Origin of the sequence: Nonomuraea sp. NPDC049504 (genome assembly GCF_040676845.1) — a bacterium.
Taxonomy (GTDB): domain Bacteria; phylum Actinomycetota; class Actinomycetes; order Streptosporangiales; family Streptosporangiaceae; genus Nonomuraea; species Nonomuraea salmonea.
Map to the genome: position 1 here is coordinate 1 of NZ_JBFAPT010000040.1, position 54,890 is coordinate 54,890.

Annotated in this window: 58 protein-coding genes and 1 tRNA gene (1 of these 59 running past the window's edge); 24 read left to right on the forward strand and 35 right to left on the reverse strand. The window is 70.6% G+C overall.

All coding sequences use genetic code 11. The annotated features are described in order from the left end of the window. Positions 1-104: 104 nt before the first annotated feature. On the reverse strand, positions 105-1,127 hold the full coding sequence (locus AB0K28_RS45885; protein WP_364383334.1) for a LacI family DNA-binding transcriptional regulator: 1,023 nt from the start codon (positions 1,125-1,127) through the stop codon (positions 105-107). Positions 1,128-1,347: 220 nt separating this feature from the next. Here AB0K28_RS45885 and AB0K28_RS45890 point away from each other — a divergent pair, with 220 nt between their 5' ends. From AB0K28_RS45890 to AB0K28_RS45905, 4 genes are read left to right on the forward strand one after another with little or no spacing between them, the layout of a single operon-like run. After that, a complete protein-coding gene (locus AB0K28_RS45890; protein WP_364383337.1) occupies positions 1,348-2,661 on the forward strand; it encodes an ABC transporter substrate-binding protein in 1,314 nt (437 codons plus the stop codon). A gap of 40 nt (positions 2,662-2,701) precedes the next feature. After that, a complete protein-coding gene (locus AB0K28_RS45895) occupies positions 2,702-3,661 on the forward strand; it encodes a sugar ABC transporter permease (RefSeq protein ID WP_345400440.1) in 960 nt (319 codons plus the stop codon). Beyond that, on the forward strand, positions 3,658-4,566 hold the full coding sequence (locus AB0K28_RS45900; protein WP_364383340.1) for a carbohydrate ABC transporter permease: 909 nt from the start codon (positions 3,658-3,660) through the stop codon (positions 4,564-4,566). The genes AB0K28_RS45895 and AB0K28_RS45900 overlap by 4 nt, the downstream gene beginning before the upstream one ends. 3 nt (positions 4,567-4,569) lie before the next feature. Next, positions 4,570-5,760, forward strand: coding sequence for a hypothetical protein (locus tag AB0K28_RS45905; RefSeq protein ID WP_364383343.1), 1,191 nt, complete (start codon positions 4,570-4,572; stop codon positions 5,758-5,760). A 77-nt stretch (positions 5,761-5,837) separates the two neighbouring features. On the opposite strand, the gene AB0K28_RS45910 is transcribed toward AB0K28_RS45905, so the two are convergent. After that, positions 5,838-6,188, reverse strand: coding sequence for a Rieske (2Fe-2S) protein (locus AB0K28_RS45910; protein WP_364383346.1), 351 nt, complete (start codon positions 6,186-6,188; stop codon positions 5,838-5,840). A gap of 87 nt (positions 6,189-6,275) precedes the next feature. On the opposite strand from AB0K28_RS45910, the gene AB0K28_RS45915 reads away from it, so the two are divergent. Further along, positions 6,276-7,406: an amidohydrolase family protein gene (locus AB0K28_RS45915; RefSeq protein WP_364383349.1), complete on the forward strand. Its 1,131-nt coding sequence runs from the start codon at positions 6,276-6,278 to the stop codon at positions 7,404-7,406. Positions 7,407-7,451: 45 nt separating this feature from the next. Here AB0K28_RS45915 and AB0K28_RS45920 read toward each other — a convergent pair whose 3' ends face one another. Beyond that, entirely contained in the window at positions 7,452-8,687 is a 1,236-nt protein-coding gene (locus AB0K28_RS45920) for an endo-1,4-beta-xylanase (protein WP_364383352.1), read from the reverse strand. A 116-nt stretch (positions 8,688-8,803) separates the two neighbouring features. Between AB0K28_RS45920 and AB0K28_RS45925 the strand changes: the two genes are divergently transcribed. After that, positions 8,804-9,187, forward strand: coding sequence for a DUF6578 domain-containing protein (locus AB0K28_RS45925; RefSeq protein ID WP_345400470.1), 384 nt, complete (start codon positions 8,804-8,806; stop codon positions 9,185-9,187). Between the two features lie 62 nt (positions 9,188-9,249). On the opposite strand, the gene AB0K28_RS45930 is transcribed toward AB0K28_RS45925, so the two are convergent. The 3 genes from AB0K28_RS45930 to AB0K28_RS45940 all read right to left on the reverse strand — a co-directional run bounded on the left by AB0K28_RS45930 (position 9,250) and on the right by AB0K28_RS45940 (position 11,738). Beyond that, positions 9,250-9,642, reverse strand: a complete 393-nt coding sequence (locus AB0K28_RS45930; RefSeq protein ID WP_364383355.1) for a hypothetical protein — start codon at positions 9,640-9,642, stop codon at positions 9,250-9,252. Positions 9,643-9,894: 252 nt separating this feature from the next. After that, positions 9,895-11,490, reverse strand: a complete 1,596-nt coding sequence (locus AB0K28_RS45935) for an ATP-binding protein (RefSeq protein ID WP_364383358.1) — start codon at positions 11,488-11,490, stop codon at positions 9,895-9,897. Between the two features lie 2 nt (positions 11,491-11,492). Beyond that, positions 11,493-11,738 (reverse strand): hypothetical protein, encoded by a 246-nt coding sequence (locus AB0K28_RS45940; RefSeq protein ID WP_364383361.1) that lies wholly within the window; start codon positions 11,736-11,738, stop codon positions 11,493-11,495. Positions 11,739-12,123: 385 nt separating this feature from the next. On the opposite strand from AB0K28_RS45940, the gene AB0K28_RS45945 reads away from it, so the two are divergent. Further along, on the forward strand, positions 12,124-12,636 hold the full coding sequence (locus AB0K28_RS45945; protein WP_345400482.1) for a DUF305 domain-containing protein: 513 nt from the start codon (positions 12,124-12,126) through the stop codon (positions 12,634-12,636). Between the two features lie 12 nt (positions 12,637-12,648). Here the strand turns inward: AB0K28_RS45945 and AB0K28_RS45950 are convergent, their stop codons facing one another. After that, entirely contained in the window at positions 12,649-12,771 is a 123-nt protein-coding gene (locus AB0K28_RS45950; protein WP_364383365.1) for a pentapeptide repeat-containing protein, read from the reverse strand. Positions 12,772-12,809: 38 nt separating this feature from the next. Continuing rightward, positions 12,810-13,904 (reverse strand): hypothetical protein, encoded by a 1,095-nt coding sequence (locus tag AB0K28_RS45955; RefSeq protein WP_364383368.1) that lies wholly within the window; start codon positions 13,902-13,904, stop codon positions 12,810-12,812. Positions 13,905-14,098: 194 nt separating this feature from the next. Here AB0K28_RS45955 and AB0K28_RS45960 point away from each other — a divergent pair, with 194 nt between their 5' ends. Then, positions 14,099-15,433 carry a glycosyl hydrolase family 65 protein gene (locus AB0K28_RS45960; protein ID WP_364383371.1) on the forward strand — a complete coding sequence of 445 codons (1,335 nt, stop codon included), beginning with the start codon at positions 14,099-14,101 and terminating at the stop codon, positions 15,431-15,433. Positions 15,434-15,777: 344 nt separating this feature from the next. On the opposite strand, the gene AB0K28_RS45965 is transcribed toward AB0K28_RS45960, so the two are convergent. After that, positions 15,778-16,668: a helix-turn-helix transcriptional regulator gene (locus AB0K28_RS45965; RefSeq protein WP_364383374.1), complete on the reverse strand. Its 891-nt coding sequence runs from the start codon at positions 16,666-16,668 to the stop codon at positions 15,778-15,780. 156 nt (positions 16,669-16,824) lie between these two features. Here AB0K28_RS45965 and AB0K28_RS45970 point away from each other — a divergent pair, with 156 nt between their 5' ends. Continuing rightward, positions 16,825-17,895: a kelch repeat-containing protein gene (locus AB0K28_RS45970; RefSeq protein WP_364383377.1), complete on the forward strand. Its 1,071-nt coding sequence runs from the start codon at positions 16,825-16,827 to the stop codon at positions 17,893-17,895. A gap of 33 nt (positions 17,896-17,928) precedes the next feature. Here AB0K28_RS45970 and AB0K28_RS45975 read toward each other — a convergent pair whose 3' ends face one another. From AB0K28_RS45975 to AB0K28_RS45995, 5 genes are all read right to left on the reverse strand, one after another. Beyond that, positions 17,929-18,522, reverse strand: a complete 594-nt coding sequence (locus AB0K28_RS45975) for a hypothetical protein (protein ID WP_364383380.1) — start codon at positions 18,520-18,522, stop codon at positions 17,929-17,931. 124 nt (positions 18,523-18,646) lie between these two features. Next, complete coding sequence (locus AB0K28_RS45980; RefSeq protein WP_364383383.1) at positions 18,647-19,453, reverse strand: TIGR03619 family F420-dependent LLM class oxidoreductase; 807 nt, start codon at positions 19,451-19,453, stop codon at positions 18,647-18,649. 56 nt (positions 19,454-19,509) lie between these two features. Continuing rightward, entirely contained in the window at positions 19,510-20,331 is an 822-nt protein-coding gene (locus tag AB0K28_RS45985; protein ID WP_364383386.1) for an alpha/beta hydrolase, read from the reverse strand. Positions 20,332-20,350: 19 nt separating this feature from the next. After that, a complete protein-coding gene (locus AB0K28_RS45990) occupies positions 20,351-20,920 on the reverse strand; it encodes a DJ-1/PfpI family protein (protein ID WP_345400512.1) in 570 nt (189 codons plus the stop codon). 93 nt (positions 20,921-21,013) lie between these two features. Beyond that, positions 21,014-21,757: a GntR family transcriptional regulator gene (locus tag AB0K28_RS45995; protein ID WP_364383390.1), complete on the reverse strand. Its 744-nt coding sequence runs from the start codon at positions 21,755-21,757 to the stop codon at positions 21,014-21,016. 357 nt (positions 21,758-22,114) lie between these two features. Here AB0K28_RS45995 and AB0K28_RS46000 point away from each other — a divergent pair, with 357 nt between their 5' ends. The 7 genes from AB0K28_RS46000 (at position 22,115) to AB0K28_RS46030 (ending at position 30,345) form a co-directional block, all read left to right on the forward strand. Continuing rightward, positions 22,115-23,530 (forward strand): extracellular solute-binding protein, encoded by a 1,416-nt coding sequence (locus AB0K28_RS46000; RefSeq protein WP_364383393.1) that lies wholly within the window; start codon positions 22,115-22,117, stop codon positions 23,528-23,530. Beyond that, complete coding sequence (locus tag AB0K28_RS46005) at positions 23,527-24,477, forward strand: sugar ABC transporter permease (RefSeq protein WP_364383396.1); 951 nt, start codon at positions 23,527-23,529, stop codon at positions 24,475-24,477. Before AB0K28_RS46000 ends, AB0K28_RS46005 begins: the two co-directional genes overlap by 4 nt. Further along, a complete protein-coding gene (locus AB0K28_RS46010) occupies positions 24,477-25,388 on the forward strand; it encodes a carbohydrate ABC transporter permease (protein WP_364383399.1) in 912 nt (303 codons plus the stop codon). The genes AB0K28_RS46005 and AB0K28_RS46010 overlap by 1 nt, the downstream gene beginning before the upstream one ends. Continuing rightward, positions 25,388-26,455, forward strand: a complete 1,068-nt coding sequence (locus AB0K28_RS46015) for an ATP-binding cassette domain-containing protein (RefSeq protein ID WP_364383402.1) — start codon at positions 25,388-25,390, stop codon at positions 26,453-26,455. Before AB0K28_RS46010 ends, AB0K28_RS46015 begins: the two co-directional genes overlap by 1 nt. Then, positions 26,455-27,531 (forward strand): ABC transporter ATP-binding protein, encoded by a 1,077-nt coding sequence (locus AB0K28_RS46020; protein WP_345400537.1) that lies wholly within the window; start codon positions 26,455-26,457, stop codon positions 27,529-27,531. Before AB0K28_RS46015 ends, AB0K28_RS46020 begins: the two co-directional genes overlap by 1 nt. A 71-nt stretch (positions 27,532-27,602) precedes the next feature. Further along, positions 27,603-29,063: an NAD-dependent succinate-semialdehyde dehydrogenase gene (locus AB0K28_RS46025; RefSeq protein WP_364383406.1), complete on the forward strand. Its 1,461-nt coding sequence runs from the start codon at positions 27,603-27,605 to the stop codon at positions 29,061-29,063. 43 nt (positions 29,064-29,106) lie between these two features. Beyond that, positions 29,107-30,345 (forward strand): iron-containing alcohol dehydrogenase, encoded by a 1,239-nt coding sequence (locus tag AB0K28_RS46030; protein ID WP_364383409.1) that lies wholly within the window; start codon positions 29,107-29,109, stop codon positions 30,343-30,345. Positions 30,346-30,456: 111 nt separating this feature from the next. Here the strand turns inward: AB0K28_RS46030 and AB0K28_RS46035 are convergent, their stop codons facing one another. From AB0K28_RS46035 to AB0K28_RS46070, 8 genes are all read right to left on the reverse strand, one after another. Then, the gene (locus AB0K28_RS46035; protein ID WP_364383412.1) at positions 30,457-32,001 is read right to left on the reverse strand and encodes a cellulose binding domain-containing protein; all 1,545 of its coding nucleotides are present in this window, start codon (positions 31,999-32,001) and stop codon (positions 30,457-30,459) included. 611 nt (positions 32,002-32,612) lie between these two features. Continuing rightward, on the reverse strand, positions 32,613-34,010 hold the full coding sequence (locus tag AB0K28_RS46040; protein WP_364383415.1) for a serine hydrolase domain-containing protein: 1,398 nt from the start codon (positions 34,008-34,010) through the stop codon (positions 32,613-32,615). Between the two features lie 61 nt (positions 34,011-34,071). Next, positions 34,072-34,545, reverse strand: a complete 474-nt coding sequence (locus AB0K28_RS46045; RefSeq protein WP_364383418.1) for a hypothetical protein — start codon at positions 34,543-34,545, stop codon at positions 34,072-34,074. Between the two features lie 111 nt (positions 34,546-34,656). Then, complete coding sequence (locus AB0K28_RS46050) at positions 34,657-35,856, reverse strand: cytochrome P450 (RefSeq protein WP_345400547.1); 1,200 nt, start codon at positions 35,854-35,856, stop codon at positions 34,657-34,659. A gap of 9 nt (positions 35,857-35,865) precedes the next feature. Beyond that, positions 35,866-36,630: an ABC transporter permease gene (locus AB0K28_RS46055; RefSeq protein WP_364383421.1), complete on the reverse strand. Its 765-nt coding sequence runs from the start codon at positions 36,628-36,630 to the stop codon at positions 35,866-35,868. A 12-nt stretch (positions 36,631-36,642) separates the two neighbouring features. Continuing rightward, positions 36,643-37,407, reverse strand: a complete 765-nt coding sequence (locus AB0K28_RS46060) for an ATP-binding cassette domain-containing protein (RefSeq protein WP_364383424.1) — start codon at positions 37,405-37,407, stop codon at positions 36,643-36,645. Further along, positions 37,407-37,796 (reverse strand): DUF1048 domain-containing protein, encoded by a 390-nt coding sequence (locus AB0K28_RS46065; protein WP_364383427.1) that lies wholly within the window; start codon positions 37,794-37,796, stop codon positions 37,407-37,409. The genes AB0K28_RS46060 and AB0K28_RS46065 overlap by 1 nt, the downstream gene beginning before the upstream one ends. 2 nt (positions 37,797-37,798) lie before the next feature. Beyond that, positions 37,799-38,128, reverse strand: a complete 330-nt coding sequence (locus AB0K28_RS46070) for a PadR family transcriptional regulator (RefSeq protein WP_364383430.1) — start codon at positions 38,126-38,128, stop codon at positions 37,799-37,801. 303 nt (positions 38,129-38,431) lie between these two features. Here AB0K28_RS46070 and AB0K28_RS46075 point away from each other — a divergent pair, with 303 nt between their 5' ends. After that, on the forward strand, positions 38,432-38,791 hold the full coding sequence (locus AB0K28_RS46075) for a tyrosine-type recombinase/integrase (RefSeq protein ID WP_345409656.1): 360 nt from the start codon (positions 38,432-38,434) through the stop codon (positions 38,789-38,791). 359 nt (positions 38,792-39,150) lie between these two features. Here AB0K28_RS46075 and AB0K28_RS46080 read toward each other — a convergent pair. Both AB0K28_RS46080 and AB0K28_RS46085 read right to left on the reverse strand, forming a co-directional pair. Then, a tRNA-Ile gene (locus AB0K28_RS46080) sits at positions 39,151-39,224 on the reverse strand. Positions 39,225-39,504: 280 nt separating this feature from the next. Further along, on the reverse strand, positions 39,505-40,437 hold the full coding sequence (locus AB0K28_RS46085) for a LysR family transcriptional regulator (RefSeq protein WP_364383433.1): 933 nt from the start codon (positions 40,435-40,437) through the stop codon (positions 39,505-39,507). 96 nt (positions 40,438-40,533) lie between these two features. Between AB0K28_RS46085 and AB0K28_RS46090 the strand changes: the two genes are divergently transcribed. Together AB0K28_RS46090 and AB0K28_RS46095 are read left to right on the forward strand one after the other, a co-directional pair. Further along, complete coding sequence (locus tag AB0K28_RS46090) at positions 40,534-40,761, forward strand: DUF6158 family protein (protein ID WP_345400556.1); 228 nt, start codon at positions 40,534-40,536, stop codon at positions 40,759-40,761. Further along, on the forward strand, positions 40,758-40,994 hold the full coding sequence (locus AB0K28_RS46095; protein WP_345400559.1) for a hypothetical protein: 237 nt from the start codon (positions 40,758-40,760) through the stop codon (positions 40,992-40,994). The genes AB0K28_RS46090 and AB0K28_RS46095 overlap by 4 nt, the downstream gene beginning before the upstream one ends. Before the next feature lie 210 nt (positions 40,995-41,204). Here the strand turns inward: AB0K28_RS46095 and AB0K28_RS46100 are convergent, their stop codons facing one another. The 3 genes from AB0K28_RS46100 to AB0K28_RS46110 are packed head-to-tail and all read right to left on the reverse strand — an operon-like array spanning position 41,205 to position 44,103. Continuing rightward, on the reverse strand, positions 41,205-41,933 hold the full coding sequence (locus tag AB0K28_RS46100) for a hypothetical protein (RefSeq protein WP_364383437.1): 729 nt from the start codon (positions 41,931-41,933) through the stop codon (positions 41,205-41,207). Further along, positions 41,930-43,051 (reverse strand): VWA-like domain-containing protein, encoded by a 1,122-nt coding sequence (locus AB0K28_RS46105; RefSeq protein WP_364383440.1) that lies wholly within the window; start codon positions 43,049-43,051, stop codon positions 41,930-41,932. The genes AB0K28_RS46100 and AB0K28_RS46105 overlap by 4 nt, the downstream gene beginning before the upstream one ends. Then, entirely contained in the window at positions 43,048-44,103 is a 1,056-nt protein-coding gene (locus tag AB0K28_RS46110) for a MoxR family ATPase (protein ID WP_364383443.1), read from the reverse strand. Before AB0K28_RS46110 ends, AB0K28_RS46105 begins: the two co-directional genes overlap by 4 nt. Positions 44,104-44,219: 116 nt before the next feature. On the opposite strand from AB0K28_RS46110, the gene AB0K28_RS46115 reads away from it, so the two are divergent. Further along, positions 44,220-44,999 carry a putative hydro-lyase gene (locus AB0K28_RS46115; protein WP_364383446.1) on the forward strand — a complete coding sequence of 260 codons (780 nt, stop codon included), beginning with the start codon at positions 44,220-44,222 and terminating at the stop codon, positions 44,997-44,999. On the opposite strand, the gene AB0K28_RS46120 is transcribed toward AB0K28_RS46115, so the two are convergent. Then, a complete protein-coding gene (locus AB0K28_RS46120) occupies positions 44,962-45,555 on the reverse strand; it encodes an ATP-binding protein (RefSeq protein WP_345400576.1) in 594 nt (197 codons plus the stop codon). The genes AB0K28_RS46115 and AB0K28_RS46120 overlap by 38 nt on opposite strands. Before the next feature lie 85 nt (positions 45,556-45,640). On the opposite strand from AB0K28_RS46120, the gene secY reads away from it, so the two are divergent. Beyond that, positions 45,641-46,930, forward strand: a complete 1,290-nt coding sequence (gene secY, locus AB0K28_RS46125) for a preprotein translocase subunit SecY (protein WP_364383450.1) — start codon at positions 45,641-45,643, stop codon at positions 46,928-46,930. A 13-nt stretch (positions 46,931-46,943) separates the two neighbouring features. Here the strand turns inward: secY and AB0K28_RS46130 are convergent, their stop codons facing one another. The 4 genes from AB0K28_RS46130 to AB0K28_RS46145 form a co-directional block, all read right to left on the reverse strand. Beyond that, complete coding sequence (locus AB0K28_RS46130) at positions 46,944-47,624, reverse strand: response regulator transcription factor (RefSeq protein WP_364383453.1); 681 nt, start codon at positions 47,622-47,624, stop codon at positions 46,944-46,946. A 163-nt stretch (positions 47,625-47,787) separates the two neighbouring features. Beyond that, complete coding sequence (locus tag AB0K28_RS46135; RefSeq protein ID WP_364383456.1) at positions 47,788-49,023, reverse strand: histidine kinase; 1,236 nt, start codon at positions 49,021-49,023, stop codon at positions 47,788-47,790. Positions 49,024-49,068: 45 nt separating this feature from the next. Further along, the gene (locus AB0K28_RS46140) at positions 49,069-49,458 is read right to left on the reverse strand and encodes a PPOX class F420-dependent oxidoreductase (protein ID WP_364383459.1); all 390 of its coding nucleotides are present in this window, start codon (positions 49,456-49,458) and stop codon (positions 49,069-49,071) included. A 48-nt stretch (positions 49,459-49,506) separates the two neighbouring features. Then, on the reverse strand, positions 49,507-50,421 hold the full coding sequence (locus AB0K28_RS46145; RefSeq protein ID WP_345400585.1) for an aryldialkylphosphatase: 915 nt from the start codon (positions 50,419-50,421) through the stop codon (positions 49,507-49,509). 148 nt (positions 50,422-50,569) lie between these two features. Here AB0K28_RS46145 and AB0K28_RS46150 point away from each other — a divergent pair, with 148 nt between their 5' ends. Both AB0K28_RS46150 and AB0K28_RS46155 read left to right on the forward strand, forming a co-directional pair. Next, positions 50,570-51,034 carry a TIGR02611 family protein gene (locus AB0K28_RS46150; protein WP_345400588.1) on the forward strand — a complete coding sequence of 155 codons (465 nt, stop codon included), beginning with the start codon at positions 50,570-50,572 and terminating at the stop codon, positions 51,032-51,034. 45 nt (positions 51,035-51,079) lie between these two features. Then, a complete protein-coding gene (locus AB0K28_RS46155; RefSeq protein WP_364383464.1) occupies positions 51,080-52,018 on the forward strand; it encodes a hypothetical protein in 939 nt (312 codons plus the stop codon). A 12-nt stretch (positions 52,019-52,030) separates the two neighbouring features. Here AB0K28_RS46155 and AB0K28_RS46160 read toward each other — a convergent pair whose 3' ends face one another. Further along, positions 52,031-52,351, reverse strand: a complete 321-nt coding sequence (locus tag AB0K28_RS46160; protein WP_345400594.1) for a co-chaperone GroES — start codon at positions 52,349-52,351, stop codon at positions 52,031-52,033. 76 nt (positions 52,352-52,427) lie between these two features. Between AB0K28_RS46160 and AB0K28_RS46165 the strand changes: the two genes are divergently transcribed. Further along, positions 52,428-53,684 carry an ArgE/DapE family deacylase gene (locus AB0K28_RS46165; protein ID WP_364383467.1) on the forward strand — a complete coding sequence of 419 codons (1,257 nt, stop codon included), beginning with the start codon at positions 52,428-52,430 and terminating at the stop codon, positions 53,682-53,684. A gap of 103 nt (positions 53,685-53,787) precedes the next feature. Here the strand turns inward: AB0K28_RS46165 and AB0K28_RS46170 are convergent, their stop codons facing one another. Both AB0K28_RS46170 and AB0K28_RS46175 read right to left on the reverse strand, forming a co-directional pair. Beyond that, on the reverse strand, positions 53,788-54,597 hold the full coding sequence (locus AB0K28_RS46170; protein ID WP_345400600.1) for an ABC transporter ATP-binding protein: 810 nt from the start codon (positions 54,595-54,597) through the stop codon (positions 53,788-53,790). Then, a protein-coding gene (locus AB0K28_RS46175) for an iron chelate uptake ABC transporter family permease subunit (protein ID WP_364383470.1) crosses the window boundary here: on the reverse strand, positions 54,597-54,890 show its end. Its footprint extends 714 nt past the window's final position; the window shows 294 of its 1,008 coding nt (coding positions 715-1,008); its start codon lies off the right edge, out of view; it ends in the stop codon at positions 54,597-54,599. Before AB0K28_RS46175 ends, AB0K28_RS46170 begins: the two co-directional genes overlap by 1 nt.

Below are 54,890 nucleotides of genomic sequence, written 5' to 3' on the forward strand. Positions count from 1 at the left end.
CGGCCAACGAGCCCATCGGCAAGGGCGACCGGTTCATCGCCGACAAGCTGTCGGCCGTGAAGAAGACGCCCGTCATCGCGGTGGTCACCAAGTGCCGCCCCGGCTCAGGCGGTGCCGCGCTCGACCAGGGGGCAGGGCAGCACGACCGTGCGGCCGGTGCCGGTGTAGCGGCCGGACATGCGGCTCAGCAGCAGGTCGCCGGCCGTGCCGCCGGCCTCGTACGCCGGGTTGCGCACGGTCGTCAGGAGGGGCGTCACGATGGTCGCGGCGTCGACGTCGTCGAAGCCCACGATGGCCACGTCATCGGGCACCGACAGCCCCAGCTCGTGGGCCACGTCGAGCGCGCCGATCGCCATCAGGTCGTTGGCGCAGAAGACGGCGTCGGGCCGGGAGTTGAGCGCCATGAGGGCCTTCATCGCGGTGTAGCCGCCCCTGCGGGTCCAGTCGCCGCGCACCATGCGCTCGGCCGGCACCTTCCGCTTGGCGGCCTGCATCGCCGAGCGGAAGCCCGCGGTGCGGGTCACGCCGTAGTGGGGCGGGCCCTGGATCATCGCGATGCGCTTGTAGCCGCGCGCGGCGAGGAAGGCGCCCGCCGCGCGCGAGCCGGTCTCGTCGTCGGGGATGACCGCGTCGCACAGCGGATGGTCGAGCTGCGCGCCGATGCAGACGATGGGCGTCTGCTGGTCGACCTCCGCGAGCTGGACCTGCGAGGCGGTCTCGCCGGAGGCGAAGACGATGCCGTCGACCCCGCGGTCCATCGCGTCCTGGAAGAACTTCAGCTCCCTGTCGTGCTGGCCGTCGGTGTTGCAGACGTACGTGCCGAGCCCGGCGGCGTCGACCGCGTCGGCCAGGCCGCGGGTGAGCACGGCGTAGAACGGGTTGGTGATGTCGGGGACGACCACCGCGATCATGTGCGAGCGCCGGGTCCGCAGGTTGCGGGCCACGATGTTCGGCCGGTAGCCGAGCTCGCGGATGGCCGCCAGCACCGTGCCCCTGGTCGCCGCTCCGACCGCACGCTTGCCCGACAGCACGTGGGAGACGGTCGTGGGGCTCACTCCTGCGTGGCTGGCGACCTGGGCGATCGTCACGCGGGAGGGTGGGCCGGACTCAACCTCGCTCCTCGACATGGGGAGCATTCTACTGAGATTCCTGAGGCAAAACGATTTGACGGCGTACTTCGCCGTGACCGGCGGGCGTGGTCTCGGGGCCGTCACAATGTGACGCGAGCCACTGTGCATCCATTGACAACCCGCCCGGACGTTGGCAAGACTTCCCGCCAGGCGCCAATCGATTTGCATCAGTCGAAGCTCCGGACCTTCCACTGAGCGAGCAGCAGGGAGCGGTGTGATGAGAATCCATGGATCCTGGACGGCCCCGGCCGTCATCGTGATGGCGCTCGCGACGACCATGAGCCTGACCGCCTGCGGAAGCGACGCCCCGCCGCAGAACACCGGCATCGGCAAGGGCACGGGCCCCGTCAAGGACCCGGCCTCGCCGCAGACCGTGACGTTCTTCTCCTGGGTCGGCAACGAGCCGCAGATGAAGAAGATGGCCGCCGAGTTCAGCAAGCAGCACCCCAACATCACCATCAAGTTCGAGAACGCCCCCGCCGAGCAGGCGCAGCAGGTGCTCAGCACCCGCATCGCCGGCAACACCGCCCCCGACGTCGCCTACATCAACGCCAGCGACACCAGCGACTACGCCGCCCGCGGCGCGCTCGTCGACCTCGGCGAGTACATGGGCCGCAGCGAGGTCGTCAAGCCGGACGACTACGTCGACGGCTTCAAGACGTTCGTCACCTGGAACGGCAAGATGTGGGGCCTGCCCTTCGACGGCGAGACGACCGGCCTGTTCTACCGCACCGACCGCTTCAAGGAGGCCGGCCTCGCCGGCCCGCCGAAGACCTGGGAGGAGTTCAGGGCCGCGGCGGAGAAGCTCACCGCGAACGGCAAGTACGGCTTCGAGATGTTCGCCTCCGAGGCGGCCTACTACTTCTACCCCTGGCTCTACCAGGCCGGCGGCGAGCCGGTGAGCGCGGACGGCAAGGACGTCGCCTTCGACAGCGAGGCCGGCAAGACCGCCGCCGCCTTCTACGTGGACCTCGCCGAATACTCGCCGCGCGACTACCTCAACTCCAACTCCTACGACGGCCGGGTGGCCTTCGCCAGGGGCGACGTCGCGATGTACGTGGCGGGCGCCTGGTTCGCCGGCACGCTGGCCGACGAGTACCCCAAGCTCGAAGGCAAGTGGGCCGCCGCGCCGCTGCCCGAGGGGAGCGCCGGATGCAAGACGACCATCGCCGGCGACTCGCTGGTGATGTTCAGCCAGACGAAGGTCTCCGACGCCGCGTGGCTCTGGATGGAGTTCCTGTCGCGGCCCGAGAACCTGGCCGACTGGACGTACAAGACCGAGGGCACGCTGCTGCCTCCGACGAAGTCGCTGCTCGAAGGCGAGGACCTCGCCAAGGAGAAGCCCGTACTCAAGCCCTTCGCCGACCTGATGGCCTGCGGCGTCGCGAGCGCGGTCGCCAACCCCAAGTATCCGCGGGTCGAGACCATCCTCAACGAGGAGCTCAGCAAGGCCATCTACGGCGACCAGACCGCCGCCGAGGCGCTGGACAACGCCGCCCAGCAGGGCAGGGCGATCCTCGGCCGGGGCTGAGCGGCGGCGCGCGGCGGCGTACGGAGGAAGGAAGAGACAGATGGCGCAGCCGCTGATGACGACCGAGACGGACGCGGCGCCGGCGCGGAGCGGTCCCCGGCCGCCCGGCCGGCCCGGCCTGCCGGCCCGGATGTGGCGGGAACGCTCGGCGTACGTCTTCCTGATGCCCGGCATGCTGATCTTCTCGGTCTTCACGCTGGCCGCCCTGATCTTCGCCGTCTACCTGACGTTCCACCGGTGGAGCATCATCGAGCCGGACAAGCCGTTCGTCGGCCTGACGAACTACCGCGACATGATCCACGACGAGCGGTTCGTCGAGTCGGTGCTGAACACCATCTACTTCAGCGGCGCCTCGGTGCCGCTGTCGATGGCGACGGGCCTGCTGCTCGCGCTGCTGCTCAACCTGCCGCTGCGGCTGCGCGGCCTGTTCAGGGCGGCGTTCTACCTGCCGGTCATCACGCCGTTCGTGGTCTCGGCCATCCTCTGGAAGTGGCTCTACAACGGTGACTACGGCCTGTTCAACTACTACCTGCTGCAGGCGCACCTCATCGACGAGCCGCTGCTGTGGCTGTCGGACAAGAACCTCGCGATGCCGGCGGTCGTGCTGATGAGCGTGTGGGCGGGCGCCGGGTTCTCGATGGTGGTCTACCTCGCCGGGCTGCAGGCCATCCCCAGGGAGCTGTACGAGGCCGCCCGCATCGACGGCGCGGGCCCCTGGCAGCGCCTGCGCTACGTGACGATCCCCAGCCTGCGGCCCACCACCCTGTTCCTGCTGGTCATGGGCATCATCAGCTCCCTGCAGGTCTTCACCCAGATCTTCGTGATGACCAACGGCGGGCCGGTCAACAAGACGACGACGATGGTCTATTACATGTATCTCTGGGCGTTCAAGTACTTCGACATGGGCTACGCCAGCACGCTGGCGTTCGCGCTCTTCCTCATGCTGCTCGTGTTCACGGCGCTCCAGCTGCGCCTCGCCCGGCGGGGCTCCGCCGTATGACCGGCAACCGGTTCGGGCTGCGGCAGAAGCTGCTGACGTACCTGGTGCTCGCGCCGCTCGCGATCCTGTTCCTGGCGCCGTTCGCGTGGCTGGTCAGCGCGTCGTTCCAGCCGATGGGGGAGATCTTCTCCACGACGCCGCACTGGATCCCGCAGGACGGGACGCTGGAGGGCTACCAGGGTTTCCTGAACGTCGGCGACCTCACCAAGGCGCAGCAGGCCCAGGGGCACGGCGACTGGCGGTGGTTCGCCAACAGCGCGTTCGTCGCGCTGTCGATCACCGTGCTGCAGACGTTCTTCAACGCGCTGTGCGCCTACTCCTTCGCCAAGCGCCGCTTTCCCGGACGTAACGGGATTTTCGTCCTCTTCCTGGCGACGATGATGGTGCCGGGGCAGGTCACGCTCATCCCGAACTACCTCATCATCCAGCACATCCCCTTCTTCGGCGGGAACGACTGGACGGGCAGCGGCGGGCACGGCTGGCTCGACTCCTACTGGGGGCTGATCATGCCGGGCATCGTGTCGGCGTTCGGCATCTTCCTGCTGCGCCAGTACATGCTCTCGATCCCCGACCAGCTGCTGGAGGCCGCCCGCATCGACGGGGCCGGCGAGTTCCGGATCTTCCGCTCGGTGGTGCTGCCGCTGTGCGGGCCCGCGCTGGCGGCGAACGCGATCTTCACCTTCCAGGGGGCGTGGGAGGACTTCTTCTGGCCGCTGATCATCATGTCCAGCCCGGACAAGATCACCGCACCGGTGGGTCTTGCCCTGTTCGTGGTGCAGAACCGTACATCCTGGACCTTGTTGTTCGCCGGGTCGGTGATCGCGGTGCTGCCGATGATCGTCGTGTTCCTGGTCTTCCAGCGGAGGTTCGTGCAGGGCATCGCCCTCACCGGGATCAAGGGGTGAATCATGACGGCGCGAGGTCCTGACGAGGTACGCGACCTGCTCGCCCGGCTGCTCGACGCCGGGAACGGCGTGCTGCGCTGTGCGCCCGCCTGGGTCGCGCGTGACTTCCTGCCCCCGGGCAGGCGGCTCGGCCTGCCCGAGGACGCCTACGACGTGGGCGAGCGGGGCGCCGTCTGCGAGCGCTGGCTCGCCTCGACGACCAAGGCCGACAACCGCGTCGGGCCGCCCGACGAGGGGCTCAGCCACGTGGTGGGGGAGCACGGCGAGCGGCTCCTGCTGCGCGACGCGGTCGCCGCCGGCCCGGCCGCCGTCATGGGCGCCGCGTACGCCGCCACGCATCCCGGCGGGCTCGGGCGGCTGGCGAAGATCTTCGACTACGCCTACCGGCTGCCGTACCACATCCATCCGCCCCAGGAGTACGCGGCGCTGGTCGGCAGGAACGCCAAGGACGAGTCCTACCATTTCCTGCCCGGCGTGGACATGGGGCCGCATCCTGAGACGTTCTTCGGGGTGCACCCGTGGATCGCGGAGCAGGGCGCGTACGAGGTGCTGCTGCCGTACCTCGTCGACTGGGACAGCGACCTGATACTCCGGCACGCCCGCGCCGAGCTGCAGGTGCCCGGCGAGGGGTTCCACGTGCCGTCCGGCGTGCTGCACGCCCCCGGCACGGCGCTCACCCTGGAGCTGCAGGAGGACTCCGACGTCCTCGCCATGTTCCAGGCGCTGAACGCCGGCCGGATCATCTCCAAGGACCTGCTGTTCAAGGACGTCCGCCCCGGCGACCGCTCGGAGCACGGGGAGCGGTTCCCGCTCGGCTTCGTGGACTGGCGCACCAACGGCGACCCCTGGTTCTACGAGAACCGCCACCTGACCCCGCAGCCCGTTGCCGACGGGGAGAGCTGGGTCTTCTACAACACCGGCAAGTACGCCGGCAAGCGCCTCGTCGTCCCGCCCGGCGGCGTCCACCGGCTGCGCGAGCCCGGCGTGTACAGCGTGTTCGCCTGGACGGGGACGGGCACGTACGCGGGGCACGAGGTGCGCGGCGGCGAACCGGGGCTTGACGAGCTGGTCGTCACCCACGACGCGGCCGTGCGGGAGCACGAGGTCGTCAACACCGGCGCCGAGGACCTCATGGTGTTCCTCTTCTTCGGCCCCGACCTGCACACGGACGTCCCGTCGATCCCCGGCAGGTGAGTCACAGGTGCAGGACTGGATCACATGTGAAAGGCCGCATCACACGTGCAGGACCGGATCACACGCGCAGGACTGGATCACACGTGCAGGACGACCTCCCCGTCCTGCTGGGACACCCGGTACGTCCTGAGCCCCACGCGCTTCGGCTCCAGCAGCGACCGCCCGCTCTCTACGTCGAACTCCCAGCCGTGCCACGGGCAGCGGACCACCCGCTCGTCCCTGCCGTACACGTACTCGTGCGGCCCGGCGGCCACGAAGGTGCCGCCCAGCGAGCCGGCGCACATCGACGCCCCCATGTGCGGGCACTTGTCGCTGATCGCGAAGAACTCATCGCCCACGCTGATGACCCCGACCCGCCGCCCGTTCACGTCGACGATCCGGCACCCGTCCCTGCGGACGTCCTCGACGCTGCCGACCCGAACGTCCATGTCACCGCTCCACTGTCGCCATGCCAATCGATTTGCTATGCACGACTATGACCGCTCAGCGGCCTCTCGGCAACCACCGGAGCCTCCATGACCGACCCCGTCACCCGTACGCCTCCCCGTTACCGGCTCGTCGACTGCGACGTCCACCCGATCACCAAGCACGGCCTCGCCGACCTGCGCCCCTTCCTGTCCACGGCCGAGCGGCGCCGCCTCGGCCTCGACGAGCGCCGCGCCCTCACCACGACCGGGCACCGCGAGGCCGTCTCGATCCCGCGCAACATGCTCTACGTCAACCCGGCCGGCGTGCTCCGCGACGACGCCCGCGCCCCCGACGGGTCCGCGCCGGGCGCCGACCCGCTCTTCACCGCGCGGCACCTGCTCGACGCCCACGGCATCGACCGCGCGGTGCTCATCGGCGGCGAGGTGCTCGGCCTCGGCGCCATGCCCGACCCGGACGCCGCCGCCATGATCGCCTCGGCCTACAACCGGTGGCTGGCCGCGACCTGGTTCGACGCCGACGACCGCTACCGCGGCTACATCGTGGCCGGCGCGCAGGACCCGCACCTGGCGGCGCGGGAGATCAGGCGCGCGGCCCAGGACGAGCGCTTCGTCGGCGTGCTGCTGCCGCTCACCGACCTGCTGATGGGGCAGCGGCACCACTACCCCATCTACGAGGCCGCGCACGACCTCGGCCTCCCGGTCGCCGTCCACCCCAACTCGGGCGAGGGCATCTTCCGTACGTCACCGCCCATGGCCGGCGGGACGCCGACGTACTACGTGGAGTGGCACAGCGGCCTCAGCCAGGTCTTCCAGGCGAACGTCATCAGCCTCGTCTGCCACGGCGTCTTCGAGCGCTTCCCCGGCCTCAAGGTGATCATCACCGAGGGCGGGCTCGGCTGGATCCCCGACGTGATGTGGCGGCTCGACAAGAACGTCAGGGGCCTGCGCGACGAGGTGCCGTGGGTCAGGCGGCTGCCCAGCGAGTACATCGTGGACCACGTCCGCTTCACCACCCAGCCGCTGCCCGAGCCCAGGCGCCGGCACCACCTGCACGTGCTCTGCGAGATCGCGCACGCGGAGCGCACGCTGATGTTCAGCTCCGACTACCCGCACTGGGACTTCGACGACCCCCGCTACGCCCTCACCTCGCTGCCGGAGGCGATCAGGCAGCGGGTGAGCAGCGAGAACGCGATCGAGACGTACGGGGATCGCCTCTGAGCCCTTCTGAGCCCCTCTGAGGGACTGAGAAGGGCTCAGAAGGGCTCAGAGGGGCCGGCGTGCCGGGGCCTGCCGGAACGCGCGCAGCATCGCCGCGTACGCCGGCTTCGGCCGCAGGTCCTCGTCGAACGGCAGCGGCCGGCGCGCGGCCCCGTCCTCACGCGGGTAGTCCTCCTGCAGCCAGGTGTAGCGGTCGCTGAGGCCGAAGCTCAGCACCACTTTCACCGCCGGCTCCTGGAGGGCCACGGACAGGTAGCGCGCGTAGACCTCCGCGACGGCCGCGTCCCTGACGGCGACGTCGGCGGGCAGGCCGTCGTCCTGGACGTCCATCTCGGTGATGAAGATCGACAGCCCTCGCGCCGCGACCTGTCTGAGGAAGCTCCGGTACGCCTTCGCGTCGAAGGTCTCAGCGAACCCGGCGGCGTTCAGGTGCGCCTGGACGCCCAGGGCGTGCACGGGGACGTTCCTGCTCTTCAGATGGTCGATGGCCTTGAGCATCGACCTGCGGCGGGCGACCGCGTCATCCCCGGTCTCGAAACCGAACTCGTTGATGAGCAGCACCGCTCGGGGGTCATGGCGGTGCGCGAGGCGGAACGCCCCCTCGACGTAGGAGGGGCCGATGGTCTGGTACCAGGGCTCCTCCGTCCAGTAGCCGTTGGCGTCCTTGTCCTCGCCGTCGGTCACCTCGTTCGCGACCACCCACGCCTTGACCCGGCCCGCGTAGTGGGCGACCTCTCTCTTGATCGTGCCGAAGAGCAGGTCGCGGGCCTCCCGCTCGCCGAGGCCGAACAGGGCGTCCGGCTCCCAGCCGTCGCCCAGGCCCTCGTCCCAGACCAGGTGGGCGGCGAGGACCGGCTGGCCGTTGCCGGCGGCGTACTGGACGATCTGGTCGCCGTACGTGAAGTCGAGCGGCGCGTCGGGGGTTGGTTTGAGCCGGTACCACAGGAGATCGTCCTCGGTGAGCAGCATGCCGCTCTCGCGCGCGTACAGCTCCGCGTAGCCGGGGTCCGGCTGCACCTGCCAGGTGGCGGCGGACGAGCCGTACCTGATCCCCTTGGCGAGGGCCGCCCGCCTCAGCGCGCCCGCCGCCCTTGTTCCCGCCCCTGCCCCTGCTGTAATCGCCGCCATACCGGCCGCCGTCCGCCGCGGATCGCCCGCCGGCTCGGCCCAGGCCGCACCCGCCGTCAGGAGCTGCGCCGCGCCACCGCCCAGCATCGCCATCGCACCCAAGCCACCACCGACGAGGAACGACCGCCTGCGGAGCCCTCCCTGATCTGCCATCGCCTTCCCTCCACCGTTCCGACGGACGCGCGCGCAGTGATGCAAATCGATTTCCCTACAGATACACCCGCCCGCCACCCGTGGGAAGGCCCAAGGCCGCCGGGTACATTGCCGGAGTGAGATGGAACGTCTGGGTCGACGAGTGGCAGATGGAGTGCTGCGGCGACCCCTTCCACGTCGGATCGGCGGTCACCTGGACCCTCGCCCCGGCGGACCGCGAGTGGCTGACACGCGCCCTGGGCGAGGAGACCGCCGCCACCATCGAGTGGGGCGAAGAACACCACGACGAACCCACCGCAGCCCACATCACCGTCGAAGCCCAGGTCAAGCAGATCTCCGCCGTCCACGCCCGCCACGTACAGGCGGAGGGCGAGACCTACCTCCACCCGGCCGACGCCGTCCTGACCCCGCTCACCTCCGCCGACGGCTCACGCCCGCCGACCTCCGACGACGACCGCGACTTCATCGGCTACGTCGTCACCCTCGAAACCGACCAGTAGCCGCGATGGCACCCCAAGATGAGGGCAGGAAGACGTCATGCCGACCTCTTCCTGCGAGCTATTCACTCGATGGTGGACGCGGACATGGGCATGATGTGCAGAGTTTTCCCTTGCGCTCGCACGTGTGCCGTCGCGCGGCCTTCTCCCACAACGCCCACGAGGCAGGCGCCGAGTGGCGATATTTCCTGCTCCGTTGTGGTCGATTCGGTCGTGCAGGTGATCGACGTGATCGCACCACCGACCCACACCTCAAAAAATCGCACAGAGGTCGCCGCCCCGCCGCGGAACTCGGCCTCGGAAACGAGAGTCTCCGTGACGCCCAGAGGGACGACATCGGACGGATCTCGTAGTTGCGAGAAGAAGTCGGGATACTCGTTCGCGCCCGAGTCCAGCCCCAGGTCTCGCCACTTCCCCGTAGTGTCACGCACGGCAAGGGACAGCTCGGCGGCCAGCATGCCGTCTCGGCGGTGTCTGAGGAAAAGCACTGCTCCGAGGCCGTCAGCGGAGTGCCAGCGAGCGACGGCGCCGGCCTCTCCGGGGCCGGGGAGCCGTTGCGTCAGAGGCTCGGCGCCATCAAGGACGTGCGAGATCATCTCTGCCCTGGACATCGGCATGGTGATCCGATCTGGCTCCGGTGGTGGTCAGCGGGCCCAGCATGAGAACCATGCGGCGGCTACGTAGGCATTTTAGCCCGCCACGAACAGCCGTCACACACGCAGGACGGTGACCTGGTGGCCGGACGGGGTGGTGGCCTGGGCGAAGCCGCCGCGTTCCTGCCAGGGCGGGGCCTCGGGACGGCGGTCGAAGATGACCAGGACACCGGTGTCCAGGGTCAGCCGGTCGAGGTAGCGGTCGAGCTGGGCCAGGCCCTCGGGCTTCGGGTCGTCCGCGCCTGGCCGCCACACCTTGAGCTCCATGGCTTCGCGTTGCATCAGTCGTTCGCCTTCCGGACCGCTGTACGGCCAGCGAACGAGCACGTCCAGGCGTTTGGTGCCGGCGGCGTACTCGCGGTCGAGGTAGCCGCCGCCGTTGACCAGGCGGTGCAGGAAGGCCATGAGGATGATCTGACACGCGGCGTCGTGGTAGCCCTCCTGCTGGATGAGCACTTCGCCGTGCTCGCGCCAAAAGACGACGAACTCGCGGAGCAGGCGGGACAGGTCGAACCGGCCGTCGGGGAGCACGAAGCTGTGCGGATCGGCGTGGATGTTCTGCTCCGTGAGGTCGCCCAGCACGCGCAGGATGACCTCCCGGTAGATCGGGTTGGCCACCTGTGGCGGAGGTTGTTGCGTGATCAGGCCCAGATCGCGGGCGTAGGACAGGTCCTCGGAATTGCCGCGGTCAGTGTAGGGGCCGCCGGCCACGATCGGCTCCATCACCCGCTTGACCCGAGGCTCGTACAGCCGAGCCGCCAGAGAGTCCAGGTGGATGGCGCGCGCCCGGATCAACCGCTCCTTCGCCTCCTCCACTTGCTCAGTGGCGATGGTCCCGGTCACGCCCATCTCGGTGATGATCTCATCGGCGAGGGCGTTGACCAGCCAGGGTTGTCCTTGGGTCAGTTCGAAGAGGCGGTCCACCGCGTCTTTGGTGAACTCCTGGCCGGTCGCCTGGGTGTGCTGGTCATAGAGTTCGGCGATCTGGCCGGCGGTGAAATCACCCAGGCGTAGCGATTTGCGGATGATGTTGAACGGGCTGGCCGCGTTATACCGGTCAGGGGCGCCGCCCGAAGCGATCTTGTAGTCACGCACGTCCCGCAACCCGCACAGCACCACCGACGCGGGGAACGGATAGCCGTCCGGCCGTATGTTATGACCGTCGCGAAGCTGGCTGAGGACGCTGACCAGGCTCTCGCCCTGCAGGGCGTCGATCTCGTCGAGGAACAGCACGACCCGGCGCGGGCAGCGACTGCACCATGCGCTCAGCGCATTGCCGAACCGGGTGCCCGCCTGCTCCTCCGGCCAGGAGCCCGGCGGCAGCAGCTCCTCGGGCCATCCCGACAAGACGGCGGCCCTGCGGAGCGAGTCCAGCAGAATCGTCTCGGTTGCGGCGACGTCGTTGCTGAAGATCTTGGCGCGCTCGCAGGAGAACGACAGGGCGGCGATGTCGCCCTCGGTGGCCAGGTCGGAGGCCAGGGTGCGCAGGATGGTCGTCTTACCGGTCTGCCGGGGGGCGTGCAGGACGAAGTAGCGGTCCATCTCGATGAGGGCCCGCGCCTCGGGAAGCCGGGGTGCGGGCGGCAGCATGTAGTGGAGCTGGGGGTCGCAGGGACCTGTGGTATTGAAATATCTTGCTCGGGGTGGCGGCATGGTCACAGGCTGCCACTAAGTGAGTCTGGGGATCCAAAGGTCCTCATGCGGACCTCGGCCAGCTTCTCGTCGGTGAAAGGTCCCTGCTGTTCCCGGCGTAGCAGGTCGGCGCACAGGGGCGAGTGCCGCAGCAGGAACTGTCGGTAGATCGGATTTGCGATCTCCGGTGCTCCGGTTCTTCGGATCAGGCCCAGATCGCGAACGTAGGAGACGTCGTCGTCCGAGGCCTCATCGACGTGCGTGTTCACCGTGACCACCCTCCAGCACCATGCGGACGGCTTCTTCCTTGAACTCCGGCGAGAACTGCCTGCGACGCCTCGTCACGTACCTACCTCTTCCAGACTGCTGTCAGCTTATGTAGCTGGCTGTCCGGAATCTTCGAGGCACCTCAAGAGGACTTGCCTGGACCGAGTAGTCGATAACGGTCGATATGGCACAACCAAGTGAAGGATGCGGGCCCGGGTAGGTGTCGGATCGGCGTTAGGGGGACGCATGAAGCGACGCTGTACGAAGACCGCGATGGCCGCAGGAGCAGTCCTGGCCGCCGTCGCCGTGGGTCCCGGGGCCACGGCGACGGCGACGGCCCGGAAAGGCTCCCCGCCACCCCAACCGACCTGCCCTGGAGCAGGGCAGATGCATGTCATCACCAGCGAGTACGACTACCTGTCGCAGATGGTGCCGCACCACGAGGACGCCATCACGGCGGCGCGGCAGTTGCGGCGTTCCGAGCGGCCGGAGATGCGGCAGCTCGGGCAGTCCATCGTCACGACGCAGACCGCCGAGGTCGGCGAGATGAAGGGCTGGCTGGAGCGGTGGTATCCGAGAAGCCAGGCGCCGAGCCCGCGCGAAACCACGATGCCGGACCTGTCAGGGCTCTCGGGGGATCAGCTCGACCAGACGTTTCTGCGGCACATGATCCCGCACCACATGATGGCGATCATGATGTCGCAGCAGCTCCTCATGCATGGTGAGGCGCAGCATGCCGAGGTCGCCGGCTTCGCCCGCAAGGTGCGCGACGACCAGTGGGCGGAGGTGCGGACAATGCGGCGGTACCTGGCCCAGTGGTTCGGTGAGCAGAATCCACCCTGCTTCCCGAGAGGCCCGGGCATGCCCGGCATGACACCGGGGCCGCCCGGGCCGGACTGACCGCCCGTGCGGTCACGGCTCCAGGGACTGCGGTACGAAGTCCGCCGGGCAGTCCGGCTGCGCACCATCGAACACCGCACCATCGAACACCGCACCATCGAACACCGCACCATCGAACACCGCACCATCGAACACCGCACCAGCAGTTCCAGCAGTGACACGTCGGTGGCCCGCTACAGGAGTCTTTCGGGTCTGCTCGCTGCTTCTTCTCGGAGCGCGGTGACGAAGGTTTGGCGGGCTTCCTGTGAGTGCGGGTTCTCGGTGTGGTGCTGGTAGAGGTGCCAGCAGGTGGTGATGGCGTGGAGGAGGTTGTCGAGGAGGTCGGGGGCGGGGCGGGCCGGGTCGAGGGCGGTGAGGGGGAGATGGATGGTGGCGGGGGTGAGGTTCAGTTCGGGGTGGGTGGTGCGGGCCTTGTCGATGAGGTGGTGGGCGGCGGTGAGGCGTTCCTGGACGTCGAGGATGCCGTGCAGGTGCCCGTCGGCGATGTGCAGGGCGTTGCGGATGAGCGGCATGACGACGTGGCGGGCGCGGGTGCCGTCGTCCATGGCGGTGGTGACGTCCGTGAGGCTTTCGATGGCGAGGGGTTTGTCGGGTTGTTCGGCTCCGGCGACGACGTGCAGGGGGTGCATGCCGGTGTGGCGGGCGGTGACGGCGAGGGCGGCGTGAAACCAGTGGGCGGCGGCGATGGCGGCCGCCGTGGGGTCGACTTGGGTGAGGAGGTCCTGGTTGCCGAAGGGGTTGTCGCGGAGCAGGCGGTCGGCTTGGGAGATCTGCAGGGGTGAGGCGTCCTCGCGGCTGAGGGTGGCGGCCTGCTGGGCGCGGTCGGACAGGTCGCCGCGTTCGGCCTGCTCGATGGCGGCGAGTTCGGCGGCGACGTCGGTGGTGACGAGGGTGGTGAGCTGGGAGGCGTCGAGTACGCGCAGGACGCGGGCGAGCGCGAGGGCGGCGTGTTCGACTTTGGTGGTGGCGGGCTGGTCGCTGGGGCGGGTGGCGGTGATGAGGGGAAGGATCCTGGCGAACGCGTCGCGTTCCTGCTGCCGCTGCCTGGCCAGGCCGTTGGGGGCGTCGGGGTCGGCGGCGCTGGCGGGGTGGGTGTAGGAACGCCAGCAGACGTGCGACAGGCGGGTCAGCGCACCGGCGAGTTCGCGGGTGTTGTGGGGGAGCTGGTCGTGGGTGAGCCGGGCCACGATGATGGCGGTGTCGCCGATGCCGGTGCTCCACAGGGCGAGCAGCGTGTTGTGGGCACGGTCGATGGCATACCGAGTCACGGATACCTCTTCAAAGAGAAAGGGGGCCAGAGAAAGAGCTCTGCTCACGGCAGTTCTGGACACGCCCAGGATGCTGGATCGGCCGCTCAGACGAAGCCTTTTTCGCCATTGTTCTGCGTCGCTGATCAGTGCTTTTGCTGGGATACGCGGCATAAATCCTCTCGCAAGGCAAGGGCGACAAGTATCATCCCGGCATGCCTCACCCGCCCGCGCTGATCTGCCCGGATTCCGCCCTTACCCGGATTTATGCGGCAGCCCAGCACACTCTGCTGAACGTCAACACGATCGGCGGCGTCATCCGCGCCGGCGGCGGCTACCCGGACCCGTGGACCAGGGACGCCTCCATCAACGCCTGGTACGCGGCCAGCCTCCTGTCCCCGGACGCCGCCCGCGACACCCTCCTCGCGGTGGCCGGCGACACGCTCGTCCAGCAGGACGACCAGTGGTGGGACCAGATCATCTGGGCGGTCGCCGCCTGGCACCACGTGCTGGTGACCGGTGACGAGGACTTCCTGCGGCGTGCGTACGCGATCGCCGCCGCGACCATGGACGTGCTGGACAAGGAGCGGTACGACACCGCGTACGGGCTCTATCGCGGCCCCGCCGTCATGCAGGACGGCATTTCGGGCTACCCAGAGCCGCCGAACGATCCGCGCATCGGCTCCAGCTTCGTGCTCGACTACCCGCGGACCCACATGATCATGTGCCTGTCGACCAACGCCGTCCACGCCGCCGCCCATCGGGCGCTGGCGATGATGGCGGGCGCACTCGGCCGCGACGGGCGCCCGCATCTGGAGCGGGCCGAGGCGACGGCGGCCGCGGTGAACCGGTGGCTGTGGCGCGAGGACGCCGGTCTGTACGGATATTTCCGGCACGAGGATGGCCGCCTGGACCCCCACGAAGAGACGCTCGGCCTCGCCCTGGCCATCATCTTCGGCATCGCCGACGACCGGCAGGCGGCTCTCATCGCGGCGAACACGCACCGCGAGCCGCGCGGCGTCGTCAATGTCTGGCCGCACTTCGACCGCTACGGTCCCGAGCGTCCCGGCCGGCACAACGCGAGCTGCTGGCCCATGGTGATGGCCGTCTGGGGCGACGCCATGGCCAGGATCGGACGTACGGACCGGTTCCTGGAGACGCTGACCGACCTCGTGACGTTGTTCGGCGACGACGGCCTGTACGAGGTCTACCACCCCGTCACCGGCCGCCCGGACGGGGGATGGCAGCAGGGCAGGCAGTGGCCGTCGGAGCCCGACCAGACCTGGTCCGCCACGACTCTGCTCGGCCTGGTCCACCATGGCCTGTTCGGCCTGCGGTTCGAGCGGGAGGGCATCCGCTTCGCGCCCGCCGTACCGAGCGATTGGGGCGAGGCGACCCTGGACGGCTTGCGCTACCGCGACATGACCCTGCGCGTCACGGTGTCGGGGAGCGGTACGACGGTACGGGACTTCCGCCTCGACGGTCACGAGGTGGACTTGCTGCCGGCCACGCTGACCGGCCTTCACCAGGTCAGGCTCACGCTCGCCTGAGCCGATCACAGCGGTCGGGGAGAAGGGAATGAACGGCGTCGAGGGAAGAACGGCCCGTGGGGCGCCCGAAGAGGCGCGTCGTCGCTCTGCCGGCCGTCATCGTCGCGACAGAGTCACCCGGCAGGAAACCGGCAGCCAACCCGTGCCGGACCTCCTGGCGGAGGCCGACGACGGCCGGCCGATCGCGCTTGGCCGCCGGGCAAGTGCACCGGTGAATTCCACAACGGTGGTCACCGTGGTCAACAAGAAATCACCCCGTTGTCGGCCTACCGCAAGGACGACGGCTGGGACAGCATCTGGCACCCCGTGCTGACCACCCGATGAGAACCGATGGCCCGACCACGTCAGCCGGTCGAAGCGTCCGCGTTCACGCCCGGATCGCTGACGTGCGCGCCCTCCGGGCTCATGTCCTGGGTGCCGATGACCGACAGCAGCTCCAGGTGGGCCGCCCCCTGGCTGCCGGGTGGCGCGGTGAACCACAGCAGGCGCTGGCGGCCGTCCTCGCTGAACAGGCTGTGGCAGTCCACCTCGATGATCCCCAGCACCGGGTGGACCAGGCGCTTGTGGTCGGCGCGGCGCAGCGCCACATCATGGGTGTCCCATAGGGCGGCGAATTCGGCGCTGCGCCGCCGCAGCGCGGCGACCATCTGCGCCACGTGCGGGTCGCGGCCGCGGCGGGCGGCGACCGCTCGCAGGTCGGAGACGAAGACCCGCGAATGATGCGGGTGCTCCTCCGGTGGATAGAGGGCGCGGGCGGCGGGGTCGGTGAACCAGCGGTAGACGTAGCTGGCCTTCGGGCCCTGCCGCATCGGGTGCCGGCCGATCAGGGCGGCGGCCAGGTCGTTCTGGACGAGGGTCGCGTGCAGGTCGGTGATGATCATCGCGGGCGTCGTGACCAGCCGGTCCAGCATGGCCAGCATGGACGGCTGGACGTGCGTGGTCGTGCCGTGCACCGCCGGGACAGGCCGTTCCGCGAGATGGAACAGGTGATCGCGCTCGTCGCCCCCCAGTCGCAGCGCGCGGGCGAGCGCGGCCAGCGTCTGGGCCGACGGCTGGGCGCCCCGCCCGCGTTCGAGCTCGGTGTAGTAGTCCGCTGACAGGCCCGCGAGCTGCGCGACCTCCTCCCGGCGCAGCCCGGGCACCCGGCGCCGGGTGCCGGCGGGCAGGCCGACGTCCGCCGGACGGACGCGGGCGCGGCAGGTCTTCAGGAACGCGGCGAGTTCGCGGAGGTTCACCTCTCCATCGTGACCGCCAGCGGTGGCCGTAGCCAGGGGGTGACAACCCCTGGGTGAACACAGCCCTGGCCCGCGGCCGGGTGGCAGGCGAGCGTGAGGGGACCCAAGGGGTTCGTGGCCCGACGGCCCGAGCACCGACGAAGGCTAGGAGGCATCATGAGACGTGGTATCGCCCTGCTCCTCGGCGCGGTCCTCGCGGCGAGCCCTGCCCTGCCCGCTCACGCGCACCCCGACCACCCGACGCCCACGGCGACCGCGACGGTTCCCGCCGTCGAGCCGGTCTACGGGAAGGGGTGGCGGCCGCGGGCGGCGATCGGCCAGGGGCCCCGCCAGGAGCACAGCGTCGCCGCGGTCGGTCACCGGGTCTACCTCATCGGCGGCATCATCCCTGACGCGGCCGGCGGCGTCGAGACCACCGGGCGGATGGAGGTCTATGACACCCGGCGCGACACCTGGTCGACGGTGGCCCCGCTGCCCGTCCCGATGAACCATCCCAACGTGGCGACCGTCGGCGGCCGGATCTACGTGCTCGGCGGGCTGTCCGGCGGCGCGTCGTGGCAGGCACTGCGGGACAGCTTCGTGTACGACCCGCGTACCGACAAGTGGACGCCGCTGCCCCCGATGCCCGCCGGCATCGAACGGGGCAGCGCCGCCATGGGCGTGCGCGGGACGAAGATCTATCTGGCGGGGGGCATGCGCACGCTGACGCCCGGCCCCGGCGGCCTGCAGGACACGGTGGACCTCGTGTCGTCGTACGACGTCGCGACCGGCCGGTGGGAGCGGCTGCCAAGCCTTCCGCAGGCGCGCGACCACGTCGGCGGCGCCGTCATCGGCTCGACCTTCTACGTGCTCGGCGGCCGCGACCGGGGCCAGGTCAACGTGCGCGACACCGTGTACGCGCTCGACCTGCGCGCGCGCCGCTGGTCGGAGCGGGCGCCGATGCCGACGGCCCGGGGCGGGATCGCCGCCGCGGCCGTGGACGGCAAGATCTACACGTTCGGCGGCGAGGGACGGCACGACGGGACGAACCCGAACACGGTCTTCTCCGAGACCGAGGCGTACGACACGGCGCACGACCGCTGGGTGCGCCTGGCGCCGATGCCGGTGCCCCGGCACGGCACCGCCGCCGTTGCGGTGGGCGGCACGATCTACATCCCGGGCGGCGGCACGGCGGCCGGCGCGGCCCCGGTGGACGTCAATGACGTCTACCGCCCGGCGGCCTCGTAGCCGCAAAGATGGCCTGGCGGGACATGAGGGCCCTCACTCCCAGGGGGATCGCGAGATCTCCTGGGGGCGAGGGTCGATGACGTGCAGGCGTCCGGGGCCGGGGTTGTGACCGAGCAGGCGGACCAGGTCGGACGTGCCGCCGGCGCCGTCGCCCGGCCGGCCGTCCCAGACGACGACCGCGCGCGGCTCGGGGTCGAGGGCGCGCGCCAGCCGTACCATCCACTCGTTCGTCCGCGCGAACACCTCGTCACCGCGGCCCGGATCGCCGGGCAGTACGGCGACGCGGGCACGCCGGCACAGCCGCTCGAAGCGTTCGCGCCAGTCGGTGCCCTCCAGGTCCACCGACCGGCGGGCGAAACCCTCAGGCGGCAGCGCCAGGCACAGGCGTACCGAGGCGCCGCGGAGAAGGGCCTGTTCCGCGCCGATGATGTCCGCGCCGCGCGCGCCGCCGCAGATCACGGTGGTGCCCGGGCCGACGTGCCAGGTGTCGAAGGCGGCGCTCATGGCGGCGGTCACCGCGCCGACCTGCGCCTGGGGGAAGCGCGGCGGGTTCCTGCCGGGGGCGTCGACGAGGTGGCCGCTCACGATGAGCGCGCGGGTCACGTCTTCGTCCGGGATCTGCTGCACAGGGTCCACCACCGCCTCAGGTCACCGGTCACGCTATCCACCATGATCGGCGTTCGTATGCATGGGGGCGGCCGGAAATATCAGGAAATGACGGACAGGGCGACGCGCCCGCACCGCACGTGCGTCACGTGGGCGGGCCCGCCTGCACGCGCTGCATCAGCCGTTCCACCGAGCCCCGGTAACCGTGGAGGTGTTCCAGCCACCACGTGGCGCCCGCCTCGGCGTAGGCCCGCACCGCCGAGCCCGGCTCGCTCACGCCGATGACCGCCACGTCGAGATCGTCTGCGGTGGCCCGGTGCTGGCGCAGCTCGGCGACCTGAGCGGCCAGGGAACCGGGTGAGAGCGTCATACGGCCCTCCTGGTCGTCGCCGGCGACGATCCAGCCGTCCCAGCGGGCGGCCCGCCGGAGCGCGCCCGCGGCCGTGCCGCCGACCCACACCGGGACCCGGGGCCGCTGGAGCGGCAGCGGCGCGAGCCGCACCCCGTCCACCGTGTAATGAGCGCCCCGGTGCCGGACCTCGTCACCGGACCAGAGCGAGGACATCACGTCGAGCGCCTCATCGAGCACCGCCCCGCCAGGACGCGCCGAACCGAAAGCGGTGAACTCCTCGCGCACACCGCCCAGCCCGGCCCCCAAGATCACGCGGCCACCGCTCAGCCTGTCGAGCGTCGCCACGGTGTGGGCCAGGACCTCCGGCCGATGGCGGGCCACGGCCGTCACCGCCGTGCCCAGCCGGATCCGCGAGGTCGCCTGGGCCGCGGCGGCCAGCGCCACCCACGGATCCGCCGACGGCGTGCCCCAGGCGAAGGCCAGATGATCCCACACCAGTACGGCGTCCCACCCGGCCGCCTCAGCCTCGCGGGCGAGGGCGACCAGCCGCGCCGGCTCCGCGAGCTCACCGAGGATCGCGACGTCGATGCCGTAACGCATGCCCCCACCCAAGCATCCGCCACCGACACTTTCGCCGCCGGCCTCGGCCGCAGCGATCAGGAGCCTCGGTCCCGGCCGAGGAAGCACGACAGGAGTCGCCTGAAGTCGTGCGGATGCTCAAGTGCCGGCACGTGGCCGCACCGGCCGAACACGTGCAGACGGACATCGGGCAGGTGGTCGAGCAGGGGCAGGGCTGCCGTCTCCAGCGGGGTGAGTCGGTCCTCGGCGCCGTGGACGAGCAGTACGGGCGCGCGGATCCCGGCCAGCGTTCGCGCCGAGAGGGTGAGGTCGTCGGCCCAGCGTGCCCTGGGCGGAGGGAACAACGACTCGTACGCGGCCGCCCCCTCTCGCATCGCGGCCGCACGGGCGGCGACGGCCGGCTCGGTCACGAGCGCCTGGTCGAGGACCAGGCGACTCAACATGTCGCGGGCCCCGAGCGGGCCGGGGGCGGCGGCCCAGACCGCGTCGAGTTCGGCGGACAGCGGCGCCCCGGGGGCGCCCATCGTCGAGACCGCCACGACACGGGTGACCTGCCGGGGACGCGCGGCCGCCAGCGCCAGCGCCACGGCGCCGCCCATGGAGTGGCCCACCACGGCGTAGCGCTCGGCGCCGAGAGCGTCCATCAGGCCCGCGGCCTGCTCCGTCCACAGCCGGAGCCCGCCCCTGGAGCCCGGCGGGATAGGCGTACGGCCGAACCCCGCCTGGTCAGGAGCCACCAGGTGCAAGGACGTGCCCAGCGCCTGTGCCGTCGCCGCCCAGGCGCCGGATCCGGTCGTACCGGGTCCGGAGCCGTGCAGCATCAGCACCGCGGGCCCGGTGCCGCTCTCCAGGACGTGGACGGGGGAGCCGCCGACGGTGACGGTCCGCTGTGCCGTCACCGGGACGGGCCAGGCGTGCTCATGACGAGGCGGAGTTGAGTGACTTCGAGAAGACCTCCATCATCGCCCTGCCGAACTGCGGCATGTCCGGCCACCCCCGGCAGGAGACGAGGTTGCCGTCCACGACGTCGGGAGCGTCGATGACCGTCGCGCCCGCGTTCTCCATGTCACCGGTGATGGGCGGGAAGCACGCCGTCTTCCGCCCTTTCAGCAGCCCGTACACGGCCGGCACCTGCGCGCCGTGGCACACCAGCGCGATCGGGAGGTTGCGCGCGAAGAAGTGCTCGGTGATGCGCCTGACGTCGGCGTCGACCCGGATCCACTCGGGAGCACGTCCCCCAGGGATGATGAGGGCGTCATAGCGCTCGACGTCGACCTCGGCCCAGGGCACGTCCACCGGCAGCTTCCGGCCGTTCTTCTCCACGTAGGCGTCGGAGTTGGGGTCGAACTCGTGGATGACCAGCTGAACGTCACGCATCGTCCGTGACGAGACGTCGACGTCCCAGCCGCCCTCCTGCACGCGATAGTAGGGATACATGGTGTCGAGCTCCTCGGCGGCGTCGCCGGTCAGGAGCAGCGCTCTGGGCACCTGTTTCTCCTCGCATCTGGGCGGGTGAGGTGGATCCAATCCGATCCGATCCGATCGGATGTTGAGTTAGCATTCCTCGGTCCGGCCCGCCCGTCAAGCCTCTGCCGCCCTTCCGTCCGCGCCCTCGGCCTCGTCGAACAAGCGCCGGAACCGCTCGCCGGACCGCAGGATGTGCCGGCGCATGGCGTAGGCGGCGGCGTCGGGGTCACGCGCGGCGATCGCGGCCAGCACCTCTTCGTGCTCGGCCATGGCCAGGTGGGTGACCTGGGCGTCGCGGTGCAGCCGGAAGAGGTGCACGTGGGTGTGCAGGCGGGCGAGTGCTTCGCGGATGACCTGGTTCTCCGCGCTCAGGGCGACGAGATCGTGAAAGGCGGCGTCGCGCAGCCCGAAGGCGCCATAGGCCATGGGTCCCTTGCCGCCCTCCAGCTCCGCCATGTCCTCCAGCATCCGTCGCATGCCGGCCACCTGCTCCGAGGATGCGCGTTCCGCCGACCTGCGCGCCGCCGCCGGCTCGAGGAGCAGGCGGAGCTCGAGCATGTCCTCGAATCGGTGGCGGGTGATCTGGGGGGGAATGCGATAGCCGGCATGGGGCACGCGCACGACCAGGCCCTCGGCCTCCATGCGGTTCAGGGCGTCCCGGATCGGCGTCTGTGAGACCCCCAGCTCTCGCGCCAGGACATCGATCGTGACGCGGGAGCCGGGCTCTATCCGGAGCGACATCATCTGTCCGAGCAGCGTGTCGTACACCTCGTCGGCGAGCCGGCCGCGAGATCTTCGCGGCGGCGCTCCGCCCGTCATGGCCTCACGGCGCCACGCGATCACCGCTTCGTCGTCCATCGTGACGTGAGGTCCTTTCTCGCGTCTTCGGGAACCTGTTGTCATCGGTCGCCATACTGCGGGATATTGACGCTTCCCATCGGATCGTATAGGAAAGGTGGCGGATGCCAGCCATCCCTCACCTATCGGGGAACCGTCCGTCATCGCTCCGCTTCGATCAGTTGGAGCTTCCATGAGCATGCTCGACATCCGACTCGGTTCGACTGCTTGAAGCCCATCACGTCGCGGCGCATTCGTGACTCCGGTCCGCGGGTCAGCCCCCGCGCCGCCCGGCGACACGCCTGAACAAGCCGGCAACCGCTCGGCGAAGCACGCAGCAAGGCTCCAAAGCCCCCCGCCCAGAAAGCAGGCGAGAAGATGCGGTATCCCAAGCGAAGAGGACGACTGTCCGTTCCCAGCCGAAAGGTGCGGCTGGCGACGGCGGCCATGGTGGTGGCCACGACCGTGGCGGCCTGCGGCGGCCAGAACGACAGCGCCCCCAAGGCACCGGCGGACATCCCGGAGCTCACCAAAGATCCGCTGACCCTCAGCTTCATCTGGTTCGACTGGCCCCCCGCCCACGCGCTGGAGACCTTCGCGAACGCGGAGTACGCCAAGGAACGGCCGAACGTGACCGTCAAGGTCAAGACCGTGCCGAACGCGAACTGGCACGACGCGATGTTCACCCAGTTCGCCGCGCACAAGACCGACTTCGACATCCCGATCCTGGACTCGCAACACATCGGCGAGGCCGTGACGAACGGCAACATCCTGGACCTCACCGACTTCGTCAAGAAGAACATCGACGTCAATGCCTACAACCCCTACCTCCTGGCGGCCTACGGCCAGTTCCCCCAGGCGGAGACCGGGAAGCGCGACGAGAACGCCAGCCTGTACGGACTGCCGCTGCTCGGCGACACCTGGACGATGATCTACCGCAAGGACCTGATCGGCGACAAGCCACCGCAGACCTGGGACGAGATGATCTCAGTCGCCGAGAAGTGCCAGGCGGACAACCCCGGCGTCAGCGGGCTGGCCTTCCACCAGGCCAACGGCTCCGACGCCGCGGCCGTCACCTACAACACGGTCAACGGCGTCTACGGCGGCAACCTCTGGAACCCCAAGACGCGCAAGATCGACGGCGTCCTCAACGACGCTGCCGGCCAGGAGGCGATGGACGTCCTGGTCAACAAGATGAAGCCGCTGACCGCCAAGGGCTCGGGCAACTGGTTCATCGACGAGGTGAACGCGGCGGTCGCCCAGGGCAAGGCGTGCATCGCGTTCAACTGGATCGCCGCGAGCGGCGGCCTGCTCGACCCGAAGCAGTCGACGCTCGGCACCACGCGGGAGCAGATCCTCGACAAGCTGGGCTTCGCCACCCTGCCGAGCCAGAAGACGAACCTGGTGCCTCTCGGCGGCATGGGGATGCACGTGTCGGCCTATTCCCCCGAGGCGAACCAGGCCGAGGCCCTGAACTTCATGAAGTGGTTCGAGCAGGCCGACATCCAGAAGAAGTGGGCCGCGGCCGGTGGCGTGCCGTCGCGTACGGACGCCCTGGAGTCGCCCGAGTTCCTCGATGCCGCGCCGTTCAACCAGGTGTACACCGACTCGGTGCCGCGGATGCGGGACATGTGGAATGTGCCCGAGTACGCGCGCCTCGTCGACATTGAGAACACCAACGTGAACGCGGCGCTCAACGGCGCGAAGGCGCCGAAGGAGGCGCTCGACGACATCGCGAAGGAGCAGCAGAGCGTGCTCGACGCCGCCAGCGGGAAAGGCGGCGGCGGACTGTGAGTGACTCCGCCTCCCTGACGACCGACCACCCTGAGCAGGCGGCGTCTGCGCCGCCGCCTGCTCAGGGCCGGTTCCGCCGCCTCAGCGATCGCGGGCTCGCCGTGGCCTTCACCTCGCCCGCGCTGCTGCTGTTGCTCGCGATGTCGGTGTTTCCGTTGCTGTGGGCGTTGTACCTGTCCTTCACCGACTACTCGGCCACCCGCGGGGGGCCGGCCCAGTTCATCGGGTTCGGGAACTACACCGCCATCCTGGCTTCGGAGCAGGTCCACCTGAGGGCCTTGACGACGTTGATCTACGTGATCGGCGCGGTCACCCTGCAGACCGTGCTCGGTTTCGCCATCGCCTACCTGATCTCCCGGCGCACGCACGGGCGAGGGCTGCTGACCACGCTGTTCCTGGTGCCGATGATGCTGTCGCCGGTCGTGGTCGGGCTGTTCTGGCGATTCATGCTCGACGCGCAGTTCGGCGTGATCAACAGCATGCTCGGCTCGCTCGGCCTGGGGCAGGTGGAGTGGCTCACCGGGCAGCGAACGGCACTGATCTCCCTGATCCTGGTCGACACCTGGCAGTGGACGCCGTTCATCATGCTCATCGCACTAGCGGGCCTCACCGCGGTTCCCAAGTACTTGTACGAGGCCGCCTCGATCGATCGGGCGTCCGAGTGGTTCCGGTTCCGCACCATCACCCTTCCGCTGGTGTGGCCACTGCTCCTCATCGCCGTGCTGTTCAGGGCCATCGAGGCCTTCCGGCTGTTCGACCTCGTCTACATCCTCACCAGCGGAGGCCCGGGGGTCTCCACCGAGACGTTGTCGTTCCACGTCTACAAGGTCGCGTTCCTGGGCTTCAACACCGGAACCGCCTCGGCGTACGGGATCCTGATGATCCTCGTCGTCATCGTCCTCACCCAGCTCTACCTGCGCTACTTGAACAAGCTCAAGGAGGACTGATGGCAGTCTCCGTCGACGAGGCCGTGTCCGCACGGCCTGACCGGGATCGCAGGTCCCCCGCGCGCCGCTTCGGCGGCCGCGGCCGCTCCGCGCTGGAGGTCGCGCTGCTGACCGTGCTGGCCGCCGTGATGCTCTTCCCTGTGTTGTGGATGATCGAGACGTCCATCAAGGAGAACCGGGACGTCTACGCCATCCCGGCCAAGTTCTTCGACTTCAAGGTCACCTTGGACCATTACAAGGACGTGTTCGTCGCCTCCGGCAGCGGTCGTTCGACCCTGTCCGCCGCATTTCTCAACTCCGTGGTGGTCGCCGGGGCCTCCACGGCGCTGGCCACCGTGCTGGGGGTGCCGGCGGCCTGGGCCTACTCACGCTTCGCCATGAAGGCCAAGAAGGACCAGCTGTTCTTCATCCTGTCCACGCGCTTCATGCCGCCCGTGGTGGTCGTGATCCCGATCTTCCTCATGTATCGCCAGGTCGGGCTCATCGACACCAAGCTCGGCCTGATCCTCATCTACGCCGCGTTCAACGTCCCGTTCACGATCTGGATGATGAAGGGGTTCGTCGACGAGGTGCCCGCGGAGTACGAGGACGCCGCCATGCTCGACGGCTACACCCGCTTGCAGGCGTTCTGGCGATTCACCCTCCCCCTGCTCCTGCCCGGCATCGCCGCGACGGCGGTCTTCGCCCTCATCTTCTCGTGGAACGAGTTCGTGTTCGCCATCTTCCTCACCTCCAGCGACAGCGTGCGGACGGCGCCACCCGCCATCGCCGGCCTCATCGGCGGAACCACCGTGGACTGGGGCCTGGTGGCCGCCGCATCCGTGGTGTTCGCCCTGCCGGTGCTCGTCTTCGCCTACCTGGTGCGCAAGCACCTCGTCGCCGGTGTGACGCTCGGGGCGGTGCGACGCTGATGGCGGGCATCGAGGTGAAGGCCCTGCACAAGCGCTACCCGGACGGGACGGTCGCGGTCGATCACGTGGACCTGGCCATCCGCGACGGTGAGCTGTTCGTGATGCTCGGCCCTTCGGGTTGCGGCAAGACGACCACGCTGCGGGCCATAGCCGGCCTGGAGAGGCAGACGACGGGTGACATCCGCATCGGCGACACGCTGGTCAACGACCTGCCGCCCGCCGAGCGCGACATCGCCATGGTCTTCCAGTTCTACGCTCTCTATCCGCATCTGAGAACCCGCGACAACCTGGCGTTCCCCCTGCGGGCCGAGGGACTGCCCAAGGCGGAGGTGCATGAGCGGGTCGAGGAGGCCGCCCGGCTGATGCGGCTCGGTCCGCTCCTGGACCGGCGGCCGCGCCGGCTGTCCGGCGGGGAGCAGCAGCGCGTCGCGCTCGCTCGCGCCCTGGTGCGACGGCCGCGCGCCTTCCTCATGGACGAACCTCTCACCAATCTGGACGCGGAGCTGCGGACGGACATGCGCACGGAGATCAAGCACCTGCAGGGGGAGCTGGGGACGACGATGGTCTACGTCACCCACGACCAGGTCGAGGCCATGTCGCTCGGTCACAGGATCGCCATACTCAACAAGGGCCGCGTCGAGCAGATCGGCACGCCGCTGGAGGTCTACGACCGTCCGGCGAGTCTCTTCTGCGCCGCGTTCATCGGCTCCCCGCCGATGAATCTGATCGAGGTGGAGGTGGCCGACGGGAAGCTGCGCGGTCAGGGCGGACTGGCCCTCATGCCACCGCCGGGCCTGCCGCGCGACCGTCGCCTGGTCGCAGGCGTCCGGCCGGAGGCGCTGGAAGTCACCGAACCCCAGGCCGAACGTTCGGTCCCGGCCCGCGTGGTCTCGGCCGAGTGGCTCGGCGACGAGATCATCTACGTGGTCGACCACGGCGGCCGGCGGGACGTGCGGGTGCGGATGCCGCCGACCGTGCGTTTCGCCGCTGACGCACCGGTCGGGCTGCGGCACACCGGCGGGACCCCGGTGGTCTACGACGCGAGCACGGAAGAGCTGGTGGCCTGATGGGTAGCGTGACAGTGCGCGGGCTGCGCAAGTCCTTCGGCAAAGTCCAGGCTCTGGACGGGGTGACGCTGGACGTGCCGGACGGATCGTTCTTCGTCGTGCTCGGACCCTCAGGGGCGGGCAAGACGACGACCCTGCGAGCGATCGCCGGCCTTGAGAAGCTCGACGCCGGGTCGGTGCATCTGGACGGGAAGGACGCGACCGGTGACGCCCCGGCCGCACGCGACCTGGCCATGGTCTTCCAGAACTACGCCCTCTACCCGCGGCACACGGCGTACGAGAACATCGCCTCGCCGCTGCGGGCACGCCGCCGTTCCGCGAGCGAGATCGCCGCCGCGGTCGAGCGGATCTCGAGCCTGCTGCACATCGAACGTCTGCTGCAGCGTCGTCCGGCGCAGTTGTCGGGCGGTGAGATGCAGCGCGTCGCCCTGGCCCGCGCGCTCGTCCGTCGCCCACGCGCGTTCCTCATGGACGAGCCGCTGACGAACCTCGATCTCAAGCTCCGCGTCGAGATGCGCACCGAGCTCACCCGCATCCACCGCAGCCTCGGAGCGACCTTCGTCTACGTGACCAACGACCAGGTCGAGGCCCTGTCCATGGCCGACCAGGTCGCGGTGCTCAAGGAGGGGAAGGTGCAGCAGGTCGGAACGCCGGCCGAGGTGTACGAGCGTCCGGCCAGCCAGTGGGTCGCGGGATTCGTCGGGAGCCCGCCGATCAGCCTGCTCGCCTGCCATGCCGAGGGAGATCGTCTGGTCGGGGCGGACGGCTGGACGCTGCCGCGGCCCCGCTGGACCACGGCCGAGGACGGTCGTCCGCTGCTGCTGGGCCTGCGCGCGGAGGACCTGTCCGTCGAGCAGCGTGGGGACGCGTCGTTGTCGGGTGAGCTCTACGGCCTTGAGCCGCTCGGTGACCGGACGGTGGTCGACGTCCGCGTGGGGAAGGAGATCCTCAAGGTCAAGGCACGAACCACCGTCACCGGTACGCCGGGCGAGCGGCTGCTCGTCACGGTCGACCTGGACCGTGCGCACCTGTTCGATGCGGGCACCGGGCTGGCGCTGTCCGAAGCCGGGCGATGACCGTCGACGCGCGTGACGCGATCGCTGAGGGCACGCCGGACAGCACCAGGAACATCACAGGAGGCGACGCAATGAGTGACCCGATGAACGTCCTGGCCCCCGAGCACCGGCGGCTCCGGATCGGCGACGCCTGGCGCGACGCCGCCGGCGGAGCCACCTTCGCCGTCGAGGACCCGGCCACCGGCAAGACCATCGCCGAGGTGGCGGACGCCGGCGCCGCTGACGGGCTCGCCGCTCTGGACGTGGCGAGCAAGGCGATGGCGAAGTGGGCGGCGACCCCGCCGCGAAAACGGTCGGAGTTGCTGACCGCGACGTACCGGGCGCTGACCGAGCGATCCGAGGAGGTCGCCCGGCTGATCACGCTCGAGATGGGCAAGCCGCTCGCCGAGGCTCGCGGAGAGGTCGCCTACGGCGCCGAGTTCTTCCGCTGGTTCGCCGAGGAGGCGGTGCGTGTCGAGGGGCGCTACAACACCGCCCCCGCCGGTGGATACCGCATCCTCACCGTGCCCAAGCCGGTCGGGCCGTGCGTCTTCGTGACGCCCTGGAACTTTCCGCTGGCCATGGGCGCCCGCAAGATCGCTCCCGCGCTGGCGGCGGGCTGCACGACGATCACCAAGCCGGCCGCCCAGACGCCACTCACCATGCTGCTCCTGGCCCGCATCATGGAGGAGGCCGGCGTCCCCCCGGGCGTCGTCAACGTCGTGACCACCACGCGCGCCGGCGAGGTGGTCTCAGCGCTGCTGGCCGACCGCCGGACCCGCAAGCTCTCGTTCACCGGGTCGACCGAGGTCGGGCGCGTGCTGCTCCGGCAGGCGGCCGACAACGTGCTGCGCACCTCCATGGAACTGGGCGGCAACGCGGCCTTGATCGTCTGTGCCGACGCGGACCTGGACGTCGCGCTCGACGGCGCCATGGTGGCCAAGATGCGCAACATCGGCGAATCCTGCATCGCGGCCAACCGCATCTACGTCGAGGAGCCGGTGCGCGAGGAGTTCACGGCACGCTTCGCCGAGCGGATGGGCGCGCTCTCGATGGGCCATGGTCTCGACGACGGCGTGGACGTCGGGGCGTTGATCGACGAGGCGTCGGTCACCAAGATCGACGAGCTCGTCGCCGACGCGGTCGATCGCGGCGCCCGTGTTCTGGTGGGCGGCGAGCGTCCGGACGGGCCGGGCTACTTCTACCCGCCCACCGTCCTCGTCGACGTGCCCGGAGACGCGCGGCTGCTGGAGACGGAGATCTTCGGCCCGGTGGCGCCGATCATCTCGTTCACGTCCGACGACGAGGTGCTGGCGAAGGCCAACGACACCGAGCACGGGTTGGCCGGATACGTCTTCACCCGCGACCTCCAGCGGGCGATCCGGTTCGCCGAGGGGCTGGAGACGGGGATGCTCGGCATCAACCGTGGCCTGATCTCGGACCCGTCGGCTCCGTTCGGAGGCGTGAAGCAGTCCGGGATCGGCAAGGAGGGGTCGCACGAGGGCGTCCTCGAGTACCTCGACGTCACCTACGCGGCGATCGACCTACCGTGACCGGCACGGATCCGTACCGCCGACGTTCCAGAGAGGCACTGACATGCTTGAGACCGTCCGCGGACCACGCCAGCTGATAGTGGGCGAAGGGGTCGCGCAGAACATTCCACGAGTGGTGGCCGAGTGCGGCTCGCGCGTCCTCATCGTGACCGACCGGGTTCTCCTGGAGCAGCCGGGCGTGGCCGGGATCGTGGCCGCCGTACGGGAGAAGGTCGAGGTCGTCGGGATGTTCGCCGACGCCACTCCGGACGTGCCACTCGCCGATGTCGCCCTGGCCGTCTCGGCCGCCGCAGAGGTGGACGCCGACGTCATCCTCGCCATCGGCGGTGGCACGGTGATCGACCTCGCCAAGATCGTCGGGGTCATCCGGTGCCACGGCGGGACGCCGCGCGACTTCTACGGCGAGTCGAAGGTGCCGGGGCCGACGACTCCTCTCGTCGCGATCCCGACGACGTCAGGCACCGGCTCCGAGCTCACGCCCGTCTCGGTGCTGACCGACCCGGACCGCGAGCTGAAAGTCGGGGTCTCCAGCGTCCACATCGTGCCCGACTTCGCCATCGTCGACCCCGAGCTCACCTACACCTGCCCCGCGACCGTCACCGCCCACTCCGGCATCGACGCGTTCTGTCACGCCGTGGAGAGCTACACCGCGCGGCCCCGGCCCCACGGCCCGCGTGACCCGGTGGAGCAGGTCTTCCTCGGCCGCAACCCGGTCACCGATCACTACGCGCTCCTGGCCGCGGAGCGGATCGCCCGCAGCCTGCTCCATGTCGTCAGGGACGGAGGCGACAAGGAGGCGCGCGCGGACATGTCCTACGGGTCCATGCTGGCCGGGCTCGCCTTCGCTCACGCGGGCAACGCGGCTCCGCACGCACTCCAGTACCCCATCGGCGCGGCCACCCACACACCGCACGGCCTGGGCGTCGGGCTGCTGCTGCCCTACGCGCTGGACGCGGCCAGGGACGCCATCGGCGACCGGCTGGCCATCCTCGCCCGGGTGTGCGGGCTCGACGTGACCGACGCCTCGGAGGCCGAGGCCGCGGACACGTTCCTCACCTGGCTCGACGGGCTCCTTGCCGACATCGGCATCCCTCCTACCTTGGCGGACATCGGCGTGGCACGCGCCGACCTGCCGCGCTTCGCGGAGATGGCCGGCGGCGTCACCCGGTTGATCCAGAACCATCCAGGCCCGACCGACACCGCCAGCCTGACTGCGATCCTCGAAGCGGCCTGGCTCGGGGACCGGACCCGACACGTCCTGACTCCGGAGCAGCGACAGTGACGGGCTTGCGCGTGACGACGAGCTCGCCGCCCTCCCGGCTACGCCTTGATGGCGGCCGCCCCGGGCCCGTCCCTACCGGCGGGCGCCGGTAGGGACGGGATCGCAGGTCGTTCACGGGCTGGTACAGGTGTATCCGGATGGCAGGGCCGTGTTGCCGTCGGGACGGCCGGCCTGGAAGCCGAGGCTGGTGGTGCTGGCTCCGGGGGCCAGCGTGCCGTTGAAGCTCATGCTCTTCGCCGTGACGGTCTGCCCGCTGGTGGTGACGGTGGCGTTCCACGAGCCGGTCAGCGTATGCCCGGCCGGGAGCGTGAAGGTGACCGTCCAACCGGTGATCGTCGAGGTGCTGGTATTGGTGATCGTCAGCGGCTGGACCACATAGCCGGAACCCCACTGGGTCTGCACGGTCGGCGTGGCCGTGCAGGCTCCGGTGGTGCCGCCGCTCGTGGTGGTGACCTGGACCGTGTCGGACACCGGCGAGAGGTTGCCGGCGGCGTCCCGCGCGCGGACCTGGTAACGGTAGGTGGTGCTCGGGGTCAGGCCCGTGTCGCTGAACGAGGTCGTGGCCGAGGTGCCGACCTGGGCGAAGGAGCCGCCGCTCGCCCCGGGCGCGCGCAGGACGTCATAGCCGGCCACCCCGACGTCGTCGCTGGAAGCGGTCCAGGACAGGTTGGTGCCGCCGGCGGTGGTGCCGGAGGCCGCCAGCCCGGCGGGGGCGGTGGGCGGCGTGGTGTCGTCCGTGCCCCCCTGGAACTGGTTGAAGAAGTTCCACACCACTGCCTTGGTCCAGGTCCGTGCGCCGTCGTCGGCGGTGGACCCGTCCACTGGACCGGGGGTATGACCCCCGTCGAACGCCGCCCATACGACCGGGTACCCGGACCGGCATCCCGAGTAGGCGGTGACGACGTGACTCAGGCTGCCCTGCGCCGGCTCAGGAGGGTTCTGCGCGGTGCAACCGTTGTTCCTGACGAACCTGTCGCGCAGGGACCGGCCCTGCGAGATGTTGAGCACGTTGTCCCTGAGGCCGTGCAGCCCGATGTAGGCGATGGGTTGGGTGCCGCCGCTGCACCCGCTGAGCTGGGCGCCGGCGTAGACGGCGACCGCGCGGAAGACCGTCGCCCGGGCGCAGGCCAGGGCGTAGCTCATGCCGCCGCCGTAGCTGAAGCCTCCGGCGAACCGCTGCGTGGTGTCGACGCACAGGTCCGCTTCGATCAGCCTGAGCATGTCGTCGACGAAGGTCAGGTCTTCGCCGCCGGAATTGGCCCAGCCGTTGTTCAGACCCTGGGGGGCGACGAAGATCGCGGTGTTGTTCGCCAGCTGCCTGAGCCCGTAGTAGGACCAGGTGAATCCGCTGGAGCCGCCCGAGTCGACGTCGTTGGCGGTGCCGCCCAGCCAGTGGAACCCGAAGATCAACCGATAGGGATTGGCGTTGTTGTAATTGTCGGGGATTCTCAAGATGAAGGAGCGAGTCCGGCCGCCGCTCTGGATCGAGTGCGTGCCGCTTCTGAGCGTTGGAGTCTTGCCGCAGCCTGCCGTCGCCGCGGCCGCGCTCGCCGTGCGTGACGTGGCTTCGCTGCTGCTCAGCGCCGTACCACCGGTGGCCGTCACGAGAAGCGCGGCGACCGTGACGGCGGCGAAGATGGATTTACCGCGTAACATCACTCACCTGCCTGTGGCTGCGCCGAGAGGGGCGGTGCCATGGCCTCGGATAGCGTCAACATGGGGTTGATCAGTCCTCTCGTCCGTGCCGACCTGGTGGCAGGTGAGAGGCGTGACGGTTCATCGTGTTACCGCTAACACAGCTCTCGCGCCTGCCCTCCGCCGATGGGTGGTGGTGCGACCGGAGCAAATACGAGGCGGGCGGGTGCCGTCAAGGCGCCCCGCTCCTCTGTTACGGATGAGTGGCGGCCCATGCCCCTCCTGCTGGCAGGTGATACATCGGTCATCCGGAAACAGACTGAAAGTTTCAAGGCGACAAGCGTGCCACACCTGGCCTACACCGAGACTCCGCAAGGGTCGCGAGCCGATACACGCCGAGCACCGCCAAGCCGCGGCGCTCGCCAACCAGGTCCGCAGCAGCGCAGCAAGGTCGCCGTCGCCGTAGCGACCAGCAACGACGCCGTCCAGAACGTCCATCCAGAAAACGGGGGCCTCCGGCGCACGCGGGTAGACATCCGCGGCCCCCTCATCGCTCAGTGTCCATCAATCGCGGGAACGGACCACGTCGGACGTGCCGGACGGGGTAGTGGTGGTCGGTGAGCCTTCACAGGTCAGCTTGCGGCCGGCTCATCGCAGAACGCCGCCTTGACGAGCCCGTTCAGCAACTTGGGGTAAGTGGCGAGGTCGAATGGGGCGTCGCCGGTGGTCACTGAGGCGGTCAGCGTCTTGCTGCCGTCGGGCGAGCTGTACATCAGCGCGGCGTAGCCCGCCGGAGGGCTGCCGTTGTGGTTGAGAACGGTGCCGCAGGCCGGACCCAGATCCTGCACGAACATGCCCAGCCCGTAGCGGCCGTAGAGGGGGTCGCTCTTCGCGTGCGGCTCGCGCATCTCGGCCTGCAGCTTGGCCGGCAGGAGCTTGCCGCCGTTCAGCGCGGAGAAGAACGTCTGGAGATCCTGGGTGGTCGAGATCATGTCTCCGGCACCTGCCAGCAGGGAGGGGTTCTGGCGGGAGACATCGGCCACCTTCCACTGGCCGGCGTCCTGATAGCGGAAGTAGCCGTGGGCGTACGGGGCGGGCAGCTGTGTCCGGTTGCCCGGCACCACAGTGCCCTTCAACTCGAGCGGCCGCACGATCCGCCGCTTCAGCTCCGCGTCGAACGAACGGCCGGCGACCTTCTCGATCAATAGCCTGGCCAGCGTGTAGTTGGTGTTGGAGTAGCTCCAGTCCGTCCCCGGCGCGAACTTCCTCGGCTTGGACAACGCGAACCGCACCAGCTCCTGCGGCCGGTAGGAGTGGAACCGGTTGTCCAGCCACTCCTTGCCGGTCGCGGGGAGACCGGGCACCCACTTCCCGTCGGGGTCGAGGTCGCCGGTGTAGTTGAACAGGCCGCTGGTGTGCTGCAGCAGCATCCGCACCGTGATCCGCCGGTCCAGCCCGAGCTTGGGCAGGTAGCGGGCTACTGGGGCGTCCAGCCCGATCTTGCCCTCGGCCACCAGCTGCAACACCACGGTCGCGACGAAGGTCTTGGTCACGCTGCCCACCCAGAAATGCCCGTTGCTCGGCGGCTTCGCGCCTGCGCCCAGCTTGCGCGCCCCGGCGCCGCCGACCCACTCGCCCCGCTCATCGTGCACTCGCAGCTGTACCCCGAGGAAACCGGCATCGACGAACGCCTGGATGGCCTGCTGCAGCTCCGGGCGATCCTGTCCCGCGGCGGCCTTCGGCACGGCCGTGTTGCTGTCCGCGGAGGCCACCGCGGGTGCGATCGTCCCGGCCAACAGCCCGGCCGCCAGCGCCGTGACCGCCACCGGCCGGAAGACGGTGTGCCGGCGTCTCGGCCCGGCACCGTCACGGCGCATCGTCCCGATCGCTCCGGCGTGCGCCTGACCGCTCCGGCGGGCGGGCCCGGGAACCCGCCCAGGAATCGGCACCGTTTCGACATGTCGCGCCAGCACGTCGCGCAGTCTGCGCAGCCCTGCTGTGGAAAAGCGGTGGTTGTCGTGTCTCATCATGAATGTCCTTATCTGCAGTGTTCGATCTTGCGAGCCCCGTTTCGGCGCTCATGGGCAGCCGTCAGCGAGGCACGAGGGGCGGACACGCCCAGGACGAGCCGGCAGACAGGCACGTCGCCTGGCGCCATGCCACGTAAGGGCGGTGGCGTCTGCCGGCGGACGTCGACCGGCCGTGCCGCATCCTGCCTGTCGAACGGATGCGCAACGTCTCCGACGTCTTGCTTCCGGCGTGTCTGCTGATCGCCGGCGTGTGGTGCCGCACCGACAGCTCGTTGGCGTCCACCACCATGCCCGGCGACGGGCTCTGACGGCAGCACGAGCCCGCCGGGGCTGCCCGGCACCGGGGCCAGATCGGTGACGAGCGGGCCAGCGCGGCGATGGTGCGGGCGGACAGCGCCGCGATGGTGCGGGCGGACAGCGTCGCACCCAGCCGCTCGACGGCCGGGGGGTCGAGCAGCCGTACCCCGTCTGGAGTGGTCGAATCGACCGGGCCCGCGTCACTGGAGCGGCGGCGTGAGTTGCCGTGGATCCGCATATCAGGGGTGCGGGATGGGACAGGGCAGGTGCTGGTCAGCGTCGTGCGAGTGATGAGGAGTCGGTAAAGCGTCTGGCTCGTACGAGCCCTCGCCCCGACGTCGGTTCGTGGTCAGGCGTCCCAGGTGACCGGGAGGCTCTTGACGCCGTAGATGTCGGCGGCCTCGGGGCGCAGGGCGACCTCGTCGGCGGGCACGGCCAGACGGAGCGTGGGGAAGCGGCCGAGCAGCGCGGGCAGCGCCACCCGCAGCTCGACGCGGGCGAGCTGCTGGCCCAGGCACTGGTGGACGCCGTGGCTGAAGGCCAGGTGGCCGCCCTCCTGCCGGTGCACGTCAAGCCGGTGCGGGTCGGTGAAGCGGTCGGGGTCGCGGTTGGCGGTGGACAGGGACAGGACGACCGTGCTGCCGGCCTTGATGGTGTGGCCGCCCAGCTCGACGTCCTCCAGGGCGACCCGGAAGAACTGCTTGGCGACCGTCAGGTAGCGCAGTAGCTCCTCCACGGCCTGGTCGGCGAGGGAGGGGTCGGCGCGCAGCGCGGCGAGCTGGTCGGGGTTCTGCAGCAGGGCGAAGGTGCCCAGGGCGATCATGTTGGCGGTGGTGTCGAAGCCGGCCGACAGCAGGATCAGGGCCATGCCCTTCAGCTCCTCGTCGGTCAGGTCGCTGTTGAGCAGGTCGCTGAGCACGTCGTCGGTGGGGTCGGCCCGCTTGGCCGTGATCAGCTCGGCGAGGTACTGCTGCGTGGCGAGGTAGGCGGCGAACAGTTCCTCGTCGCCCACCTCGCCGCCGAGGAACTTGTCGATGTTCTCCTGGAAGAAGCCGCGATCCTCGTACGGCACCCCGAGCAGCTCGCAGATCACGATGGCCGGGATCGGCTTGGCGAATGCGGTCACCAGGTCCACGGTCGGCCCGGCCTTCTCCATGGCGTCCAGGTGCTCGGCGGTGACCTGCTCGACGCGCTCGGTGAGCAGCCGCATCCGGCGGACGGTGAACTTGCCGACCAGCGGCTTGCGATAGCGGCCGTGCTGCGGCTCGTCCATCAGCAGGAACTCGCCGGGCGGCGCCGGGGGCACCTCGATGTCGCCGTAGTCGACGGTCGGGTGGTGCTTCATCAGCTCCCGGCGAGAACTGAAGCGCGGGTCGGCGAGGATCTGCCGGGTCAGCTCGTAGCCGGTGACGACCCAGCCCTGGTGGCCGTCGGGGAAGGTGAAGTGGCTGATCGGGCTCTGCTCGCGGGCGTCGATCAGCTCCTTGGGCGGGTCGAAGGGGCAGCCGGGCTGACGGCTGGTGGGCATGGAGGGGAGGGTGTGGGTCATGGGGGCTCCTCAGGAGATCTTGCGGCGGTAGGTGTTCATGGCGAAGGCGTAGGCGACGACGAGGATGCCGACGCACCAGCCCAGGGCGATCCAGATGTCGTTGCCGACCGGCTGGCCGGCGAACAGGGCGCGGATGGCGTTGACGATGGAGGTGACCGGCTGGTTGTCGGCGAAGACGCGCAGCGGAGTGGGCATGCTGTCGGTGGGCACGAAGGCGGAGCTGAGGAAGGGCAGGAAGATGAGGGGGTAGGAGAACGCGCTGGCGCCCTCCATGGTCTTGGCCGTCAGACCGGGGATGATGGCGATCCAGGTCAGCGCCAGGGTGAACAGGACGAGGATGCCCGCCACCGACAGCCAGGCCAGCACGCCGGCGCTGGAGCGGAAGCCCATCAGCAGCGCCACGAGCATGACGACCACGAGCGAGACCAGGTTGGCGACCAGCGAGGTCAGCACGTGCGCCCAGAGCACCGACGAGCGGGCGGTCGGCATCGACTGGAAACGCTCGAAGATGCCGCCCTGCATGTCCATGAACAGGCGGTAGGCGGTGTAGGCGATGCCCGAGGCGACGGTGATGAGCAAGATGCCGGGCAACATGTAGTTCACGTAGGAGGAGTCCGACCCGGTCCTGATCGCGCCGCCGAAGACGTAGACGAACATGAGCATCATGGCGATCGGCATGATCGCGGTGGTGATGATCGTGTCGGGGCTGCGGGTGATGTGGCGCAGTGACCGCCCCAGCAGGACGGTGGTGTCGCCGAAGAAATGCTTGCTCATGGTGGGGGTTCCTTAGGCTTTCGTGCCGACGAGGGAGAGGAAGACGTCCTCGAGGGTGGGCTGCTTCTCGACGTACTCGACCTCGGCGGGCGGCAGCAGCCGCTTGAGCTCGTCCAGGGTGCCGTTGACGAGGATGCGGCCCTCGTGCAGGATCGCGATCCGGTCGGCGAGCTGCTCGGCCTCGTCCAGGTACTGGGTGGTGAGCAGCACCGTGGTGCCGCCCTGGGCGAGCTTGCGAACGGCCTGCCAGACCTCGATGCGGGCCTGGGGGTCGAGGCCGGTGGTGGGCTCGTCGAGGAAGACGACCGGCGGGTTGCCGATCAGGCTCATCGCGATGTCCAGACGGCGGCGCATGCCTCCGGAGTAGGTGGCGACCTTCCGGCCGCCTGCGTCGGTGAGGGAGAAGCGGGCGAGCAGGTCGTCGGCGATCTTGCCGGGGTTCCTGAGGTGGCGCAGGCGGGCGACCAGGACGAGGTTCTCGCGCCCGCTGAGGATCTCGTCCACGGCGGCGAACTGGCCGGTGAGGCTGATCGACTCGCGCACGTCGGCGGCCTGGGTGGCGACGTCGAAGCCGTTGATGCGGGCGGTACCGGCGTCGAGCTTGAGCAGCGTGGACAGGATCTTCACGGCGGTGGTCTTGCCGGCTCCGTTGGAGCCGAGCAGGGCGAAGATGCTGCCGCGCGCCACCTCGAAGTTCACGCCGCGCAGCACCTGCAGGTCCTTGTAGGACTTCTCCAGGCCGTGCACCTGGATGGCGGGGGGTTGCTGGGTCGTCATCACTGTGTCCTGTCTTGTTCTGCGGCGCGGTCGATGGCGCTGGTGAAGCGGTTGCGCTCGCGGGTGCGGTATTGGCCGAGGGGGTAGTTGGCCATGAATGCCTCGACGAACTCCACGGGGTCGTCGCCGAAGATGTCGCGGATGGGGGTGCGGTCGGCGGCGCTCTGCTCGAACAGGTCGGCGAGGTCCTCGTACATCGCCATCGCGCCGGCACCGTCGGCCGGCCCGAAGTGCATCAGGTATCGCTCCAGCGCCTCGACGGCCGTGCGGTAGTTGTCGGGGAGATGCTTGATGCGCGCCTTGTACTGCCACCAGCGCTTCTTCTCCTCCAGCGGCCCGGTGACGAGCTGCAGGTACTGCAGGTAGCGATTTTTCGATTCGTCGGCCACGTCTACTTGCTCCCTTCGCGGAGCTGTTCGAGCCTCTCGGCCAGAAAGCTCCAGGTCCTGTAGAACTCTTCGAGGTACTCCCGCCCCTGGTCGTTGAGGGAGTACACCTTGCGCGGCGGCCCTTTTTCCGACGGGACCTTCTCCACGTCGACGAGGTCGCGCTGCTCGACCCGGACCAGCAGGGCGTAGATGGTGCCTTCGGCGATGTCGATGAAGCCCTGGTCGCGCAGCCTTGCCGTGATCTCGTAGCCGTAGGCGGGACGGGCGGACAGGATCGCCAGGACGATGCCCTCCAGCGTGCCCTTGAGCATCTCCGTCACGAGCTTGCCCATGGAGCACCTCCCTTTCAGCTACTCGGTGACGCTGACTACTGGTATAAAGTAACACTGACTACCAGTACCTAGCAACGCCGAATAGCTGAGGGTTGGTCAGGAATTCCGAGCGTGGAGACGCGGGTTGCCTGATCGCTGTTTCGTGAGCGAGGGCGCATCCTCTGCGGTGGGCGGAAGCAGGAACTGGAGGACCCCAGTGCGCTGCTGGCGCTGGATACCGAGGCCGGCGACCGCACTATCGCCCTGGACGCCGACTCCGTCACCGCACTGCGCAGCCACCGTAAGGCGCAGACCGCCGAACGGCTGGCCGCGAGGGAGACCTGGCAAGACTGCGGATTCGCCCTCACCGACGAGATCGGCCGCCCGCTGCATCCGCAGCACGTCAGCGACCAGTCCTACCTGCTGTCTTATGAGGCGGGTCTACCACCGGTGCGGCTGCATGGCCTCCGGCATGGGGCTGCGTCCCTGATGTTGGCCGCCGGGGTCGACGTGAAGATCGTGCAAGAGACGCTCGGGCTTGTCTCCTCCACCTTCACCCGCGACACCCTCACCAGCGTCTACCCGGAGGTGGCCCGCGCGGCCGCCGAGTCCACCGCCGCTCTCATCAGCGCCGCGCCGGACGCCGGTCACACGCGCTTGATCACTTTGCCTGCTCGCGTCTGAGCATCCGTAGTCCAAATGGGGGCCCGCAGCGCGAGCTGCGGGCCTCGCCTTTCTGAGGCGAGAGACCAGCGGACGAAAAGTCCGCTCGATCACTGGGCGGGGGTGGGGTGAACATGCTCGGGAACCAGAAGGTGACCGCCCCGGTGCTGTGAGTTGGGGGAGTGGGCCGGTGCAGGTGTTCCGGCTTGCTCTTCTCTTGATGGTCGCTGAGGTCTGTCGTGACGATGGCCAGCCTAAATGATCTACCACTTACACAACCCGCGCCGCCGAGCGATCAGCGAGCAACCAGCCATAACCAATGACGAGCTCCGAGGTCGGCCAGAACCGAGAAACCCCAGGTCGGACGCAGTGTTGGTGAGTAGGGCGGGTGGGACTTGAACCCACGACCCACGGATTATGAGTCCGATGCTCTGACCGGCTGAGCTACCGCCCCTGGATGAAGTTGTGTCGTGTCTGGCGCGGCGACCGGAAGGATCTTGCCGTGGCCTAGGCGCTAACCAAGGCTAGAGCATCGGATCCGGTCGTGGTGCCGGGCCAGGCGGGGAGAACGGTTCCCCCGACATCATTCCATGTCTGCTGGGGTTGGTGGAGTGCGGAACGATCATATTCTCCGTGGGCGTACTGCCGGGCGGGGGCCGGTCGGGAGGGGGCGGGTGGGGAGGGTTGGGGTGCTTCGCGTGGTCAGGGGGCGCGGCTCCCTGACGTGGGCGGGGTTAGGGGGCGGTGCCGTAGCCGGGGTTGCGGACCAGCCAGTCCGAGTAGACCGGGCTGCGGCGTACGGCGTCCAGATGGGCCTGTTTGGCCTGCGAGATCACCCAGGCGGCTTCGGGGGCGGTGGGGTGGCGGCCGAGGAGTTGCCGCCAGCGCAGCGGCGCGCCGGCCAGCGGCACCATGATCAGCCCCTGGGCGGGCTGGTGGGTGGCCTGGCACAGGACGACGGCCCGGCCGACCTGGGCGAGGTGGGTGCAGGTCGGTACGTCGGTCTCGTAGATCGTTCCCGGCGTGAACCCGGCCCGCGCGCACGCCATCGCGAAGCAGTCGGCGAAGCAGCCGTCGCCCGGCGTGACCGCCCACTGTTCGTCGGCGAGGTCGGCCAGCTGCACCTCCTTCTCCCGCGCGACCGGGTGATCGACGGAGACCAGGCAGAAGACCGGGTCGAGGCTGATGGTCTCCCAGACGAGCGTGCCGGTGGGGGTGCCGGAGTCGCCGCAGGCGCCGGTGAGCACGTAGTCGAGGCGGCCGAGCTCGACCATGCTGTTCAGCTCGTACGTCGACCACGACGTGTACGTGCTGACCTTCCGCTCGGCGGCGAGCCGGTCGACCAGCCCGCCCAGTATCGGCCCGTTGGTGGCGCCGATGCGGAAACCGGGGGAGGGGGCCTGGGCGAAACGTACGGCTTCGTCCTGCAGTTCTTTGGCTGCGGGGAGAAGCACACGCGCGCGGGCGAGCACGAGTTCGCCGAGGCGGGTGGGCCTGGCGCCGTGGCGGTCGCGCTCGAAGAGGGCGCCGCCGAGCACCCTCTCGATGCGCTTGAGCTGCGCGGTCAGGGCCGGTTGTGCCAGCCCGAGCAGGGACGCGGCTTTGCTCACACTTCCCGCGTCCGCGACCGCGCGGACGATCCTGAGGTGCCGTAGCTCGAGGTCCATAACGGGAAGGTAAAGCGGCGGTCTCTTACAGACAATGCCTCTATGTCAGGAATTGTGACAGATATTGGTCGAGGGTTCCTGGGGTAGGGGGAGCGCATGACGACCATGGGAATAGACCCCGCCCAGCTCAGCGACGAAGACGTCGTACGCGAGCTGCGCCAGCTGCACGCCACCAGAAGCGACACGTTCTTCCACGGATCGGACGACGCCCTCGCCCACCACACCTCCCGCACCAGCGAGCTGGAGGCCGAGTACCTGCGTCGCTTCCCCGACCGCGAGGTCGACCCCGCCAGGCTGAGGGAGGGAGCGAGGCAGCGGTCATGACCGAAGGACACGATGTGCAGGCCCTGTCGGACGTGGACTTCCACGTCTACGAGGCCGTCGCCGCCCAGGCCGTCACGTCCGGCGCCGCCCGGCTCGACGGGCTGACGCGCGCGTGCGGGCTGGGCGAGGAGGAGGTGCGGAAGAGCCTCTCGACGTTGATCGAGCATGGGTACGTGGTGCCGCTCGGCGACGAGTACGGGCTGGGGCCGCACACGTTCGAGGTCGAGTACTGACGGGGACGGGGCTCGGCTGGATGCCCCAGGCGGCAGCGGCGGGCTTCAAGCGGTGGCCGCGCCCTGGCCCAAGGCGGGTTGGTGCCGGGCGATGGCAGCGCCCCCTCATGTGCCGGCAGCGGCAGCGCCTCATGTGCCGGGCGGCGGCAGCGTCCCTCATGTGCCGGGCGATGGCAGTGCCCCTCATGTGCCGGGCGGTGGCAGCGCCTCTCATGTGCCGGCTGGCGGCGGTGCCCCTTCCGCGCCGAATGACGACAGTGCCCTGAGCACACCCGCCTGCTCCGCCGTGACGCCCGCTGCCCGCTGGGCGGAGGCCTCCTCCGGCGTGAGCCCGGCCGCGCACCAGGCGGCCACCTCGGCCAGGGGCACCGCGCCCCACCAGGCCGCCATGACCTCCAGGGCGGGACGGCCGAGCGCGGCGGCCTCGGCGGCGGTGAAGCCGAGTGCCCGGAACAGCCGCGCGTCCCCTTGATCCACCCGCCGCCGCGCCCACTCCAGGGCCTCGTCGCCGTCCCAGCCCGCGTCGGCGTACGCGCGGGCCACCGCCGCAGGCACGCCCGCGCGCAGCAGCCGGCGCAGCGCCTCCGTGACGGCCGGGTCGGGCAGCTCGGGCTCGGGCGTGGCCAGGCGGGCCAAGAATCGGACGCGGCGCGGGCGTTCGCCGGCGAGGTGCCTGCGGGCCGCGTCGTGCGGGGCGACGCCCAGCTCGTGCCAGCGTACGGCGTCGGCCGGCGTCATCCCGGCGCGCTGCCACGCGGTGACGGTCGCGGGCGTGGCGGCGGCGGTGGCCCACAGGCGGGCGTCGCCGGGATCGGTCACGCCGGCCTCCCGCCAGGCCGCTGCCTCCTCCCGCCCGAACCCGGCCGCCCGCCACCGACGCAGCTCGCCCAGCGTGCAGGACTGCTCCGCGGAGCGGTCCTCGCGGGGTGTGTCGGTCATGCGGCACTTCCTTCAGTCACGCGTACGGTGTGCGCCCACGGCGGTGGCTCGGGGCCGGTGCCGAACAGGCAGACCACGACCTGGGGGCGTGGCCGGCGGTCGGGCCACGGGGTGTTGCCGTCGGTGAGGACGACCAGCAGGTCCGCGCCCGGGGCCGCGGCCTCGAAGCCGGGGCGCAGGTCCGTGCCGCCACCGCCGGCCAGCTCGACCTGGGCCGCCGACCTGACCCGCTGCGCCGGGTACGCCTGCGTGTCGCAGCACGTCACGTCGACCCACTGGTGGCCGGTCGCGCGGAGGATGCCGTCCAGCTCGGTGAGGGCCCGTTCCAGCGCCGCACGGGCCACGCTGCCCGACGTGTCGACCAGCACCGCGACCCGGGGGAGCGGGCGTACCAGGGCGGGCAGCACGATCGACGGCGCCGCGGAGGCGCGTCTGGACGGGCGGCGGTGGCTGTAGTCGAGCCGGCCGGACGCCTGCGCGAGGCCCCTCCTGACCAGGCGGGCCAGCCGCGCCCGCCAGTCCACCTCGGGACGCAGCACCGCCTCGGCCCAGCGCCGCCAGCCGCCAGGAGCCGTCCCTCTGGCGTCGATCTCGGCGGCGACGGCTCTGGCCAGCAGCTCGCGTTCCAGGGACGTCATCGACTCGGGGCCGGTGAACGGCGGCGGCGCGCAGGGAGCCAGGCCGGGCGGGACGTCGATGAGGTCGAGCAGCTCGGCGTAGCGCTCGGCGAGCAGGCCGTCGGGCAGGCCCAGGGTGTCCGGGGTGATGGCGTCGGCGGGGACGGCGTCCAGGCGGGCGAGGTCGTCGTTGATCTCGGCATCGGCGGCCTGGGCCCAGCGCAGGGCCGTCTCCTCGTACGGGCGGGCGCGGGTGTGGTGGTCGCGCAGGACATGGCCGACGTGGTGGAGCAGCCACCAGCCGAGTTCGGGGACGGGCAGGGTGGCGGCGGGGTCGAGGTGCACGTTCCCGTGCTCGTCGGCCGAGGGGCGGGGCGGTGCGGTGTCGTGGACGAGCGGCTGGAGGGCGAAGAGCGCCGAGGTCAGGTACGGCGCCCGCGCCGCCGCCCACAACCGCGCCGCCGCGAACCGCTCACCGATCTCCCGCTCGCGCCCGGTCATGGCAGCAGCCCGGCGGAGCGGAGGATGGGAGTGAGGTGCAGGACCGTGCCCGGCAGGACGGCGCCCCTGGGGCGGCGGGCGGCCAGGGAGCGGGCGGCGGTGGCGGCCACGTCCGGAGTGTGGCGGGCCACGCGGGCGATCAGCGTCCAGGCGCGCTGCCACGTGTCCGCGCTCCCGTCGGCGGCGACGTGCGCGACCACTGAGCCGAGCACGGCGTGCACCCGGTCCACGCGGTCCGGCAGCGGGGCGGTGGGGTCGCTGAGCAGGGTCTCGGGGTCGGGCAGGTCGAGGTCGCGCAGCCAGGACAGCAGCTCGAACCCGGCCGCCTCCCCGACCGCGCCGACCACCAGCTCGGCCCGTACGGCCTCGGACGCCCCCGTGTAGGCGAGGGCCGTGGCGGCCAGCTCCCAGGTACGGGGGCTCGGCCAGGCGCGGGAGGGCCCGTCGGGGACGGAGAGCACCAGCTCAGGCCGTACCCGCAGGAAAGCCCCCACCAGCGCCCGCGAACGTGACACGTCGGCGGGACGGACGGCGGCCGGATCGAGCCCGTCCAGGGACGGCGGCGGGAAACCGGCGGTGAACCCGTCGGCGACCGAGGCGGCGCTGACCGTCCAGTCGAGGTGGATGAGCCGGTTGGCCAGCGGCGCCGACAGGTCCCACCCGTCGGCGGCCTGCTCGGGCGGGTTGGCGGCGGCGACGACGCGTACGGAGGCCGGCAGCGTCAGGTCACCGACGGCCCGTTCGAGCACGACCCGCAGCATCGCGGCCTGGACGGCGGGCGGCGCGGTGGTCAGCTCGTCGAGGAACAGGATGCCGGTGCCCGACTCGGCGAGCCGTTCCGCCCACCGGGGCGGCGCGAACCAGGTGCGCCCGTCCCGCAGCACGGGCAGCCCGGCGAAGTCGCTCGGCTCCCTGATCGAGCCGACCACGACCTCGACCGGCAGCCCGAGCCGCTCGCCGAGCGCCAGCACGGCCGACGTCTTCCCGGTGCCCGGCGCGCCCCACAGGAGCACGGGCAGGTTCGCCGCCACGGCGACGGACAACGCGTTCACGAAACCCCCTAGAACTCTCGTCAACCCACGTTGACGCTCACAAGGTCAACGTAGGTTGACGAGAGCCGGGATGTCAAATGGTGGACCGCCGCACTCAGGGCTCATAGTGTCGAGAGGTGGACGTCGCCGACCTGAGCCCCGCGCAGGCGCGGGAGCGCTTCCGCACCGGCGAGCGGGTGCCTACCGCCGGCTGGTGCCGGGGCTGGACGCAGGCCAACCTCATCGCCGTGCCCAGCGAGCTGCGTTACGAGCTGCTGCTGTTCGCCCATCGCAACCCGCAGGCGTGCCCGGTGCTCGACGTGGGCGAGCCTGGGGTGTGGTCGACCGAGCTGTTCTCCGGCGACCTGCGTACGGACCTGCCCGGCTACCGCCTCTACCGCGACGGGCGGGCGGTGGCCGACCTGGACGACGTGGTGGCGGAGTGGCGGGCGGACCTGGTGCCGTTCCTCATCGGGTGCAGCTTCACCTTCGAGCGCGCGCTGCTGGCCGCCGGGGTGCCGGTGCGGCACCTGGAGGCGGGGACGAACGTGCCGATGTACGTCACCTCGATCCCCTGCGAGTCCACCGGCAGCCTTGCGGGGCCGCTGGTGGTGTCGATGCGGCCGGTGCCGGAAGAGCTGGTGGCGACCGCCGTCGAGGTGAGCGGCCGCTACCCGAGCGTGCACGGCGCGCCCGTGCACACCGGCGACCCGGCCGCCATCGGCGTCGAGAACCTCGCCGCGCCCGACTACGGCGACCCGGTGGAGGTGCGGGCGGGCGAGGTGCCGCTGTTCTGGGCGTGCGGGGTGACGCCGCAGCAGGCGGTGCTGGCCAGCGGGGTGCCTTACGCGATCGGCCACCTGCCCGGCCACATGGCGATCATGGACGTCCGGGACGACCACTACCGGGTGGCGTGACCCAGGCCGCCGCCGTGAGCTGCTCGCCGATCGGCGCCGCGCCGGGACGGTTGTCGATCTCCAGGTGCGGGACGACCGGCGGCTCGTCCACCCGGATATTACGCAGGTAGTCATCGAACGCGGCGAGCTTGCCCGCGTCGCGCGCCAGACCCCGCGCCACCAGCCGTTCGCGCAGCGTCGGCCCGTCCGAGCGCACCCACAGCAGCCGCACCGGCGGGCCGCCCAGCTCCGCCACCCACCGCTCCCAGCGGGCCGCGTCGTGCACCTGCGTGGTGAACGGGCCGTCCAGCGCGACCGGGCAGCCGTGGCTCCTGATCTGCCGGGCCACCCGGGTCAGGCCGGCGTACTCGTACCGTTTGACGTGCTCGTCGTACCAGGGGCCCTCGCGCTCGCCGTCCGGACGGCCGTGGGCGCGCAGCACCGCGCCCGCGAACTCGCCGTAGACGGTGTCCTTGTCCAGCAGCGCGGGCGCCGGGTCGAGCCGCGCGAGCAGCTCCGCCGCCACCGTCGACTTGCCCGCGCCAGGCGGCCCGCTGATCACCCACACAGTCGTCACGTGATCAACGTACGCGGATCCGCGTACGCCGGTGCCTCGTCTCGGCGGACGACGCCCGGCCCGCCCCCGGTCAGACTTCTTGCCCATGCTGACCGTCTTGACCAGGGCCTTCCGCGTGCCGGAGCTACGCGGGAAACTGCTGTTCACCCTCGCGCTCATCGGGTTGTTCCGGCTGGGGCAGACGCTGCCCGCGCCCGGCGTGGACGTCGTGGCCGTCCGCGAATGCGCCGGATCCGCCGAGGGCGGCCTCCTCGACATGGTGCAGCTGCTCAGCGGCGGCGCGATGCTGCACCTGTCGGTGTTCGCGCTCGGCGTGATGCCGTACATCACGGCCAGCATCATCATGCAGCTCCTGGCCGTCGTGGTGCCCCGCCTCGACCTGCTGAGGAAGGAGGGGCAGAACGGCCAGGCCAAGATCAGCCAGTACACCCGCTACCTGACCGTCGGCCTCGCCCTGCTCAACGCCGGCACCGTCGTCTCCCTCGCCCGCGCAGGCCGGCTCCTGCCCGGCTGCGCCCGGCCGCTGCTGCGCGACCCGGGGCTGCTCAGCGTCACCGTGATCGTGCTGACCATGGTGGCGGGCGCCTGCGCGGTCATGTGGATGGGCGAGCTGATGACCGACCGGGGGATCGGGAACGGGATGTCGCTGCTGATGTTCACGCAGGTCGTGGCGGTCTTCCCGGGGTACATGTCGCGGATCTTCGTCATCAGCCCGGTGAGCTTCGCCGTCATGCTCGCGGCCGGGCTGTGCCTGGTGGCCGCCGTGGTCTTCGTCGAGCAGGCGCAGCGGCGGGTGCCCGTGCAGTACGCGCGGCGGGTGGTGGGGCGGCGGTCGTACGGGGGGACGAGCACGTACGTCCCGCTCAAGGTGAACCAGGCCGGCATCGTGCCCGTCATCTTCACCTCGTCCCTGCTGTACCTGCCGACGCTGGTCGCGCCGATGCTCCCGGACGCGGCGCGGACCTGGGTCGAGATCAACCTCACCTCCGGGGCGCATCCGCTCTACATGACGGCGTACGTGGTGCTCATCGCCGCCTTCGCCTACTTCTACGTGTCGATCACCTTCAATCCCGCCGAGGTGGCGGACAACCTGCGGAAGTTCGGGGGGTTCGTGCCCGGGATCCGGCCGGGGCGGCCGACCGCCCAATACCTCGGGTTCCTCGTCTCCCGGCTCACCGCGCCCGGGGCCGCGTACCTGGCGGTGCTGGCGCTGCTGCCGCTGATCGCGTTCGCCATCCTGCGCGATCCTGGGACGCAGCAGAACTTCCCGTTCGGCGGGACGAGCGTGCTCATCATGGTGGGGGTCGGGCTCGACACGGTGAAGCAGATCGAGTCGCAGCTCCAGCAGCGCAACTACGAGGGCTTCCTGCGCTGACCCTTGCGCGGGGTCAGGTGGGCAGGGCGAGGCCGGCGCGCATCGCGAACACCACCAGCTGTGCCCTGTCCCGCGCGTGCAGCTTCACCATGGCGCGGCTGACGTGGGTGCGTACGGTGTCGGGGCTGATCGTCAGCTCCTTGGCGATCTCCTCGTTCGACCGGCCCGTCGCCACCCACGCCACCAGCTCTCGCTCGCGCGGCGTCAGCGTCTCGACCCCCTCCACCGGGCCGCCCCCGTGCCGCCCGAACAGGCCGATCACCTTCCTGGTGATGGCGGGCGACAGCAACGCCTCACCAGCGGCGACCACGCGTACGGCGTTGACCAGCTCGTCGGGGGCGCTGTCCTTGAGCACGAAACCGCTGGCGCCGGCCTGGAGTGCGGCGAAGACGTACTCGTCGACGGCGAACGTCGTCACCACGACCACCTTGGTGCCGCGCAGGCCGGGGTCGGCGGCGATGGCCCGCAGGGTGTCGAGGCCGTCCATGCCGGGCATGCGGATGTCGAGCAGCAGCACGTCGGGACGGACCCGCCGCAGCAACGCCAGCGCCTCCCGCCCGTCGGCCGCCTCCCCGGCCCAGCTCAGCCCCTCGGCGCGGTCGAGCAACGCCCGCAACCCCATCCGCACGACAGCCTGATCATCAGCCACCGCCACCCGCACCGCCGCAGCCGCCTCATCCGGCGCGGCGGTCATGAGGACACCTCAGCGGTCATGGGGGCGGGGCGAGGGTGCGGGCGCTTCGCCCAGCGGGAAGGTCGCGCGGACGCTTCACCCGAAGCGGCGGTCGCGCGGACGCCCGGGGGAGGCGGGCCACCATCCGGAAGCCGCCGCTCTCGCGAGAGCCCCAATGTGGAGATCATGTGGATGTCTGGGGGAAGTGGGCCAGCACCTGGAAGCCGCCGCCCTGTCGGGGGCCGGTTGTGAGGTGGCCGCCTGCCTCAAGCACGCGGGCGCGCATTCCGGACAGGCCGCGTCCTTTCACATCCCCCGTCCGTGGGCCGGTGCCCCGGTCGGCGATCTCCACCACGAACGTGTCCGCGCTCTCGCTCGCGCGGACGAGTGCGCGGGTGGGGCCGGCGTGGCGGAGCACGTTGGTGAGTGACTCGCGGACCACCTGATAGACGGTGTCCTGGAGGTGGGCGGGGACGGTCAGGCGTGGGGGATCGAGGTCCACCGGCAGGCCCGCCGCGCGTACGCCGTCGATGAGCCCGGCGAGGTCGCCGCCCGGTGGGTCGATGCCGTCGAGCGCCGCCCGAAGCTGCGCCAACGCGGTCGTGCTGGTCTCCTTGATCGCCAGCAGTGAGGCCCGCGCCTGCTCGGGGTCGTCGTCGAGCGTGACGAGCGCGACACCCGCCTGCATCGCGATCGCCGCCAGCCCGTGCCCGGCCACGTCGTGTACCACCCCGGCGATCCTGGCCCGCTCCACCGCGACGGCGTCCGACGGGGCTGCGGCGAAAAGGGCGGCGTCCGACGGGGTCGTGCCGGTAAGGGCGGTGTCCGACGGGGTCGTGCCGGCGAGGGCGGCGTGCGTCGGGGCGGCGCTCACCGCAGCGGCATCGGCTGTGCCCGCGGGCCGGTCGACCGCCCGGATGGTGCCGGCTTGTGCGGCGGTGTCGGCGGTGGGTGAGGGCGGGTCGAGCGCGCGGATGGTGCCGACCGGTGCCGTGTGCGCGGCCGGGATGCCCCAGGTCGCCTGCCGCGCGTCGGCATCCGCGAGGGACGCGTGCTCGGGGCGGGTCAGAGCGGCGACGGAAGGCGCGGAGCCCGCGGGGAAGCGGGATGCCGTGCTGCCGGCGGTCGCTACTTCCGAGTGGCCGGGGGAGCGGGATGCCGCGCCGCCGGCGGTCGCATTCTCCGAGGGGCGGGTGGCGGCGGGCTGGTGGTGGGAGGGGTCGGCGGCGGCTGCGGCGTAGGCGGCGCGGGCCTGGGCGAGGCCGCTGAACGACCACGGCACCGCGAGCCACCCGGCCCACGCCAGCATGACCACGACCGGCACGTCGCCCGCCCTGCGCAGGCGCGACAGCGCGGCGAGCGGCCTACGCCACCGCCCGTCGCCGCGCGTGTGCCGCAGCCGGGAGTCCTCGGTCGCCATCCCCCACCCGATCAGGCTTGTCGTAGCCCCGATCTTAGCGAGCTTTCAGGGGGTGCGGCTCTGCCGGTCGCCGTCCAGACCCCACGAGATGATCTTGGTCGGCGTGATCCTGATGACCTCGCGGGAGAAGAACGGCAGCGGCGGATCCACGTCGGCCAGCGCCTGCGCGGTGCCCCTGATCTCGATCCCGCGCACCACCCACGGGTCCACGGAGGCCAGGTCGTCCACCACGAGCGAAACCGTGCTGCCCCGCCGCACGTTGCCGAACTTCTTCGACGCGCCCATCGCGTGCCCGCCGATGGTGATCGTGCCGGTCCCGGCGTCCAGGAAGTAGCCGACCGGGTTGTTCTGCACCTGCCCGCCGGGGGCGACCGTGGCCAGCCGGCCGAGGTGCTGGCCGGTGAGATAGTCCTGTTCTGCGGCTGTGAAGATCATGCGCCTCAGTCTGCAACCTTGACATTGGTTGAGGTCAAGGGCGGGCCTTCAGGAGGCGCTCAGGGACTCGGTCAGCCAGCGCAGCGGGTTGGCGTGGGTGATCGTGTGGAGGACGTCGTCGCCGACGCCGGCCTCGCGCAGGCGGGGCAGCAGCGCCTCGAAGAGGTCGGCGTAGCCGGGGCCGCCGTACCTGCGCACCTGGGCGACCCGGCTCAGGCCGGTGCTGAGCAGCAGGCGGCCGGCGTGGCCGTCCTCGATGAGGCCGAGCGCGAGCCTGGCCGCCTCGTCGGCGCCCAGGGCGAGGGAGCCGAGGCCGACGTACGCCCCCGCCTCGGCGATCTTCCTTGCTGTGCCGAGGTCGCCGCCCGCGTAGCCGACGGCGACGCGGGAGGCGGGCAGGTTCTGGCCGAGCAGGATCTCCAGCAGCGCGAACGCGTTCCTGCCGTGCGTGGCGACCGGCAGCCTGGTACGCAGGGAGGCGCGCGCGGCGGCGACCAGGCAGCGTTCCTCGGCGGCGGTGGGCTCGGCGCCCCAGCAGCCGACTTCGCCGATCACGCCGGGGAAGACGCCGGTGCCGTCCACGCCGCTGAGGATCTCGTCCATGAGGCGGGCGGTGAGCGTGTCCACGTCGGCGTCACCGACGTGGCAGAACGGGCCGGCGTACAGGCCGGTGGCGGCGATCACGGGGACGCGGCTGCCGGCCGCGATGCGGGCGAGCGCGGCGGCGTCGCGGCCCATGCCGAGACAGGTGAGGTCCACGACGAGCCCGAGCCGTCCTGACTGGCGGAGTTCGCGGAGCTCGGCGGTGACGGTCTGCTCCTCGTCGAGCCACCGGTGCGGGTCGGAGTCGATGCCGACCGCCCACCGCATGTCGGTGCGCAGATGCTCATGGGCGAGTACGACGCCGTCGATGGCGGCCGCGCGTACAGGGCCGGTGACGGTACGGAGCAGAACCTCGGGCATAACAGACATTAACCGATGTTTGCCTGCCATAGCCTGCTTGAGCAGCAAATTTTACGGAGAATGGTGTTTGTTGACTTGTTAGTCGGCTGCAAGTGAGCCCGCAGACCGGGCCGTATCCTGGGGTGCACACCGACTGCCGGGGGGAAATGTGCAGATTCAGAACTCCGACACCGGCGAAGCCGACGTGATCAAGGACGAGGCCGCCGCGCGCTCCGGCATGCCCGCACGCCGCAGGGGCATCCAGGGCCGGCTCGACGGCATCAGGGCCACCCGCACCGGCGCGCTCACGCTGAAGATCGTGGTCGGCATCATCGGGGCGGTCATGGTGGTGGGCGGCCTGATCATGGTGCCGTTCCCCGGGCCCGGCTGGCTGGTCGTGTTCGCGGGGCTGGCGGTACTGTCGACGGAGTTCCACTGGGCGCGCAAGCTGCTGGAGTTCGGCAAGCGCACGCTGCACGCCTGGACGGAGTGGTACAAGCGGCAGGGCTGGACCGTCCGCATCCTCGTGCTCATCGTCACCCTGGCCGCCGCCGGGGCGATCGTCTACGCCGGGCTGCGCACGCTCGGCATCGACGTCATCGAGATCGGCCTGAACTTCGTCCAGACCCGATAGGCATCGCTCGGGAAGTCCGGCGATCGGCTGCATAGTCTGCGGGGCGTGATCGCTCACCTCGCCGCCGCCCTGTCCTTACTCGTACCCGCCGCTCCCGCGGTGACCGCCGCCGGTCTGCCCCTGCCCGGCACGGGCGGCATGACGTACCAGGAACGGAAGGGCGATCCCGTCCGCCTGTCGGCCTACGGGCTCGGCACCAAGCGCACCTACCTGCGATCGGCCACCGGCAACTCCTTCACCTGGGAGAAGAGCCTGTCGGAGGTGTCGGTGTCGCCGGGCGGCACGCTGACGGCGGGGGTGCCGGTGGCGTACCGGTCCGGCTACGACGCGCTGCAGGTCACCGACCGCGCCACCGGACGCATCACGACCATCCGCACCGTCAAGAAGCCCTTGACGGCCTCCTACGCCTCCTGGTCCCGCGACGCCAAGCGGGTCGCGCTGACCGTCGAGCAGAAGGTGCGCGGCGCCTGGCAGGTGCTCGGCTTCACGGTCGTCGACGTGGCCGCCAGGCGGGCCCGCACGGTCCGCGTCGCCGGGCTCAGCCGCAAGGCGGGCTTCTGGTGGAGCCCCGACGGCAATCTGGTCTCCAGGCACGGCGCCGGCCTGCGCGTCTACCGGCCGTCGGACGGGAAGGTGCTGCGCACGCTCGCCGGCGCCGGCCTGCCCACCGGCCCCGAGGACGCGTACTCGCCGTCGGGCCGGCGGCTGGCCACCTGGTGCCCGGCCCGCTTCAAGGAGCAGCTCTGCCTGGTCGACCCGGCCACCGGCGCGATCGCGCGCCGGGTGGCGGCCCGGCCGGAGGCGGTCTTCGGCTGGTGGGACGAGAGCCACCTCATCGCCGTCACCGCGCACGGGCGCGCCTACCGGCTGGCGGTCATCGACTTCAGCGGGAAGGTGACGCGGGTGCTGGCCGGCGTGCCCGCCGCGACGTGGCGCGCGGACCTGTGGCTCTCCTTCGCGCGTACGAGGGCGAAGACGTCGTAGGAGAGGGGCGGGTCAGAGGTAGAGGCCGGTGCCGTGGTCGGTCTCCTGGGTGGCCACCGCGTGCAGGTCGCGCTCGCGCATCACCAGATAGGTCTGGGCGTGCACCTCGACCTCGAACTGGTCCTCAGGGTTGAACAGCACCTTGTCGCCGACCTTGACCGAGCGCACGTTCGTGCCGACGCCGCAGACCTCGCCCCAGGCCAGGCGGTTGGCCATCTTGACCGTCGCGGGGATGACGATCCCGGAGCCGCTGCGCCGCTCCTCGGCCTCCTGCTCCAACCTGATCATCACCCGGTCGTGCAGCATCTGAATCTCGAACTTGGGCTCTACCACGCGCTCAAGTTTACGAGCAGACGGACGCGCCGGACTCCAGGACGATTCGTCGCGCACCCGTGAGAAGGTGTGCTCCATGCACGACGTGGAAGCCCGGGTCCTCGATGCCATCGACGCGCCCGAGACCGTGAACCTGCTGGCCGAGACCGTGAAGGTCCCCAGCGTGACCGGCACAGACGCCGAGTCCGAGCTGCAGCACCGCTTCGCTCGCCTGCTCACCGAAGCCGGCATGGACGTGGACGTCTGGAAGCTCGACCTGCCCGACCTGACCAGCCGCCCCGGCTTCCCCGGCACCGAGGCGCCGCGGAGCGAGGGGTACGGCGTGGTCGCCGTCACCTCCGGCGGCGAGGGCCCGCCCGCCCTCGCCCTCCAGGGCCACGTGGACGTGGTGCCGACCGGCGACCTCGCCAAGTGGGCGGGCAGCGACCCGTTCGCCGCCCGCATCACCGGCGACGTGCTGCACGGCAGGGGCGCCTGCGACATGAAGGCCGGCCTGGTCGCGAACCTGGCGGTGGCCCGCGCCGTGCACCGCGCCGGGATCCGGCTGGCCAGGCCGCTGGCCGTGCACTGCGTGATCAGCGAGGAGGACGGCGGGCTGGGCGCGTTCGCCACCCTGGCCAGAGGGCACACCGCCGAGGCCGCGGTGATCAGCGAGCCCACCTCGGGCGCGGTCATCACCGCGAACGCGGGCGCGCTGACGTTCCGGCTGGAGATCGCCGGGCGGGCCGCCCACGGCGCCACCAGGAACGAGGGGGTCAACGCGATCGAGGCGTTCTGGCCGGTGTTCGCCGCGATCAGGCGGCTGGAGGCCGAGCGCAACCGCGACGTGCCCGAGCTGTTCGCCGGGAACGCGCTGCCGTACCCGATCGAGGTCGGGACGGTCCGCGCCGGCGACTGGGCCAGCACCGTGCCCGACCTGCTGGTCGCCGAGGGGCGGCTCGGGGTGCGGCTGGACGAGGACCCGGCGCGGGCGCGGGCGGCCTTCGAGGAGGCGGTCGCCGACGTCGCCGACCCCTGGCTGCGGGCCAACCCGCCGGTCGTCACGTGGCCGGGCGGGCAGTTCGCCAGCGGGCGGCTGCCGGCCGGGCACGAGCTGCTCACGCAGGTGCGCGACGCGGTGGCCGCCACGACGGGCGCGACGCCCGCCGAGACGGCGGCGCCGTACGGGAGCGACCTGCGCCTCTACACGGCGGGCGGCATCCCGACCCTGCACTACGGCCCCGGCGACGTCCGGTTCGCGCACGCCCCCAGGGAGCAGGTGCGGCTGAGCGAGCTGCGCGACGTCACCCGCGCGCTGGCCCTGCTCGCGGTCCGCCGCTGCGCCGCCTACTGAGCCGCCTACCGAGCCGCCTACTGAGCCGCCTACCGACCAGGCCCGGGGCGGCCCCACGCCGCCCCGGCCACAACCGTCGAAGCCGCCCACCAGGCGGTGGCGGTCAGGCGGAGGCGGCGACGCGGAGGCGGCGGCGGGACTCGGGGACGATGAGCGGGGTGCCCGACTGCGGGTCCTGGATGATCTCGCAGCGCAGGTCGAACACCTCCCGCACCAGCTCGGACGTGACGATCTCGGCCGGATCGCCCGAAGCGACGATCTCGCCGCCGCACATCACGATCAGGTGCGTGGCGTACCGGCTGGCCTGGTTGAGGTCGTGCAGCACGGCCACCATGGTCCGCCCTGCCTCGTGCAGGTCGGCGCAGAGGTCGAGCACCTCGATCTGGTGGGAGATGTCCAGGAACGTGGTGGGCTCGTCCAGCAGCAGGATCGGCGTTTCCTGCGCCAGAGCCATGGCCAGCCACACCCGCTGCCGCTGCCCGCCCGACAGCTCGTCCACGATGCGGTCGGCGAGCCCGGCCACGTCGGTGGCGCGCATGGCCTCCGTCACCGCCGCCTCGTCGGCCTTCGACCACTGCCGCATGAGCTTCTGGTGCGGGTAGCGGCCACGGGCCACCAGGTCGGCCACGGTGATGCCGTCCGGCACGATCGAGCTCTGCGGCAGCAGGCCGAGCCGCCGCGCCACCTCCTTCGACGGCAGCGACGTGATCACACTGCCGTCCAGGTGCACGGCGCCGGACTTCGGCTTCAGCATCCGCGCGAGCGCCCGCAGCAGGGTGGACTTGCCGCACGCGTTCGGGCCGATGATCACGGTGAAGGACGCGTCGGGGATCGCCACGCTGAGGTCGGAGGCCACGACGCGCTGGTCGTAGGCGAGGGTGAGGCCGGTGCCGGACAGGCGGGAGGAGACCATCAGTGGCGGTCCTTTCGCAGGAGCAGGACGAGGTACGTGCCGCCGATCGCGGCGGTCAGCACGCCGACGGGAAGCTGGGTGGGGGCGAGCAGCCGCTGCGCGGCCAGGTCGGCGGCTAGCAGCAGCACGGCGCCCATCAGCGCCGAGGCCGCCAGGGTGACGCCGGGGGAGCGGGTGAGCCGCCGGGCGAGCTGCGGCGCGGCCAGCGCGACGAACACGACGGGCCCGGCGGCGGCCGTGGCCACCCCGGCCAGCAGCACCCCGGCCGCGATGGCCGCCGCGCGGACGACCTC

Coding starts and splice junctions, on each gene's coding strand:
- AB0K28_RS46070 (WP_364383430.1), bottom strand. CDS start 38,128: ATGGGCAAGCTCGTGACGGAGATGCTCAAGGGCACGCTGGAGGGCATC.
- AB0K28_RS46000 (WP_364383393.1), top strand. CDS start 22,115: ATGCGGTATCCCAAGCGAAGAGGACGACTGTCCGTTCCCAGCCGAAAG.
- AB0K28_RS45895 (WP_345400440.1), top strand. CDS start 2,702: ATGGCGCAGCCGCTGATGACGACCGAGACGGACGCGGCGCCGGCGCGG.
- AB0K28_RS46165 (WP_364383467.1), top strand. CDS start 52,428: ATGCACGACGTGGAAGCCCGGGTCCTCGATGCCATCGACGCGCCCGAG.
- AB0K28_RS45890 (WP_364383337.1), top strand. CDS start 1,348: ATGAGAATCCATGGATCCTGGACGGCCCCGGCCGTCATCGTGATGGCG.
- AB0K28_RS46085 (WP_364383433.1), bottom strand. CDS start 40,437: ATGGACCTCGAGCTACGGCACCTCAGGATCGTCCGCGCGGTCGCGGAC.
- AB0K28_RS45915 (WP_364383349.1), top strand. CDS start 6,276: ATGACCGACCCCGTCACCCGTACGCCTCCCCGTTACCGGCTCGTCGAC.
- AB0K28_RS45900 (WP_364383340.1), top strand. CDS start 3,658: ATGACCGGCAACCGGTTCGGGCTGCGGCAGAAGCTGCTGACGTACCTG.
- AB0K28_RS45905 (WP_364383343.1), top strand. CDS start 4,570: ATGACGGCGCGAGGTCCTGACGAGGTACGCGACCTGCTCGCCCGGCTG.
- AB0K28_RS46145 (WP_345400585.1), bottom strand. CDS start 50,421: ATGCCCGAGGTTCTGCTCCGTACCGTCACCGGCCCTGTACGCGCGGCC.
- AB0K28_RS45920 (WP_364383352.1), bottom strand. CDS start 8,687: ATGGCAGATCAGGGAGGGCTCCGCAGGCGGTCGTTCCTCGTCGGTGGT.
- AB0K28_RS46020 (WP_345400537.1), top strand. CDS start 26,455: ATGGGTAGCGTGACAGTGCGCGGGCTGCGCAAGTCCTTCGGCAAAGTC.
- AB0K28_RS45970 (WP_364383377.1), top strand. CDS start 16,825: ATGAGACGTGGTATCGCCCTGCTCCTCGGCGCGGTCCTCGCGGCGAGC.
- AB0K28_RS46035 (WP_364383412.1), bottom strand. CDS start 32,001: ATGTTACGCGGTAAATCCATCTTCGCCGCCGTCACGGTCGCCGCGCTT.
- AB0K28_RS46105 (WP_364383440.1), bottom strand. CDS start 43,051: ATGACCGGGCGCGAGCGGGAGATCGGTGAGCGGTTCGCGGCGGCGCGG.
- AB0K28_RS45945 (WP_345400482.1), top strand. CDS start 12,124: ATGCATGTCATCACCAGCGAGTACGACTACCTGTCGCAGATGGTGCCG.
- AB0K28_RS46055 (WP_364383421.1), bottom strand. CDS start 36,630: ATGAGCAAGCATTTCTTCGGCGACACCACCGTCCTGCTGGGGCGGTCA.
- AB0K28_RS46045 (WP_364383418.1), bottom strand. CDS start 34,545: ATGCGGATCCACGGCAACTCACGCCGCCGCTCCAGTGACGCGGGCCCG.
- AB0K28_RS45995 (WP_364383390.1), bottom strand. CDS start 21,757: ATGGACGACGAAGCGGTGATCGCGTGGCGCCGTGAGGCCATGACGGGC.
- AB0K28_RS45930 (WP_364383355.1), bottom strand. CDS start 9,642: ATGCTGGCCGCCGAGCTGTCCCTTGCCGTGCGTGACACTACGGGGAAG.
- AB0K28_RS46025 (WP_364383406.1), top strand. CDS start 27,603: ATGAGTGACCCGATGAACGTCCTGGCCCCCGAGCACCGGCGGCTCCGG.
- AB0K28_RS45935 (WP_364383358.1), bottom strand. CDS start 11,490: ATGCCGCCACCCCGAGCAAGATATTTCAATACCACAGGTCCCTGCGAC.
- AB0K28_RS46100 (WP_364383437.1), bottom strand. CDS start 41,933: ATGACCGACACACCCCGCGAGGACCGCTCCGCGGAGCAGTCCTGCACG.
- AB0K28_RS45980 (WP_364383383.1), bottom strand. CDS start 19,453: ATGCGTTACGGCATCGACGTCGCGATCCTCGGTGAGCTCGCGGAGCCG.
- AB0K28_RS46050 (WP_345400547.1), bottom strand. CDS start 35,856: ATGACCCACACCCTCCCCTCCATGCCCACCAGCCGTCAGCCCGGCTGC.
- AB0K28_RS46135 (WP_364383456.1), bottom strand. CDS start 49,023: ATGGCGACCGAGGACTCCCGGCTGCGGCACACGCGCGGCGACGGGCGG.
- AB0K28_RS45910 (WP_364383346.1), bottom strand. CDS start 6,188: ATGGACGTTCGGGTCGGCAGCGTCGAGGACGTCCGCAGGGACGGGTGC.
- AB0K28_RS46060 (WP_364383424.1), bottom strand. CDS start 37,407: ATGACGACCCAGCAACCCCCCGCCATCCAGGTGCACGGCCTGGAGAAG.
- AB0K28_RS46090 (WP_345400556.1), top strand. CDS start 40,534: ATGACGACCATGGGAATAGACCCCGCCCAGCTCAGCGACGAAGACGTC.
- AB0K28_RS46170 (WP_345400600.1), bottom strand. CDS start 54,597: ATGGTCTCCTCCCGCCTGTCCGGCACCGGCCTCACCCTCGCCTACGAC.
- AB0K28_RS46095 (WP_345400559.1), top strand. CDS start 40,758: ATGACCGAAGGACACGATGTGCAGGCCCTGTCGGACGTGGACTTCCAC.
- AB0K28_RS45960 (WP_364383371.1), top strand. CDS start 14,099: ATGCCTCACCCGCCCGCGCTGATCTGCCCGGATTCCGCCCTTACCCGG.
- AB0K28_RS45885 (WP_364383334.1), bottom strand. CDS start 1,127: ATGTCGAGGAGCGAGGTTGAGTCCGGCCCACCCTCCCGCGTGACGATC.
- AB0K28_RS46130 (WP_364383453.1), bottom strand. CDS start 47,624: ATGACCGCCGCGCCGGATGAGGCGGCTGCGGCGGTGCGGGTGGCGGTG.
- secY (WP_364383450.1), top strand. CDS start 45,641: ATGCTGACCGTCTTGACCAGGGCCTTCCGCGTGCCGGAGCTACGCGGG.
- AB0K28_RS46015 (WP_364383402.1), top strand. CDS start 25,388: ATGGCGGGCATCGAGGTGAAGGCCCTGCACAAGCGCTACCCGGACGGG.
- AB0K28_RS46010 (WP_364383399.1), top strand. CDS start 24,477: ATGGCAGTCTCCGTCGACGAGGCCGTGTCCGCACGGCCTGACCGGGAT.
- AB0K28_RS46030 (WP_364383409.1), top strand. CDS start 29,107: ATGCTTGAGACCGTCCGCGGACCACGCCAGCTGATAGTGGGCGAAGGG.
- AB0K28_RS46040 (WP_364383415.1), bottom strand. CDS start 34,010: ATGATGAGACACGACAACCACCGCTTTTCCACAGCAGGGCTGCGCAGA.
- AB0K28_RS46140 (WP_364383459.1), bottom strand. CDS start 49,458: ATGATCTTCACAGCCGCAGAACAGGACTATCTCACCGGCCAGCACCTC.